Source organism: Flavobacterium sandaracinum, from assembly GCF_004349135.1.
Lineage (GTDB): Bacteria > Bacteroidota > Bacteroidia > Flavobacteriales > Flavobacteriaceae > Flavobacterium > Flavobacterium sandaracinum.
Genome location: NZ_SMFN01000014.1, coordinates 1 through 57,671 on the forward strand (window position 1 = coordinate 1; position 57,671 = coordinate 57,671).

General features: G+C 34.4%; 42 protein-coding genes, 1 other RNA gene and 2 pseudogenes (1 of these 45 running past the window's edge). 18 read left to right on the top strand and 27 right to left on the bottom strand.

Going from position 1 to position 57,671, the window contains the following annotated elements; translation table 11 throughout:
* The 3 genes and pseudogenes from E0F91_RS11880 to E0F91_RS17745 form a co-directional block, all read right to left on the bottom strand.
* The coding region (locus E0F91_RS11880) for a transposase (RefSeq protein ID WP_132066704.1) at positions 1-821 on the bottom strand (821 nt) is incomplete at its 3' end.
* Positions 822-1,595: 774 nt separating this feature from the next.
* Positions 1,596-2,087, bottom strand: a pseudogene (locus E0F91_RS11890) (transposase); the annotation flags it as partial.
* Positions 2,017-2,199, bottom strand: coding sequence for a hypothetical protein (locus E0F91_RS17745; protein WP_165930124.1), 183 nt, complete (start codon positions 2,197-2,199; stop codon positions 2,017-2,019). The pseudogene E0F91_RS11890 and the gene E0F91_RS17745, both read right to left, overlap by 71 nt.
* A 128-nt stretch (positions 2,200-2,327) precedes the next feature.
* Here E0F91_RS17745 and E0F91_RS11895 point away from each other — a divergent pair, with 128 nt between their 5' ends.
* A complete protein-coding gene (locus E0F91_RS11895) occupies positions 2,328-3,254 on the top strand; it encodes a sulfurtransferase (protein WP_132066705.1) in 927 nt (308 codons plus the stop codon).
* Positions 3,255-3,457: 203 nt separating this feature from the next.
* Here E0F91_RS11895 and E0F91_RS18225 read toward each other — a convergent pair.
* A pseudogene (locus E0F91_RS18225) lies at positions 3,458-3,958 on the bottom strand (transposase); the annotation flags it as partial.
* 407 nt (positions 3,959-4,365) lie between these two features.
* Between E0F91_RS18225 and E0F91_RS11900 the strand changes: the two are divergent.
* Both E0F91_RS11900 and E0F91_RS11905 read left to right on the top strand, forming a co-directional pair.
* A complete protein-coding gene (locus E0F91_RS11900; protein ID WP_132066706.1) occupies positions 4,366-4,950 on the top strand; it encodes a fasciclin domain-containing protein in 585 nt (194 codons plus the stop codon).
* Positions 4,951-5,486: 536 nt separating this feature from the next.
* The gene (locus tag E0F91_RS11905) at positions 5,487-6,158 is read left to right on the top strand and encodes a hypothetical protein (protein WP_132066707.1); all 672 of its coding nucleotides are present in this window, start codon (positions 5,487-5,489) and stop codon (positions 6,156-6,158) included.
* 443 nt (positions 6,159-6,601) lie between these two features.
* Here E0F91_RS11905 and E0F91_RS11910 read toward each other — a convergent pair whose 3' ends face one another.
* Genes E0F91_RS11910 through E0F91_RS11925 form a run of 4 tightly spaced genes read right to left on the bottom strand, consistent with a single transcriptional unit; the run spans position 6,602 to position 11,592 of the window.
* Positions 6,602-8,185: an MFS transporter gene (locus tag E0F91_RS11910; protein WP_132066708.1), complete on the bottom strand. Its 1,584-nt coding sequence runs from the start codon at positions 8,183-8,185 to the stop codon at positions 6,602-6,604.
* Between the two features lie 3 nt (positions 8,186-8,188).
* Positions 8,189-9,241 carry an HlyD family secretion protein gene (locus E0F91_RS11915; RefSeq protein WP_132066709.1) on the bottom strand — a complete coding sequence of 351 codons (1,053 nt, stop codon included), beginning with the start codon at positions 9,239-9,241 and terminating at the stop codon, positions 8,189-8,191.
* A gap of 36 nt (positions 9,242-9,277) precedes the next feature.
* On the bottom strand, positions 9,278-10,729 hold the full coding sequence (locus tag E0F91_RS11920) for a TolC family protein (RefSeq protein WP_243698894.1): 1,452 nt from the start codon (positions 10,727-10,729) through the stop codon (positions 9,278-9,280).
* Between the two features lie 41 nt (positions 10,730-10,770).
* Positions 10,771-11,592: a helix-turn-helix domain-containing protein gene (locus E0F91_RS11925; RefSeq protein WP_132066710.1), complete on the bottom strand. Its 822-nt coding sequence runs from the start codon at positions 11,590-11,592 to the stop codon at positions 10,771-10,773.
* A gap of 156 nt (positions 11,593-11,748) precedes the next feature.
* Here E0F91_RS11925 and E0F91_RS11930 point away from each other — a divergent pair, with 156 nt between their 5' ends.
* The 7 genes from E0F91_RS11930 to tamL all read left to right on the top strand — a co-directional run bounded on the left by E0F91_RS11930 (position 11,749) and on the right by tamL (position 25,194).
* Positions 11,749-13,248 (top strand): succinate CoA transferase, encoded by a 1,500-nt coding sequence (locus E0F91_RS11930; protein WP_132066711.1) that lies wholly within the window; start codon positions 11,749-11,751, stop codon positions 13,246-13,248.
* Positions 13,249-13,597: 349 nt separating this feature from the next.
* Positions 13,598-14,035 (top strand): acyl-CoA thioesterase, encoded by a 438-nt coding sequence (locus E0F91_RS11935; protein WP_132066712.1) that lies wholly within the window; start codon positions 13,598-13,600, stop codon positions 14,033-14,035.
* Positions 14,036-14,119: 84 nt separating this feature from the next.
* Entirely contained in the window at positions 14,120-14,698 is a 579-nt protein-coding gene (locus E0F91_RS11940; protein WP_132066713.1) for a cytochrome b/b6 domain-containing protein, read from the top strand.
* A 100-nt stretch (positions 14,699-14,798) separates the two neighbouring features.
* Positions 14,799-15,608: an NIPSNAP family protein gene (locus E0F91_RS11945; RefSeq protein WP_132066714.1), complete on the top strand. Its 810-nt coding sequence runs from the start codon at positions 14,799-14,801 to the stop codon at positions 15,606-15,608.
* A gap of 445 nt (positions 15,609-16,053) precedes the next feature.
* Positions 16,054-17,736, top strand: a complete 1,683-nt coding sequence (locus E0F91_RS11950) for a Na/Pi cotransporter family protein (protein ID WP_132066715.1) — start codon at positions 16,054-16,056, stop codon at positions 17,734-17,736.
* 167 nt (positions 17,737-17,903) lie between these two features.
* Positions 17,904-22,907, top strand: coding sequence for a translocation/assembly module TamB domain-containing protein (locus E0F91_RS11955; protein ID WP_132066716.1), 5,004 nt, complete (start codon positions 17,904-17,906; stop codon positions 22,905-22,907).
* Positions 22,900-25,194 (top strand): translocation and assembly module lipoprotein TamL, encoded by a 2,295-nt coding sequence (gene tamL / locus E0F91_RS11960; RefSeq protein ID WP_132066717.1) that lies wholly within the window; start codon positions 22,900-22,902, stop codon positions 25,192-25,194. Before E0F91_RS11955 ends, tamL begins: the two co-directional genes overlap by 8 nt.
* 361 nt (positions 25,195-25,555) lie before the next feature.
* On the opposite strand, the gene E0F91_RS11965 is transcribed toward tamL, so the two are convergent.
* The 3 genes from E0F91_RS11965 to nagB all read right to left on the bottom strand — a co-directional run bounded on the left by E0F91_RS11965 (position 25,556) and on the right by nagB (position 31,347).
* Complete coding sequence (locus E0F91_RS11965) at positions 25,556-27,175, bottom strand: ABC-F family ATP-binding cassette domain-containing protein (RefSeq protein ID WP_132066718.1); 1,620 nt, start codon at positions 27,173-27,175, stop codon at positions 25,556-25,558.
* Positions 27,176-27,357: 182 nt separating this feature from the next.
* The gene (locus E0F91_RS11970) at positions 27,358-29,385 is read right to left on the bottom strand and encodes a beta-N-acetylhexosaminidase (protein ID WP_132066719.1); all 2,028 of its coding nucleotides are present in this window, start codon (positions 29,383-29,385) and stop codon (positions 27,358-27,360) included.
* A 24-nt stretch (positions 29,386-29,409) separates the two neighbouring features.
* The gene (nagB, locus tag E0F91_RS11975) at positions 29,410-31,347 is read right to left on the bottom strand and encodes a glucosamine-6-phosphate deaminase (protein ID WP_132066769.1); all 1,938 of its coding nucleotides are present in this window, start codon (positions 31,345-31,347) and stop codon (positions 29,410-29,412) included.
* Between the two features lie 351 nt (positions 31,348-31,698).
* Between nagB and E0F91_RS11980 the strand changes: the two genes are divergently transcribed.
* On the top strand, positions 31,699-33,360 hold the full coding sequence (locus E0F91_RS11980) for an MFS transporter (protein WP_132066720.1): 1,662 nt from the start codon (positions 31,699-31,701) through the stop codon (positions 33,358-33,360).
* A gap of 151 nt (positions 33,361-33,511) precedes the next feature.
* Here the strand turns inward: E0F91_RS11980 and fsa are convergent, their stop codons facing one another.
* From fsa to ffs, 9 genes are all read right to left on the bottom strand, one after another.
* Entirely contained in the window at positions 33,512-34,168 is a 657-nt protein-coding gene (gene fsa, locus E0F91_RS11985) for a fructose-6-phosphate aldolase (protein ID WP_073353076.1), read from the bottom strand.
* Between the two features lie 300 nt (positions 34,169-34,468).
* Positions 34,469-35,005, bottom strand: a complete 537-nt coding sequence (locus tag E0F91_RS11990) for a hypothetical protein (protein WP_132066721.1) — start codon at positions 35,003-35,005, stop codon at positions 34,469-34,471.
* Between the two features lie 120 nt (positions 35,006-35,125).
* Entirely contained in the window at positions 35,126-35,425 is a 300-nt protein-coding gene (locus tag E0F91_RS11995; RefSeq protein ID WP_132066722.1) for a hypothetical protein, read from the bottom strand.
* A gap of 158 nt (positions 35,426-35,583) precedes the next feature.
* Entirely contained in the window at positions 35,584-37,626 is a 2,043-nt protein-coding gene (locus tag E0F91_RS12000; protein WP_132066723.1) for a BT4734/BF3469 family protein, read from the bottom strand.
* A 6-nt stretch (positions 37,627-37,632) separates the two neighbouring features.
* On the bottom strand, positions 37,633-37,890 hold the full coding sequence (locus tag E0F91_RS12005; protein ID WP_165930125.1) for a helix-turn-helix domain-containing protein: 258 nt from the start codon (positions 37,888-37,890) through the stop codon (positions 37,633-37,635).
* Positions 37,880-38,062 (bottom strand): MerR family transcriptional regulator, encoded by a 183-nt coding sequence (locus tag E0F91_RS17750; protein WP_165930126.1) that lies wholly within the window; start codon positions 38,060-38,062, stop codon positions 37,880-37,882. The genes E0F91_RS12005 and E0F91_RS17750 overlap by 11 nt, the downstream gene beginning before the upstream one ends.
* Before the next feature lie 330 nt (positions 38,063-38,392).
* On the bottom strand, positions 38,393-39,571 hold the full coding sequence (locus E0F91_RS12010) for a tyrosine-type recombinase/integrase (RefSeq protein ID WP_132066725.1): 1,179 nt from the start codon (positions 39,569-39,571) through the stop codon (positions 38,393-38,395).
* 189 nt (positions 39,572-39,760) lie between these two features.
* Positions 39,761-40,564 (bottom strand): SDR family oxidoreductase, encoded by an 804-nt coding sequence (locus E0F91_RS12015; RefSeq protein ID WP_132066726.1) that lies wholly within the window; start codon positions 40,562-40,564, stop codon positions 39,761-39,763.
* Positions 40,565-40,675: 111 nt separating this feature from the next.
* An RNA gene (gene ffs, locus E0F91_RS12020) (signal recognition particle sRNA small type) lies at positions 40,676-40,773 on the bottom strand.
* Positions 40,774-40,860: 87 nt separating this feature from the next.
* Here ffs and E0F91_RS12025 point away from each other — a divergent pair.
* Positions 40,861-41,913, top strand: a complete 1,053-nt coding sequence (locus tag E0F91_RS12025; RefSeq protein WP_132066727.1) for a glutaminyl-peptide cyclotransferase — start codon at positions 40,861-40,863, stop codon at positions 41,911-41,913.
* Positions 41,914-41,924: 11 nt separating this feature from the next.
* The gene (gene hutI, locus E0F91_RS12030) at positions 41,925-43,163 is read left to right on the top strand and encodes an imidazolonepropionase (RefSeq protein ID WP_132066728.1); all 1,239 of its coding nucleotides are present in this window, start codon (positions 41,925-41,927) and stop codon (positions 43,161-43,163) included.
* Between the two features lie 49 nt (positions 43,164-43,212).
* On the opposite strand, the gene E0F91_RS12035 is transcribed toward hutI, so the two are convergent.
* A complete protein-coding gene (locus E0F91_RS12035) occupies positions 43,213-44,097 on the bottom strand; it encodes a hypothetical protein (protein WP_132066729.1) in 885 nt (294 codons plus the stop codon).
* A gap of 104 nt (positions 44,098-44,201) precedes the next feature.
* On the opposite strand from E0F91_RS12035, the gene E0F91_RS12040 reads away from it, so the two are divergent.
* The 3 genes from E0F91_RS12040 to E0F91_RS12050 all read left to right on the top strand — a co-directional run bounded on the left by E0F91_RS12040 (position 44,202) and on the right by E0F91_RS12050 (position 47,239).
* On the top strand, positions 44,202-45,272 hold the full coding sequence (locus E0F91_RS12040; RefSeq protein ID WP_132066730.1) for a formimidoylglutamase: 1,071 nt from the start codon (positions 44,202-44,204) through the stop codon (positions 45,270-45,272).
* A gap of 99 nt (positions 45,273-45,371) precedes the next feature.
* Positions 45,372-46,625 carry a DEAD/DEAH box helicase gene (locus tag E0F91_RS12045; RefSeq protein ID WP_132066731.1) on the top strand — a complete coding sequence of 418 codons (1,254 nt, stop codon included), beginning with the start codon at positions 45,372-45,374 and terminating at the stop codon, positions 46,623-46,625.
* 161 nt (positions 46,626-46,786) lie between these two features.
* Entirely contained in the window at positions 46,787-47,239 is a 453-nt protein-coding gene (locus E0F91_RS12050; RefSeq protein ID WP_132066732.1) for an Hsp20/alpha crystallin family protein, read from the top strand.
* A 120-nt stretch (positions 47,240-47,359) separates the two neighbouring features.
* Here the strand turns inward: E0F91_RS12050 and E0F91_RS12055 are convergent, their stop codons facing one another.
* The 3 genes from E0F91_RS12055 to aroC form a co-directional block, all read right to left on the bottom strand.
* The gene (locus E0F91_RS12055; RefSeq protein WP_132066733.1) at positions 47,360-49,555 is read right to left on the bottom strand and encodes a tetratricopeptide repeat-containing hybrid sensor histidine kinase/response regulator; all 2,196 of its coding nucleotides are present in this window, start codon (positions 49,553-49,555) and stop codon (positions 47,360-47,362) included.
* Between the two features lie 167 nt (positions 49,556-49,722).
* The gene (locus E0F91_RS12060) at positions 49,723-51,003 is read right to left on the bottom strand and encodes a dicarboxylate/amino acid:cation symporter (protein ID WP_132066734.1); all 1,281 of its coding nucleotides are present in this window, start codon (positions 51,001-51,003) and stop codon (positions 49,723-49,725) included.
* 109 nt (positions 51,004-51,112) lie between these two features.
* Complete coding sequence (gene aroC, locus E0F91_RS12065; protein ID WP_132066735.1) at positions 51,113-52,171, bottom strand: chorismate synthase; 1,059 nt, start codon at positions 52,169-52,171, stop codon at positions 51,113-51,115.
* 183 nt (positions 52,172-52,354) lie between these two features.
* On the opposite strand from aroC, the gene E0F91_RS12070 reads away from it, so the two are divergent.
* Positions 52,355-53,161, top strand: coding sequence for a UDP-2,3-diacylglucosamine diphosphatase (locus E0F91_RS12070; RefSeq protein ID WP_132066736.1), 807 nt, complete (start codon positions 52,355-52,357; stop codon positions 53,159-53,161).
* Positions 53,162-53,313: 152 nt separating this feature from the next.
* Positions 53,314-53,826 (top strand): hypothetical protein, encoded by a 513-nt coding sequence (locus E0F91_RS12075; protein WP_132066737.1) that lies wholly within the window; start codon positions 53,314-53,316, stop codon positions 53,824-53,826.
* A gap of 52 nt (positions 53,827-53,878) precedes the next feature.
* On the opposite strand, the gene E0F91_RS12080 is transcribed toward E0F91_RS12075, so the two are convergent.
* From E0F91_RS12080 to E0F91_RS12090, 3 genes are all read right to left on the bottom strand, one after another.
* A complete protein-coding gene (locus E0F91_RS12080) occupies positions 53,879-54,307 on the bottom strand; it encodes a protease complex subunit PrcB family protein (RefSeq protein WP_132066738.1) in 429 nt (142 codons plus the stop codon).
* 74 nt (positions 54,308-54,381) lie between these two features.
* On the bottom strand, positions 54,382-55,515 hold the full coding sequence (gene bshA, locus E0F91_RS12085; RefSeq protein ID WP_132066739.1) for an N-acetyl-alpha-D-glucosaminyl L-malate synthase BshA: 1,134 nt from the start codon (positions 55,513-55,515) through the stop codon (positions 54,382-54,384).
* A 774-nt stretch (positions 55,516-56,289) separates the two neighbouring features.
* Positions 56,290-57,671, bottom strand: partial view of a serine hydrolase domain-containing protein gene (locus tag E0F91_RS12090; RefSeq protein ID WP_132066740.1) — the final stretch only. The gene runs 1,615 nt beyond the window's last position; 1,382 of the gene's 2,997 nt are visible here — the last part of the coding sequence; the start codon falls outside the window, past its right edge — the gene reads right to left on this strand; the stop codon is at positions 56,290-56,292.

Sequence of the window (57,671 nt, forward strand, 5' to 3'; positions counted from 1 at the left end):
AGTGCAATGGCGCCTAAGGCGTTAAGATCATTGCGATTGATGGTATGGGTGGCAACTACTAAATTGTGTTTATTATCTACTGCTGCTTGGATATTGTAACTGATCTCAACTACTACTCCTTGAACCAGAAGCGCGCGTGCATCTTCATCGGTGGTGCTTATTTGGGGTTCTCCGCTGGCTTTTAGTTTTGCTTCTAGAAGTTCATATCCTATTTTATTATTTTTTAATCGTTCAATCTTTTCTTGAATCTTGGTTATGTTGATCCCATTGTCTTGGGTATCATTTTGATCTAATTGCGTTAAATATTCTTGGGTTTTTTCTTCGATATAAGCCAAATGACGTTCTATTTTCTTTTGGTTGAAATTGGCTTTTTTGCTGTTATGCGCACGACTTTTGGTGCCATCGATGGCAATTACTTCTCCYGATATYAARTCGGCATCTTTAAGGAAACTTACAAAAAGTTTGAAGAGTTTTTTAAGCCCTGTTGGGTTCTGCTTTCTAAAGTCGGATATGCTATGGTAATTGGGCACTAAACCACAAAGGAGCCACCGTAATTCGAGGTTACGAATGCACTCTTTCTCGAGCTTGCGGGAACCACGTAATCCATTGAGATAGCCATATAAATAAAGTTTGAGAAAGATTTTAGTATCAAAGCTAGGACGACCCTCGGTTTTAATGGTCTGAAGTGTAAAGCCTAAAGACCCCAAGTCTAACGCTTCGACAAAAGCTTCGACAAAACGAACGGGGTTTTCTGCAGAAATCGAGTCCTCTAAACTCGAAAAATACATCTGATTGCGCGGAATTCCTGTGATATGTTGCATCTTTAAATATACAACTTTTCTGCCTTTTATCTTGAGAATATGTACTATATTTGAAAGAAATAAACGGAAGTTTTTTCACAGACTGACGTTAGGGCTAAGCTTAAAAAAAATGACAATTTTAAAAGAAAATAATCAATTAATTAAACGATAAAATATGAATGAACTGCTTCAGAAGTTACTAATTCCGATAATACTAGTTGTATCAGGCATTTTGCTAAAAAAAGGATATATACCTAATACTAAAAGTGAAGGTAAGTTGTGGTTATTTTTAGTTATTGTTGGATGTGTTGGAATTGTCCTAGATATATTGTTAGTATTTGTTAGCAGTTAGCCTGATTTTTCATCACCCAAAAGAGTGAAAATATGAAACTGCTTTTGGAAATATTAAATCAGTAGAAATGACAAAATTGAGAAGTTCTGCAAACATTTTCAGAATTGCTAATTTTAATATTTTAACTGAATTTAGAAGTGTAAAATTATTATAATTTGATAGTTAAATGAACTTGGAATATCTAGTGTTTTTGAAAAATAAAAGAATACAAATCAAATAAAAAGCCTAGCCCTAACAGCTAAGGATTCGTTGGGCTTGAAAAGCCAACAATGAAGCCGCGGTTGAACGGAACCGTTTACATGCCGTCAACACTATGGAGTTATCGTAAAATGGGTAGAGTGATTACAAGAGGCTAAAACGCCTCTTTTTTTTGCAGTAAAATTGAGTATGGTTTTTCTACTGTTTTCCTTCATATCTGAATACAAAATCCCTTACCCACAAAATTAGCTTTCATAGGAACTAGAACTGTGGCTACTGCCAAGATACCAAGCAGGCGGACCACGCTGGTCAAAAACCGCTATTCGATGTAAATTGCCTGTTTTACAACAAGGACACTTGGGTAAGAAAGGCTTTTTTTCTGCTTTTTCTAGCACTTTTACTTTTAATTTCTCCTGCAAAAGCTTGAGCTTTTGACGTTTCCAAGTACTGCTCAAAAAACCGTAATGCCGTATTTTTACACCCGAGCCCAAAGGGCGAACTGACGAAGTAAAACGTTTGGGCAGAATATGCAATGCAAACCGTCGGATAAATTCGGCATGCGTCAGTGTCATTTGTTTCTTAAATCCGTTTTGCCTGTAATCCTTGTACGCAAAAGTCACGTTTTGATGGTCAATACTTTGGATGCGGTTGTTGCTAATGGCTATTTTATGAGTATATCTTCCCAGATATTCCACCACTGATTTTGGACTTCCAAAAGGATTTTTGGCAATTGATACCCGAAGTATCAGAAAGTTTTTCTGGCAAAATAGCATCCTCTAATCCCAAAGCTTCGGAAGAAAAAACCATTTGATTGCGCGGTATTCCGGTGAGGTGTTGCGTATTTTTCATAGAGCTTTTCTGCTTAATAATTAGATTATTTACTTACATTTGATATTAGTAATCGGAGGTTTTTTCAAAGGCTAACGTTAGGCGTATTTTTGGCGGAACACAGTAAAACAGAATTAAATTCTAAATTTATGATCAACAAAATATCTTCTATAATTCAAGCAAGTGAATTTTTAGAATTAACCAAAACAGAAAATGTCATTATTGTTGATGTAAGTAATGGAGTAAATTCTAAAGAAAAGTATGCCAATAAACATTTAGATGGAGCCATTTTTGTTGACTTGAATTCTCAATTAGCAACTATAAAAGTAGATTTGGCAGAAGGTGGAAGACATCCGTTACCTGAAATTGAAAAGTTTGCAGAAACTTTAGCAAACATAGGAATATCTAAAAATAGTCACGTCATAGTTTATGATGATAAAAATGGAGCTAATGCGGCGGCGAGGTTTTGGTGGATGCTGAAATCAATTGGTCACAAAAAAGTACAAGTTTTAAATGGTGGAATTCAACAAGCGGAAAAAGCCGGTTTTCCAACAAATAACAAAGTAGAAATACCAAAAATTTCCAAAAATTATAATTATGACAACTGGAAATTACCTATTTCACAAATTCAAGAAGTTGAAGAAAATTCGCAAAAAGAAAACTTTTTAGTAATTGATGTAAGAGAAAATAAACGGTACAGAGGAGAAAACGAGCCAATTGATTTAATTGCTGGACATATTCCAGGTTCAATAAACATTCCTTTTTCAGAAAATCTAAATACAGAAGGTTTATTTTTATCATCAAAGGAATTAAAAACAAAATATCAAGAAATATTTGCCGGGAGGAATCCTAAAAATATAATTTTTCATTGTGGTTCTGGAATTACAGCTTGCCATTCGCTTTTAGCCATCGATTATGCAGGTTTAGAAATTCCAAAACTTTATGTTGGTTCGTGGAGTGAATGGTCAAGAAATAATAAAGAAATTGCAACCGAAAATAAAAACGAAAGCCTAACAGCAAAGGATTCGTTGCCTGTGCAGCACGAACACCCGAGCGACAGCAAACGGACGAAGTAATGAACCCGCGCTTGAACTACCTGTCCCGTTTTTACAGGAACCGATTACATGCCGTCAACACTATGGACTTATCGTAAAATTATTGGAGACATTATAAGAAGCTAAAACGCCTCGTTTTTTTTGCAATAAAACAAGGAAGGTTTTTCTAGTGTTTTCCTTTCCCGAAGTTTTGAGATTGACCATACATAACCATACCCACAAAATTAGCTTTCATAAGAACTTGAACTTTTGCTATTGCCAAGATACCATCCCGTTACTTCGGGAGGCGGACCAGGCTGGTCAAAAACCGCTATTCGATGTAAATTACCCGTTTTGCAACACAGGCATTTGGGTAAAAAAGATTTCTTTTCTTCTTTTTATAGCACTTACTCTGTAGTTTTTCTTGAAAAACCTTTACTTTCTCCCGTTTCCAATTACTGCTTAAAAAACCGTAATGCCGTATTTTTACACCCGAGCCCAAAGGGGGAACTGACAAAGTAAAACGTTTGGACAAAAGGCAACGCAAAGCGTGGAATAAATTTGGCGTGCGTAAGTGTCATTTGCTTTTTGAATCCGTTTTGATTGAAGTCTTTACAGCTAAAAATTACGTTTTGATGGTCAATACTTTAGATTAGGTTGTTGCTAGTGTGGATTTTAGGAGTATATCTTCCTAAATATTCCACCACTGATTTTGGACTTCCAAAAGGCTTTTTGGCAAAAGCCAATACGATATAAAAAAAATGTACCGATAATTTTGAAAAGATTTAATATGATCCTCGATCTTCAAAAGGATTTCTTTTATAGGGAAGCAAATAAATTTTATTCAAACAACTACATTAAATAAAGGAAAAAGACAATGAAAATGTAAACTAGCTAAGTCCTTTTTTTACTTAAAATAAAGGAATAGCAACTAATGTCCGGTTGCTTCCTTTGTTTAAATGGCGTATTTTTATTCCTACAATTATATCAATCGTACCAATATACGGTCTAATCTTAAGAGCACATTAGAAAAGCATAGGTCAAAAATCAATATTTTTACAATTTGTTTAAAATATTGTTAAAAAGAGTAAACAAACCATATTATTGTTTACCTTTGATTATCTTAATTTAATTTAAACTTAAAATATTGACTATGAAATTAGTAAAAACAATTAGTGCATTTGTATTATTAGGAGTAATCACTACTTCTTGTGGAGAAAAAAAACAAGCAGAATCTACAGACATGACTGATTCAACAGCAGTAGCAATGGACACTACAGTTGTAATGGAAACGCCAAACATTGTAGGAGTAGCCTCTGGAAATGCAGATTTCTCAACACTTGTAGCAGCTGTAAAAGCAGCAGGTTTAGTTGAAACGTTAAGTAGTGAAGGTCCTTTCACTGTTTTTGCACCAAACAACGCTGCATTTGACAAACTACCTGCTGGAACTGTAGATGGTTTATTGAAGCCAGAAAGTCTTGATAAACTGAAAGCAGTTTTGACGTACCACGTAGTTTCAGGTAAATTTGACGCTGCAACAGTAATTGATGCCATAAACAAAAACAACGGAAAATACACTGTGACTACTGTTCAAGGTGGTACAATCGTTTTAAGTTTAAAAGACGGTAATGTAATGTTAACAGATGCTAATGGTGGAACTGCAACAGTTGTACTTGCTGATGTAGCTGCTTCTAATGGAGTAATTCATGCAATTGATACTGTAGTGATGCCTAAATAAGGTTTTAAAGTTTTAAATCTAAAAACCGTTGTAGCAATACAACGGTTTTTTTTTGCAAAATTACTACCAATTCCCTTTGCTCTTTCTATAATAAACGACTGCTTAGGCGATCTTTGGAATTCCATATCCCAACATTTGAAAAAAATATATTTAACTGTGTGGGTAATAATTGGCAAACCGCTGGCTCTCTTTTTACTGCTTGCATCTACCCTATTTTAAAAACATTTCTTTTTTGAATAAAGAAAAATGCTACCTTACTATTTCAAACTAATAAATTGAAAAAAGTAATATAAGTACTAAGAATAAAACAATGACGTATTTTTTTTACCATATAAGTCATTGAAGTTTCATTTGTATAAGACTGATAACTTTAGCAATAATAAGGTCATTTAAGGTTTAATGCTTACATGACTTTTTATGTTAAATAGTATTTCACTCCTTTTATAGTACGGCAATAAATAAGGCCAACTACTTAGATACCTATCATCAAAAATAGTATTTTAAAGAATGAAACTATTTGATTTAAAACACTTACTATGAAATTTTCTTCTTTTCTAATTCTTATTTCAGTATTGCTTTTGAATTGTCAAAACAAAGACAACCAAGCGCCAAAAGCACCAATTAAAAAAAAGGCAGACACTTTGTACATTGTTGAAGAAAGCAACCAAAAGACAACCGATAGTGTGACCGCTATACAAACACAACCGCCTAGCCAACTTATTCTAACGTCAAATGCTTTACAAGTAATAAATACAACGACAGGTTCCACATCGGAAATTCCTTTTGGCAAACCCTTTGATGAAATGAAAGAAATCGTGTCTAGAATTTTACAATCAAAACCAATATCCGAAGGAATTAATGCGGAATGTAGCGCTGGACCGCTAAAAATGGCATCGTGGAATAATGGATTGACACTGGTGTTTCAGAAAAAAGAGGCACAAGCAGTAGAATCAGAAAGCCCCTGGAAATTTGCGGGTTGGTATGTAAGCCTCAACCCACGAAATACAACAAAGAGTACTACCATGGCAGGAATCGGTATTGGATCTACGAGAGGCGAAATGGAAAGCGCTTATGTGATTATCGTGAAGAAATCCAGTTTGGGATATGAATTCTCAACGACTTCTGGCCTATATGGAATTTTTGACGGCATGGGAAAACAAGCAAAAATCACAACTATGTGGAGCGGCGTTAGTTGTAATTTTAGATAAGGTAAAAAAAAGTCTTTAAACTATTTCAGCTGCAAAAATAAAATTCAGAAAAAACAGCTAAAGCAATAGGTTTAAATTGAAGTTTTTCTTTTTTTGTTGATTTACAGTGCTGTCGTTTAAAACAATCACAGGGATTGATGCATCAGATAAAATCTTTTTTTGACCAAACCATTCGCAGGCAAAGCCCTACCTGCGGTAGAATTTAGAAAAAAAATTATAGGCTATACATTAAAATCACCTCTTAAAATCAACACCTAAAATCAACACCTAAAATTGAGAATGACATATAGAAAAGGGTCGCAAAATTAATCCAGACAAATCGAAAGTTCCTGTTTTAGATTTGTAGTCTAAAATATAAGCTATTGTACATTGCTTCCGTTTTGATTTTGTGCGATCAGCTATTTTTTTCTCTTCTAAAGTAAAAAAAGTGTAAAAATTCCATATTAATTTCCCCATATCCTATTTTTGAAAATATCAACGGTTTGTTTTATATGTTGGTTTATAACCAAAAGGATGACGATAACTAACATGGCATACCCTACGACGGTAAAGATTTCCATATTAGACAATAAAACCGATTGTTTGGCCACGGAACTTGCAATTTTTTTTAACGCTAATTGACCCGCATTATCCTCCGTATACCCTTTAGAAATAAAACTTTCAGTTGCTTGTGCAATACGCATTTGAGTTTCCGCACTTTCAGGTGTTACAGATTGTATTAACTTTGAATAATGAGTGTGCTGCAGGTAAACACCTGCATTTTGAATAAATGAAAACCCCATCATACTTCCCCAAAAACGTCCCTCTACGCCTACAATTCCAGCAAACGGAGCAAAAGGAGTGGGTACCGCCGAGACAGTAAATAAGACTAACGGCACAAAAATAACTCCAACAGCCACTCCTTGTAAAACATAAGGAATTGCGATATCAGACAAGGTAGCATCGGGGACAAAAAGAAAAGTAAACCACAAATGAAAAACAGCAAAAAGTGAAAATCCTATTATAAATATAAAACGTATGCTCAGTGCCTTTGCTAAAAACAGTCCCGCTAAAAACATTCCTATTACATTCCCAAATACATTTAAATATTGCACATGCGCCACTCTTGAAGGTTCCCAATTCCAAATTACAAACATTGTACTGTGACAAATATTCAAAGTCGATCGGGCGATATAAAAAAATACCGAAAGGACTAATCCGGTTCGTAAATTAGCATAGCGAAATACATTGAGATCAAAGGTAGGTCGCTTGAGCATCATTTGTCGAAAAATAAATAAACCTCCCGTGATTAATGAAAGAACCAATGCTGAAATTATTTGGTGGGAATCGAACCAATATTTCTTTTCTCCATAAACAAAGAAAAATGCTCCTGATAAAATGGCCGTGAGTAAAAGAATAGAACTTGCCCAATCTACTTGATATAAAGGAATTTTTCTATGAAAACGATGTCCTTCAAAAGTTATCATAATTAAAGCCACACACATCACTTGAAATAATGCCGAACCATACGCCATATATTTCCAATCATAATTTTCCAGCAGCCACACCGCAATATTCATGATGAAAGGTGAGGCTAGCATCAACGCACCATAATTAACAGTAAAGCCAATAATCACTGCATTTTTAGATTTAAACCTTGAAATTAAGAAATGTCGCAGCGGCACCACAGGCAAGCCCATCAAAATACCTTCGGCTACTCTTAAGATGATAAACAGTGCGTAATTTTCAATGTAAGCCGTTAAAATAAAGGTTAATGCTGCCAAACTGTAAATGACTATAAAATACTTTTTAGTTGGAAAAAATTGAAATAGACGGGTTTCAATTAGAATCGTAGTCAAAAAAGTTCCATAAGTCACACACATCGAAAACTGTAAATCTTCAATTTCTACATCTAGAAAACTGGCTGAATACGTCAAATTAGAAGTGTAAACGCCTAGCAAAACCATCGAGTGTATCAAACAGATAAACAAAATCGCGATGCTGGCCCAGTTGGGTACCCAGGATTTAAAAATGCTTTTATTTGACATTGGTTATTGGTGTTCTGCTACAACTATAACATTCATTCCTGCTCGAAGGAAAGCCGTTTGAGCGGCTGGTTCTTGTAGTCTGATTCTAACAGGAATACGTTGTTCGATTTTAATAAAATTTCCAGTGGCATTGTCGGGCGGTAAAAGCGAGAAACGCGCGCCACTAGCGGGCGATATTGATTCAATAATTCCGATGAATTTTCGTCCGCTGATCGCATCAGCTTGTAGCGTTACCTCTTGACTTATAGACAAGTATTGTATTTGGGTTTCCTTAAAATTAGCCGTAATCCATTTTTTCTTGCTCACAATAGAGACTAAAACTTGTCCTTCTTTTAGTAGTTGTCCGGGCTGAATCATTTTTTTTCCCACCCAGCCATCATAAGGAGCCGTAATCACCGTATAAGAAAGAAACAATGCAGCGTTATCCGCAACGGCTTGTTTAGCTACAATTACAGTCTGAGCCGTTGGGATTTTAGCAGATGCTTCGGAAGTATTTAACGCTGCTGATTGAATGGTATTGACAATTTCTTGGTATTGGGCTTGAGCCGATTGATAATCGGCTTTAACTTTTTCGACTTGTTGATTCGTGGTTGCTTCCTGTTTTAATAAAGATTGATAGCGGTTGTATTCCAGTTTTGTTTGCCAAACTTTACTTTTTGCAGCCTCGAGTTGCGATCGTCTTACCAGAATAGCATTAGAAGTGGTCGCGACATTTTTTTCTATCACATTGACATTGGCTTTAGCATTTTCAACCTCGGCCAAAGCACTATTTAAATGCGATTTATATTCCCTATTGTCTAGTATAATTATCGTGTCTCCCTGGTGTACAAACTGATTTTCATTGTAACGAACTTCCTGAACATAACCCGTTATTCGAGTCAAAATAGGTGTTACATATTGTTCTACCTGAGCATCATTTGTTTCTTCGTGATTTCTATTAAAAAAATAAAACCAAATCCCTAGAACAATTCCCATGACCACTAAAACAGTTGCAATCACTGTAATCAGTTTACTAAATGATTTGTGGGCTCTTGATGAATTTTCTATTTTTATCATATTCGCTGAGAACTAAAAATTATATATAAACTTGAATTATTTTTTGGAAAGAATTCCCGCTGTATGAAGCAATTCGTATTGTTTCATCAACGCATCGATTCTGGTAGCTATTCTATTAAACTTGGCCTGAAGCAAAGCATTATCAGCATCCACCATTTCAGTAATTAAAACAAGTTGGTTGAGGTATTTTACCTTAACAATGCGATAATTCTCTTGGGCTAAATCCAATGCTTTCTTGGTAACCACCAATTGATCGCTTATTTCCTGATATTGGGTGTGCTGCCTAAATACTTTATCAGTCATCTCATTTTTAACTATTTCGGATTCATTTTGCTGCAATTCTAATTGTAAGTTAGCCACTTGAACCTGCACCTTATTTTTGTACAAAGCTGACAAATCATACGTAGCTTCCACGCCAATTTGGCCAATGGTATATAAAAAAGGCATGTCCAATCGAAACGCCATGTAATTAGGATACCGTAAATTGTAATTTCCAAAAAATCCAATTTTAGGCAGATACTTTGCCTTGACCATTTTTAGCTCTGTCTTTTTGACCGCTACTTCCCCACTCGCCATTTTCATTTCCTCATTTTGCATAGTCTTCTTAAAATAAAAATCATAATCCTCCATCGTGTCCCTATCAAATAGGCCTGTTGTATCTATTACAATATTGGATTCCTCCGGCAATTGCAATACTGTTTTTAACTCTTGAAGTGCAATCGTGCAATTTTTCTTGTTCGTCAAAGCACTCAATTCCCGATCTGAAAGTTGCAATTCGGCACGTAAGACTTCATTTTTAGTCACTGTTCCAAACGCTTTAAATGCTTTTACCTCTTTTAATCGCTCTTGTTCTTCTTTAATGCTTTCATCAATAATTTTTTGAAGTTCCATCATTTTGTAAATACCCAAAAAAGTAGCCGCAACCTCTAAACGCACATCATTCTCTGCCTTCTCTACGTTGATTTCTGCAATTTCACTTTGTAGTTTTGATTTTTTTATCGCATTGTTGATGCCATTTGCCTCATAAATAGGCATTCGGAAGTTTGAAACGGCATCGTAAATCAAATTACCTGGCAGTGGCGCAATCGTTTCTTTTTGGCTAAAAAAACCACCACGATACTGCGTTAAATCTGACAATCGCGAATACATGGCATTAAAATGAACTTCGGGTAAACGAAGATTTTTAGCAGTTCTAATTTCTGTCTCTATAATCTTTCTTTGGATTTGGGCTTTTCGAATGGTCCTGTTATTTTCGTTGGCAATTCGCATCGCTTCAGGTAAAGTGAGTGCAACGGATTGTTGGGCTTGTACTGCCATGGCGTATGGAAACAAGAGTAAGGTTAACAATACACTTTTTAAAAAATTGATCTTAGGTTGCTCTGGTGTAACCTGCTTTTTAAGAAACATAATAAAGATAAAAGAATAGTACACAAAGGTCTTTAATTTTATTGATGCTGTAAAAGCATCAAAAGTCAAATATGTATTCATATCGGACAAAATTAAAAACGAAGGTGATTCTGAATATGAGCTTATCCTTTTTTCAGTATTTCGACACCATTTAAATAATCAGAAGGGCGCTGTCCCAATATTTTGAAAAAAGTATTGCTGAACGTGGGAACACTGTTGTATCCTACAGTCCGCGCCACTTCGCTTATGGAAAGTTTTTTTTCAAGTAACAATTCTATTGCTTTCAAAATTCTTCGGATCGTAAAATATTGAATAAAAGACATACCCAAATCTTTCTGAAACAAACGGTATAACGATCGCTCGCTAAAACCAAAGCGACTGGCCAAGTCCGAAAACAAAATCGTATCTCCCCAGTTTTTTTCTAAATAGTCAATAATCTTTAGCAATCGCATGTCTTTTGGAGAGGGTAAGGACAAAGGCAATTTAGTCCGGCAAATTTCTGGTAAAATAGCTTTTATAGCGTTGGCAATGATAAAATTTCGACTTCCTTTTTTAAGGTTTCCGTTCCATCGATTCGTGAAAAGCATCATTTGCAACAAAAGATCATTAACAGGATAAATCCCTTCTGTTTCATAAAAAGATTCTTCACCCTTTTCAATAGGAAAATACAAATTTCGCATCATCACTTTTTCAGAACTGGGATGAATGCTGTGTGCTACAACACCTGGAATCCATATAAAATGGCGAGCTGGGAGGAAATAAGTTCTCGTTTCGGTGGTGACATAGACAATACCACCTTCGGAATAGAGCATTTGAGCTTTATCATGCTTGTGAGTTGGAATCAATAATTCCCCCATTAAATCATGATGGCAATAAATACTTTTTTTATCGGTATCTACCTCTTTAATGTAATATTTCTCTGTGGAAACTGCTATTAAATTCATTGTGGCTTATCTGAATATGTTTATGGCGTATTAGGATACAAAACCAATGGGTAATTGTATTAAAATTGTATGGCAAATAAATCAAATTAAAAATAATTGATTTAATCTTTATTAAAACATCAATTTTCCGTTAATTTTATTAGTAAAAAACCAATTATGCAATCGGATAGAATCAAATTTCAAAGTTACAAAGACAAAGTTATTACAGCGCAGGAAGCAGCTCTTTTTTTCAAGGACAAAATGACCGTTGGAACTAGTGGTTTTACAAAAGCTGGCGATAGTAAAGCTGTTTTACCTGCTTTTGCAGAAAGAGCAAAATTTGAAAATATTGCAATCACTTTGATTACCGGTGCCTCTTTAGGACAAACCACCGACACTGATTTAGCCAATAATAATGCTTTGTATAAAAGAATGCCTTTCCAGTCCGATGCTGCTTTGCGAAAAAAAATAAACGATGGCGAAATACTTTATATTGACCAACATTTAAGTGAAACGGCTGAAATGTTAGAAAACAAACACCTGCCAAAAATTGATATTGCAGTAATTGAAGCCACTTATATTGATGAAAATGGAAATATTATTCCCACGACTTCAGTTGGCAACTCGCCTACATTTGCTCATTTAGCAGATAAAATTATAATTGAAATAAACACATCTATTCCATTGGGATTCAAAGGAATTCATGATGTTTACATTTCTGAAAATTATCCAAACAGACAAATTCTTAATGTGACGGCTTCAAACGATAGAATTGGTCAGGACTATATTGCCATTGATTCTAAAAAAGTAGTGGGAATTGTTTTTACAGAAATTCTAGACAGTCCGGCTCAGCCTACGGAAATAGATGTAAAAACTGCCGCTATTGCTGGGCATCTTTTAGGTTTTTTAGAAAATGAAATTACAGCAGGGCGCTTAACCAATTCGTTGATGCCACTTCAGGCTGGAATTGGAAAAGTAGCCAATGCCGTTATGTCTGGATTTGCGAAAAGTAGTTTTGAGAATCTAGTGATGTATTCCGAAGTTTTGCAAGACAGCACCTTTGAACTTATAGATAGCGGAAAAATGAATTTCGCTTCGGCTTCTTCTATCACTGTTTCAGAAAATTGCTATAAAAAAATACTGGCTAATTTTGATTTTTATAAAGATAAGATGCTACTTCGTCCGCAAACCATAAGCAATTCGGCTGAGGTCATCAGAAGATTAGGCGTTATTGCAATCAACACAGCGATAGAATTTGATATTTACGGCAATGTAAATTCAACGCACATTGCTGGAACCAAAATGATGAACGGCATTGGCGGGTCAGGTGATTTTGCTCGAAATGCCTATCTGAGTATTTTTGTAACCCAATCTTCCTCTAAAGAAGGAAATGCTGTTTCTCATGTTTTACCAATGGTTTCCCATGTAGATCATACGGAACACGATGTCGATGTTTTGATCACGGAGCAAGGAGTCGCTGATTTGAGAGGACTGGCACCAAGAGAACGCGCCAAAGTAATTATCGAAAATTGTGTTCATCCCGAGTACAAAGAAGAATTATCGGATTATTTTAATCGTTCCAAACTTCGCGGTGGTCACACACCACATCTTCTGGAAGAAGCTTTTAAATTTCATTTGCGATTCTTAGAAACTGGTTCCATGAAAAAAATGCTATAATCAATTTACCCTTAACCCAATAGAACCTTTCATACTAGTAGAAGATGCAGTGCAGAAAATTGCCTATCGTTTTCCCTTAACAAAAATTCTTAAAAAGACAAAGTATACTATTCGCTATTTAACCTTGCTGATTGCAATCCAAAAGACCGTTTATAATTATATTTTTTTTGAAGAAACAACAGTTTTACAGACTCCGTTTGATTTTAACGTTCTAATAAAGGGTAAAAGAATTGATTTAGTTGGTTTTCGTTCCACATATATTGCGTAGTTTTGACCATAACACTTTGTCTTTCTGCTGCTCTATTTAAATGCAAAGGAATCCTAATAAAAAAACTTAAAAAAAACAATAATGACATCTTTTAGCAAAGAATTATCCTTTCGTTGGTCTGACTTAGACCCTAATTTTCATGTACGCCACAGTGCTTATTATGATTTTGGTGCGCAACATCGTATTGAAATTCTAGAAGGTTTAGGCCTAACAATGAAAGTTTTACAAGCGCAGCATTTTGGTCCAATTCTATTTAGAGAAGAATGTATTTTTAGAAAAGAAATAAAACTTTCTGATAAAATCATAATGCGAACAAAAATTTCTAAAATGAAACCCGATGCTTCACGCTGGTCGATTGTTCATGAATTCTTGAATGAAGAAGATAAACTTTGTGCCGTCATAACTGTTGATGGAGCTTGGATGGATACAAAGTTGCGAAAGATAGCAAATCCAACTCCTGAAATTGCCATAGAGGCAATTAGTCTTTTTCCTAAAAGTGAAGATTTTATAAGTCTTTAGAAGATTAAATTATCTAATCCCATTAATGTTGTCATTTCTAAATAATAAAGTCTCAAATATAGTAACAATCAACACCAAAAAATTATGAGAATTAGAAGCTACTCCGTCATTTATAGAGTCATGCATTGGTCCATTGCAATTTGTTTGATTGCTATGCTTTTTACTATATTTTTAAGACTCACTTGGATGAACAAAAACAATATTGCGCTAATCATTCAAGATTATTTAGCGACAACAAATCAATCTTTATCTCAAGACCAACTCCTTGCCCTTGCCAAAAAAATAAGAAAACCCATGTGGGATTGGCATATTTATATTGGATACGCTTTGGTAGGTTTGTACAGCATCCGAATTTTGCTTCCGTTTTTTGGACAGATGAAGTTCTCCAATCCTTTTAGTCGTGGCCTTACGGTACAGGAAAAATTCCAATATTACATTTATGCCATTTTTTATGTCTGTGTCGCCATTTCTCTAACGACAGGTTTAATTATCGTTTTAGGTCCAAAAAATTTAAAAGAGCCAATGGAACAAATACACGTACTTTCGATTTACTATTTGTTGACCTTTATCGTTCTTCACTTAGGAGGTGTTTTCTTATCAGAGTTTACGACACAGAATGGATTAATTTCCAGAATTATAAGTGGACCAAAAAAAGAAAAGTAAATCATGCTCGATTGATACTATTTGTTTACCGCAAGTCCCTATCTTTTTGTCCTTTTATAATGATGTTTTAATTTAGTGACTAATCTTTAAAGAACCAATAATGAAATTATCAAAACTATTCCTAGGATTGCTATTGATTTTGACCTTTAGCAGTTTTAATTCATTATTTAAGCGCACTAAAAGAATCCCGTCTAAAGCGACAACTGAGGAATATTATCAAATTAAAACGTATATTTTTAAAACAGAACAGCAAGAGCAAACTACTGAACTGTATTTAAAGGAGGCGTATTTGCCTGGGTTAAAAAAACTAGGAATTAAAGACATAGGTGTTTTCAAAACGATAACTAACAATAAGGACACGCTCAAAAAAATAATCGTGATAATTCCTTTTTCTAATTTAGAAGAATTTCTTAATCTAGACAAAAAACTAGCAAAAGACAAAAGTTATAAGCTTGCGGGCGCACCATATTTAAATGCAATACACCAGCAGCCACCCTACCTGAGGATTGAATCCGTTTTACTAAAAGCTTTTTCAGATCATCCTTTACTAAAAAAACCAGTATTGAATAGCATCAGAAACCATCGTGTTTATGAATTAAGAAGTTACGAATCAGCTACTGAAACCATTTACGCCAACAAAGTAGACATGTTTAATGGTGGAGGAGAAATTAAACTGTTTGATAAACTCGGATTTAATGCTGTCTTTTATGGCGAAGTTCTCTCCGGCGCCAAAATGCCAAACCTAATGTACCTTACTACTTTTGCAGATATGGCCAGTCGAGAAGCACATTGGAAGTCTTTTACTGCAGCACCAGAATGGAAAGAAATGTCCTCCCTGCCAAAATATCAAAATAATGTATCGCACATAGATATCACTTTTATGCATCCTACTGAATATTCTGATTATTAATTTTTAAAATACGAGTACAATCTGTACTACTTGGTCTTTGTTCATTATTGCCTGCCGAAAAACTTTGGGGACTATACCCTATTACACCACCACAGTATTAGAACACAGGAAACTAATGCAGCTCTATATTTTAAAAAAATGAACAATGACTGATCAAAACCATCGTACTTCATTATAAAAATTCACTCAAAAATTGCAGTTTACAAAGGATTGCAGCTGTTCTTATCTCACTATTTAACTAGATATCTGTTAGCCCCCTGTAGGTTTTAAACCTTCCTTTTTTAATACGCAGAAGTACAAATTAAAACTATTTTCAACCTCCATTTTATTTTATACATTCAAAAGTTAAAGCAGTTTCATTACCCGTAGCAATGAATAAAATAAGGATTGGATTGATGGATGGACAATCCTATAAATTTGAGTATCTTTAATCCTAATTTAAGCTATGGAAACTGTCAATACAATACTAAAATTAGGAGCTGGCGTAGGTTTATTCCTTTTCGCTATTTATCTTGTTGAAGAATCCTTAAAAAACCTTTCTGGCCGAAGTTTCAAACTATTTTTGCAACGGATTACAAAAAATAATATTGGTGCCGTAGTGGGTGGAACAATCGTAACTGGTATTCTCCAGAGTAGTTCTATGGTTTCCTTAATGGTTTTAGCTTTTGTTGGCGCTGGTGTTTTTACCATGAAAAATGCCATGGCCATTATCCTTGGTGCCAACCTGGGGACAACAATTGCCAGTTGGTTAGTGGCCACACTCGGTTTTAAAACCAATATTGAAGTCATTGCTTATCCGGCCGTTTGCTTAGGCGGTTTTCTATTGATCCTATTTGGAAACCAAAAAAAAATTAAATATATTTCTTATTTTCTTTTAGGATTTGGTCTAATGTTCATAGGACTTTCCTTTATGAAATCAGCAATGGAAACACAAGTCCAGCACTTTGACTTTTCACATTATGCTGCTATGCCGTTACTTGTTTTTCTGATTATTGGTTTTTTAATCACGTTGATTGTACAGTCTAGCTCCGTGACCATGGCATTAACACTAAGCGCATTGAATGCTGGAGCAATTGGATTTCCAATGGCAGCGGCGATTGTTCTAGGCGGAGAAACTGGCACTATTATTAAAATTTTAGTAAGTGCCATCGGTGGAAATACTTCAAAAAAGAGAGTAGCCCTTGGCAATTTATTTTTTAATATTTTTATTACTGCCATTGCATTTGTATTATTAAAACCCATTCTTTTACTAATCACTGATGTTATAAAAATTAAAGATCCGTTGATTGGTTTGGTCACCTTTTCCAGTCTCATCAATTTATTAGCCATCGTGCTATTTCTTCCAGTATTAGATTCATTTACTAAATTTTTAGAGCGTTTTTTCGAAAATTCGGATGGCAATACTGCGGCTTTTATAGGCCATGCCTCCATCAAAGAACCGGAATCCGCTTTGGATTTATTTCGTCGTGAAGCATATTACTTTGTACACAACTCGATCCTTTTTAATCTGGAATTATTTAAAATCAACGACTTCGAATTTCACAAAAAAAATGAGTTTACAGCAATTAATGAAAAACGAAACTATAATTCGAAAACAAATGAGGAAAAATATGAGTTTCTGAAACAGCTCCAAGGCGAATTACAGGCTTTCTATTTGAAACTAAGAACCAAGTTGAACAGTGAACAAAGTTCCGAACTCAACCAACTAATATCTGCCGTACGAAGTGCTATGCATGCGGTGAAAAGTGTGAAAGATATTGGCAGTAACATTACAAATCTGAGCCACTCTTCAAAGGATATAAAATACCATTTTTTCCTGCACAATAAAAAAGAAACTGAAAGCCTCTATTTAAAGTTGAATGGATTGCTAATTCGAGAAAAACAGTCTAGTTTTGAAGAACTTGAGTCTCTTTTCGACACCATTCAAAAAAACTATACATCAGCGCTAAACACCTTTTACACTGAAGTGCAACTTACTACAATTGAAAGTATCGACATAACTACTGTCATCAATTTTAACAGGGAACTTTTCACTGCCAACAAAGCGATTTTAATGGCAGTGAAAGACCTTCTTTTAGAGGAGAAACTTGCAGCAAATTTTAATGAAATTCCTATTTACAAGACCTAAAAGACACTTTTTGATGGCGCAAACACTTGAAAATTTTACAACTATAATCTTAAATTATATAACCTTTTTAAAAATCATTTTTTGATCTTTACACGCTATTGTGATTGGGATTGAAATTGCAATTCTGATTTAAATTTGTTATTTTTAGCCAAAAAAAATTACCTCATTTGAAAAAATATTTAAAGAAAAGTGTACAAATTTTCCTTTGGACAATAGGATGTGTGATTCTATTGTTCTTAGCAGTAGTCATTGCAATTCAAATCCCCACTGTTCAAAATTATGCCAAAGGGAAAGCGGTAGCCTATCTGGAAGGAAAAATCAAAACCAAAGTGACCATTGACCGACTAGAAATTGGTCTTCCAAAAAAAGTGATTTTGGAAGGTGTTTATTTTGAAGATCAAAAAAAAGATACTCTTTTTGCTGGAGAGAAATTAGCAGTTGACATTAGTTTGTTTCAATTAATAAACAACAAAGTTGAAATCAATTCCGTCCACCTCGTAGGTATCTCTGCAAATTTAAACAGAGATTCCAAGGCTATTTTTAATTTTGATTACATTATCAAAGCATTTGCTTCGCCAGAAAAACAGAAAAGTGATTCTCCACCAATGGAATTTTCAGTCGAGGAAATAAAGCTAGATCGTATTCAATTTAAATATAAGGATGCTTTTACAAAAAATAACGTTTACGCCAATCTAAATCATTTTGAAACAAAGATCAAAACCTTCGATCTTAACAAAATGAACTTTGAAATTCCAAAAGCTAAAATCAATGGTTTGAAATTCAAACTAAAACAAGGCATGGTGCAACAATCTCTTGCCTCACAAGAAGCCGAAATAAAAAATGAGCCAGAAACGATTTTAAATTTAAAACTTGGAGAAATTGATTTAGCCAAAATAGATTTTGATTACGAAAGTGAAGTAACAAAATTAGCTACTACTTTTTACTTAAAAAAAATGGTGGCTAAAATTGAAAAAATGGATCTCAATAATAAATTTGCCATTATTGAAAGTCTTAATCTCACCGGTGTAGAGGGTGCGCTGGCGCTTGGTAAATCAGACAAAGTTAAAGTAAAGGAAGAATCTAATGACACCGAATCTACGAACTGGCAAGTCAAAGTAAATACAACAGAATTCAAACGGGTTAATTTCCGCTACGATAACAACAATGTTGCAGCGGTACAAAAAGGAATTGACTACAACCATTTAAATTTTACCAATTTAAACTTGCAGGTAGATGCGTTGAATTACAATGCTGAAAACATTTCTGGATCTGCAAAATCCCTATCTGTTAAAGACAAAAGCGGCTTAAACATTCAATCATTTAATGCAGATTTTTTCTATGGAAAAAAGAATGCTTTTCTTAAAAATTTATATTTAAAAACGCCACAAACAGAACTGAAAGATGAAATCCGAATTGGGTATCCATCCATCGCATCCTTGGCAGCAAATCCAGGTGAACTAGGTCTTATCGCCTCTTTAAAGAAAAGTAAATTAGGAATTAAAGACATTTTACTTTTTGCTCCAACTTTGAACAAAACCAACCCTTTCATGAGCTATCCCAATGCAATATTGTTGCTGAATGGTTCTATAAAAGGCAAACTGAACAACATTATATTTCCGTCTATAGAGATTAGCGGTATTGGAGCAACAAAAGTAGCTGCAAGCGGCAGCATTGTGGGATTACCTGATATGACCAAAGCTTATTTCGATTTAAATATCAAAGACTTGCAAACAGGAGCAAAAGATTTTGTTAGTTTTTTACCTAAAGGTACGATTCCAAACACGATTCAGTTGCCCTCAAAATTGAGTGTAAAAGGAACATTTAAAGGGAAAGTTGCTAATTTCAACACTAATTTGAATTTGATTAGCAGTTTTGGAAATGCTAAAATAAAAGCAGCCTTTGATCAAAGCCGAAAAAATTATGAGAAATACGATGCGCAAGCTGAATTTACTAATTTTGATCTAGGAAAATTTATAAAAAACGATTCGATTGGAAAAGTAACACTAAAAGCCAATATAAAAGGAACTGGTTTTGATCCAAAAACCGCAACAGCTTCGTTAAACGGAAGTGTTTTAAAAGCATATTACAACAAATACACGTACAAAAATCTAAACATTAAAGGCGCCATTAGAAAAGGAAATTTTAATGCGACAGCTGTTGCAAAAGATCCTAACCTAACTTTTGATTTAGTGAGCAGCGGTAGTTTCAAAGACAAATACCCTTCCGGAAAATTAAAATTGAATGTAGATATTGCCGATTTAGAAAAACTGAATCTGCATGCCGGACCTTTAAAAATAAGAGGCGCTGTAGATGCTGATATTCAGTACGCTGATTTAGATTATCTTAACGGAACTGTCAATGCACACAGCATAAATGTGGTCAATGCTAAAGATCAGTTTGTAATAGACACAATAAATGTAATTGCAACAGCAACGGCTGAAAAAAATACACTGGAACTCAATTCTCCTTTTTTAGATGCTGCAATAAATGGAAAATATCAATTATCAAAAATTGCAACTGCTTTAACGAATTCTATTGCAACCTATTATGACACCAACCCAAATTCTAAAAAAATAGCCGTTAAAAATCAACAATTCGATTTTAAAGTTAACGTAAAAGACAATCCTATTATATTAAAAGTAATTCCAGAATTAAAAAGTTTGGAACCCATTACTATAACAGGCAGATACAATTCTGTTAACGATTCGATAGTTTTAAATGGTTCTATTCCAAAATTAATTTATGGAACCAACACAATTACCAATGCGACTTTAAAAGTAGACACGCAAGACAAAGCACTGCTTTACAGCTTTATTGTAGACGACATTCAAAACAACCAAATCCAATTACCACACACCAGCTTAACTGGGAAAATCGAGAAAAATCTAGTAGATTATATCTTGCAACTGAAAGATGCAAAAGATGTAGAACGCTACTTAATTGATGGGACATTGCAGGCTGTAAATGGAGACAATGAAGTGCGACTTGGTCTAGACAAAATAGTGTTGAACTATGAATCTTGGAAAATTGCACAAGACAATCTCATTCGCTTTGGCGGAAAAGGAATTTTCATCGATAATTTCGAATTGAGTAAAGAGCAAAGTACAATAAGTGTTCAATCAGAATCAAACATTCCAAATGCTCCTATTGCAATTGATTTTAAGGATTTTGACATCAATACGATTACTAGCTTTGTTGAGAAAAAAGATTTACAGTTAAGCGGGAAAATAAATGGAAATGCAACGGTAAAAAACATTGCTAAAACACCACTTTTTACTTCGGATTTGAATATTGAAAATTTTACTTTCAAAAAAGACACCGTTGGAAATATCAGCATCAAAGTAAATAATACAATTACAAATCAATATGATGCGAAAGTTGCTATTACCGGGCAAGGTAATCAAGTGAATTTAGAAGGATTTTATGTAGCGAATGAAAGTCGTTTTGATTTAGATTTAGACATCGACAAATTGAATTTGAAAAGTATTCAAGGCTTTACATTGGATAATATCACTGAAAGTACTGGATTTTTGACTGGAAATTTCAAAATTACTGGAAATACCACCCAACCTAAAGTCATTGGAGAATTACAATTCAATGACATTGGATTCAAAGCAACACAACTTAATGCTAAATTTAAGTCTTTGAATGACAAAATCACCTTTACCGAAAACGCAATTCTTTTTGACACGTTTACAATAAAAGATGAGAAAGACAATGATTTAGTGATAAACGGTGCAATTAACAGTAGTAATTTCAGCAATTTTGGATTTGATTTAGCAATTGATGCAGATAATTTTCAAGCCGTCAATTCAGAAGCAAAAGACAATGATTTGTATTATGGACAACTCTTTCTGGACAACCATTTAAAAGTAAGCGGGACAATAGACAATCCTATCGTAGAAGGAAGTATCAAAATCAACAAAGACACTAAATTTACTGTTGTTTTACCACAATCTGATCCATCAATAGCGGACAGAGAAGGAATTGTAGAGTTCATTGACCAGGATAATCCACAAATTTTAGGTAGCGTTGCACTTGCTGAAATTAGCAGTGAAATGGAGCTAAAAGGGATCAATGCCTCTGTCAATATAGAAGTGGATAAAGAAGCCGAATTATCTTTAAACATTGATAAAGCCAACGGAGATTTCTTAAAATTGAAAGGAGAAGCGCAATTAAATGGTGGAATTGATCCTTCCGGAAAAACAACGCTGACCGGAAGATATGAATTGTCTGAGGGAAGTTATGAGATGAATTTTAATAGCATCAAAAGAAAATTCGATATCAAATCAGGAAGTTATATTTTGTGGACTGGCGAACCAACAACAGCTGATATTAGCATTACCGCGATTTATAAAACAGAAGCAGCACCAATCGATCTGATAAACGACCAATTAGGAGCTGTTACTGCCGAAATAAGAAATACGTACAAGCAACGAATTCCGTTTGAAACCCGTCTGAAAATGACTGGAGAATTACTAAAACCTACAATCTCATTTGACATTGTTTTACCGGAAGGAAATAATAGTGTTTCAACCGAAATTATTAATACTACACAGGCTAAACTGACACAATTGCGTCAGCAACCTGATGAAATGAACAAACAGGTTTTTGCCTTATTGTTATTAAACCGTTTTATTGGAGAAAATCCATTTGCCAGTGAAACCGGTGGAACAAACGTTTCGTCATTAGCGAGAGAAAGTGCCAGTAAAATTTTATCACAACAGCTTAATAATTTGGCTGGAGATTTAATTGAAGGCGTAGAACTTAATTTTGATTTAAATACTTCTGACGATTATACAACCGGTCAACGCGAAAATAAAACCGATTTGAATGTTGGAATTTCAAAAACATTGCTGAATGATCGATTGAAAGTTACAGTAGGAAGCAGTTTTGGAATTGAAGGTCCACAGCAAACCAATCAGGATGCTAATAATATTGCTGGTGATGTTTCCCTAGATTATCAACTTTCAAAAGATGGAAGGTATAAAATCCGAGTATATCGTATCAATAAATATCAAGTCGCGCTTCAAGGGGAAGTCGTTGAAACTGGAATCGCTTTTGTTATAACAATGAATTACAACAAATTCAGAGAATTATATGCTAAAAGTGAAGCGAAAAAAGCAAAGCAAAAAGCAAAAAAAGAATTAAAAAATAAATCAGATGAATAAAACTCCTTTATTACACTTTCTTTTTTTAGGATTGTTTATTTCCTCGTGCAGCAATACCAGATATTTGCCTGAAGGAGAATTATTGTACACAGGCGCGAAAATAAAAGTGGAAGGAAAACAAACCTCCAAGAAAGAAAACAAAGCACTAAAAAACCAACTTGAGGAAATTGTAAGACCCAAACCTAACTCTTCAATTCTTGGCTTAAAGCCAAAACTGTATATTTACAATCTGGCTGGGACGCCAAAGAAAGAAAAAGGATGGCGTTATTGGTTGAAAAATAAAGTAGGCGAAGCACCCGTTTTTTATAGTAAAGTAGATTTAGAATACAACAAAAGTGTATTGCAAAATTTCTCTGAAAACAGCGGTTATTTCAATACAAAAACATCAGCGGATTCCACACGAAAAGGGAAAAAAGCAAGTGCTGAATACACAGTAAATCCAGCAAAACAATACAAAATTAGAGAGGTTAAATTTCCTACGGATTCCTCCATTCTTTCAACAGCCGTTCGCAATACAAGACGCAGAAGTGTATTGAAAAAAGAGGAAGGATACAGTCTTAATGCGATCAAAGAAGAGCGAGTTCGTATTGATGCCCGATTGAAAGAAAAAGGTTTTTTCTATTTCAACCCGGATTATTTAAAAGTACAAATTGATAGTACCGTTGCGGATCATCAAGTGGATTTAATTGTAAAAGTTAAAGATGAAACTCCAAGCTTAGCCGAGACACCTTACAAGATCAATAAAATTATTGTTTATCCTAATTATTCCATTGGGATTGACAGTGTAAAAAACAATATGGATTCTATCCAAAAGTACAACGATTTAACAATTATTGACCCGGAAAATTTATTCAAACCGCGTATTTTTGATCGTGCCTTATATTTTAAAAAAGAAGATTTATACAACAGAACTGATCATAACTTATCATTAAATCGATTGGTTAATTTAGGTACATTTAAATTCGTAAAAAATCAATTTACGGTTTCAGATACTACAGGAAATTACTTAGATGCCTATTATTACCTCACGCCATTGCCTAAAAAATCAGTCCGATTGGAATTATTAGCTAAAACCAACTCCGCTAATTACACGGGAACGGAACTCAATTTAAACTGGAGCAACCGAAACACCTTTAGAGGTGCTGAATTGCTGACGATATCAGCATTTGGAGGTGTTGAAGTACAAGTTTCCGGACAAAACAATGGATTTAATGTATACCGTATTGGAACCGAAGCTAATTTAATTTGGCCAAGATTAGTGGCTCCTTTCAAACTTGATTCTCCAAGTGGTTTTGTTCCAAAAACAAAAGCAACATTAGGGTATGAATTTCAAAATAGAACGAAGCTGTACTCGCTACAAACGTTCAAAGGATCTTTTGGATATTTGTGGAAAGAGAGTGAGCAAAAAGAACATTTATTGAATATTTCTGAAATTACGTATGCTAGCCCGCAAAATGTTACGGCGTTGTATCAAGAACAAATTGATGGAAATCCATCTTTAGAAAAAGTAATTGAAAAACAATTGATTTTTGGTCCAACCTATTCCTATACGTACACCAATACGTTGCAAAGACGAAAAAAGAATACTTTTTACTACAAAGGAACTATAGACTTGGCCGGAAATATTGCTGGATTAGCTTCAGGTGCCAACATTCAAAAAGGCGATACCATAAAATTGTTTGATGTTCCTTTTAGCCAATTTGTCAAAATAGAAAATGATTTCAGGCATTATTATAAGTTAGGTCCTGAATCCCAAATTGCTAGTAGAATAATTGCAGGAGCAGGATTTGCATACGGAAACTCGCGTGAATTGCCATTTATCAAACAGTTTTTTATCGGTGGAACCAATAGTTTGCGCGCATTTAGAGCCCGTTCCATAGGACCTGGAAGTTTTGATGGTGCTGCAACAAATACCAGTACATTTTTACCTGATCAATCCGGTGATTTAAAATTGGAATTTAATACGGAATACCGAGCCAAAATTTATGGTTTAGTAAAAGGTGCTTTATTTTTAGATGCGGGAAACATCTGGTTATTGAATGAAAATTCAGAGAAACCAGGGGCAAAATTTTCAAAAAAATTCCTTAATGAAATAGCCGTTGGAGCTGGAGCTGGTTTGCGTTTTGATTTTTCATTTTTAATCCTAAGAACGGATCTTGCCTTCCCATTACGAAAACCGTATTTAGCTGACGGTAACCGTTGGGTTTTAGATAAAATTGATTTTGGAAGTGGTCCATGGCGCAGAGAAAATTTAGTTTTTAATTTAGCTATTGGATATCCATTTTAGTGATAATACAATGAAATAAGTAGTTGGACTTCTTTATTGCCGTACTATAAAAGGAGTGAAATACTATTTAACATAAAAAGTCATGTGAGCATTAAACCTTAAATGACCTTATTATTGCTTAAGTTATCAGTCTTACACAAATGAAACTTCAATGACTTATATGGTAAAAAAAATACGTCATTGTTTTATTCTTATTACTTAAATCATTACTATTGATCACTTTCAATAGGTTTTATTTGCTTTTTTTTAAGTTAGCCACTTTAAAAGTAAGCGCACATCACTACATATACATGACATAGAATTCAAAAAAAAATCTCCCACTAATGCGGGAGATTTTCATTATATATCGATGTAACTATTTTTAAACGGTGTACATTTTAGCTCTTAATTCCTGAACACCTTCGTTATCCAAGTATTCATCGAACGTCATGTATCTATCAATAGCGCCATTTGGTGTCAATTCGACAACTCTATTTCCAACCGTTTGAGCAAATTCATGATCGTGTGTGGTGAAAATTACGGATCCTTTATAGTTTTTTAATGAGTTATTAAAAGCTGTAATCGACTCTAAATCTAAGTGATTGGTAGGTTCATCCAGCATTAAAACATTGGCTCTTTCCATCATCATGCGTGACAACATGCAACGCACTTTTTCTCCTCCGGATAATACTCTACATGTTTTCAAGGCTTCTTCTCCTGAGAAAATCATTTTTCCAAGGAAACTACGGATGTTTACCTCATCTCGCTCCTCTTCGGTTTTTACCCATTGGCGCAACCAATCTACTAGAGAATAATCACTTTCAAAAAAGGAATGATTATCACCTGGCAAATAGGCTTGGTTTGTTGTAACTCCCCAATCAAAAGTTCCTGAATCTGCGGTTTGATTTCCGTTCAATATTTCATAAAATGCAGTTGTTGCACGTGAATCTTTAGAGAAAAGAACGATTTTATCGCCTTTGGCCATATTTAAATCTACTCCTTTAAACAAAATTTCTCCATCTATGGAAGCGCTTAAATTTTGCACATTCAAAATTTGATCTCCTGCTTCGCGCTCTTGATCAAAAATAATTGCCGGATAACGACGACTTGATGGTTTTATCTCAGAAATATTCAACTTGCTAATCATTTTTTTACGTGAAGTAGCTTGTTTGGATTTGGCTACATTCGCACTAAAACGACGAATAAATTCTTCTAATTCCTGTTTCTTTTCTTCGGCTTTCTTATTTTGTTGTGCGCGTTGTTTTGCGGCTAATTGGCTTGATTCATACCAGAAAGTATAATTTCCTGAATAGTGATTTATTTTACTGAAATCAATATCCGAAATATGCGTACAAACAGAATCTAAAAAGTGTCTGTCGTGAGAAACTACAATTACGGTGTTTTCATAGTTGGCCAAGAAATTTTCTAACCAAGCAATGGTTTCAAAATCCAAATCATTGGTAGGCTCATCCATAATAAGTAAATCCGGATTTCCAAAAAGCGCTTGTGCCAATAGGACACGAACTTTTATTTTCCCTTCCAAATCTCCCATTAATGTATAATGATGCTCCTCTGTGATTCCAAGGTTGGACAACATGGATGCTGCATCAGAATCAGCATTCCATCCGTTCATTTCTTCAAATTGCACTTGCAACTCTCCTATTCTGTCCGCATTTGAATCGTTGTAATCTAAATACAAAGCATCCATTTCTTTCTTGATCGCATAAAGGGTTTTATTTCCCATCATAACGGTCTCTAATACGGTGCTTTCGTCAAACATATTGTGGTTTTGGTTTAAAACCGACATCCGTTTTCCTGGCTCTAAATGAATATTCCCCGAAGTTGGGTCCATTTCACCTGCAATTATTTTAAGAAAAGTAGATTTTCCAGCACCATTGGCTCCGATAACGCCATAGATATTACCGTGTGTGAAGGTAGTATTTACTTCGTCAAACAAAATTCGTTTGCCAAACTGAACTGATAAATTATTTACTGTTAACATGAATATTTATTTTATTAAATTTTTGCAAAAATACGAAAAAAATACCGATTTACTGAATTCCAACAAAATCCGTTTTCAATGATTTAAATTTGTTGCATACCAAAATAATTAACATAAAAAATCCTGACACAAATTGTCAGGATTCTAGCGTTTATTCATGAAAAACCAATAGTAGATTTATTCTAAAGTAATTTTTTCAAACCATCGTAAACAGCTAATTCTACATCAGCAGGGCTTCTAGTATTGCATTTTTCTAATAAATCTTTCAAAACAGTTTGATTTACCTTCTGTTTTTTATCTATCAAAAGTAAAAGTTGCTGGGATACATCACTCAAACTTTGAGACAAAGACAAAAGAGGCTGCACCAATGGAGCGTTAGCACTTAAAGCGATTAAATCAGAATTTAAGACAATCCACTTCTTGAAATAATCCGTTACCACTACTTTATTCTCCTTGCTTTTATCCGCTAAATAAGAATTGACGGCAGCATTAAAATCTAGTGCTTCCGAAGCATCGGAATTACATGCATCCGCGAATAAGGTTAACGGAGAATGCATCCGGTATTTCTTTCCGCCACCGTTGCGTTTGTAATTTTTCAGTGGTTCACAAAGATTCGAAAAATCATTCAATGCCCGTGTATCTTGATTGTTGCTGATGTTTCTTAAGATTACTTCTTTGTTTCTAATGTGCGTAATTCCGAGTTCTTCTAATCGAAAAGAAATTGTTCTCAACCTTTTGCGCAAGCTGTTCATATCAGTCACTTCCGCATTTGACCATAATCGCTCCGCTATTGCGGCAGTTCGTGGCCAAATTCTGGAATCTATATTTAATGGTGTTACGAGTTCGCTCCACATTGCAGCTTCTCCTCCTAAAATCCTTGCTTTTACTTCCGGACTAAGAATGATTTTTTTAGGTAAAGGATCATTCAAATAATGACTTTCTAAACCCAGCATCAAATCAATGTAATACCCATTAGACAAAACGGTATTGTAACCACTCTTTGCAGCTTTGATCAATGCTCCGCCAGCTTCTTGTCCTTCATTCGTTCCTCTCCAGGCATGAATTATAGCATCTTTGGACATGTTTTCAGTCATTATTTCTTCCCAACCCATCAATTTTTTATTGTGCTTTTTGAGCATTGGAATTAACTTCATATTAAAATAAGTCTGTAAATCATGGTTGTTTGCCAAATTATTATCCTGCTTAAATTGCTGTATTGCAGGATTTGCATTCCACTCTTTTCCATTGTTTTCGTCACCACCAATATGAAAATAACTGCCCGGAAATAACGGACAAACCTCATCAAAAATTGAGCTTAAGATTTCATACGTTTTTGGATTTGTAGGATCTAGAGTCGCATTGAAAATTCCTGAATTTCTTTGTACTTCATAGGTAATTTTCCCTTCGCCTACTTTACTTCCTATTTCTGGATACGCAGTCAATAAGGCCGAAGCATGTCCCGGAACATCTATTTCGGGAATAACCAAAATTCCTCTTTCATCAGCATATTGTACAATTTTTTTGATTTCTTCCTTAGTATAAAAATTACCATCTGAGGCTAATTCTGTTAATTTTGGATGATTTTTCAATTGAATTCTCCAACCTTGATCATCGGCTAAATGCCAATGGAAAACATTCATTTTCATTGAAGCCATAGCGTCCAGATTTCTTTTGATAACATCAACCGGTTGAAAATGTCGTGCCGCATCAATCATCAAACCTCTCCAGGTAAAACGTGGCGAATCTGATATTTCAACAATCGGAAAATAATACGAAGTACTGTTATTTTGAAGCAATTGCAATAAAGTTTCCAAGCCATGCAAAGCCCCTAAATCATTGGTAGCATTAATTATTATTTTATTGGAATTAATGATCAGTTGGTAGCTTTCGTCCTCATTAATTTCTATTTTTCCATTGCGAGTACAATTAATTTGCAATTCGGCTTCAGGGCTTTCATTGACTTTCGTCAAAAAACTTTGTCCCAGAAACAATCCTGTTCTGCCGTCCAATCGTCGTACAAAGTTAGTGGCACCTAGAAAAATTCTAGGATGTGGATTCCCCGTAATATTCACTTTGAAATTTTTGCTTAAAGCAAAAGTGCCAGCGATCAACTTTATATTTTGTGGCCAAGGCATCAGGTTTAATTGCTCGGTGGTAATTTGAGCATTCGAAACAAAAGTTCCAAATAATAGCATAAAAAAGTATTTCATAGTTTGTGGATATTCAATATGTTTTTAATAATCAAAACGTTTAAAAGCTTCGATGGCTTCATATTCCGCCAATCCCAAATCATCATACAATTTTGCTGTATGTTTGTTACGGTCTTCGGCACGCACCCAAAATTCTCTAGAATCATTCCCTTGAAACATCACCCGATCTTTTTGCGATTGATGGTACAAAATAGCGTGTCTTTTCAGCATAACTTCCTCGGGACTTAGAGGAACAGCCATATCTATTTCATGAATTTCCCACTCATGCCAAGCACCGCGATACAGCCACAACCAACAATCATTCATAAATGGTTGGGCTTTCAAAGCGGCCATTGCAGCAAAAATTGCGTTAAGGCAAACTTCATGCGTTCCGTGCGGATCTGCAAGATCACCTGCCGCAAAAACTTGATGCGGTTTTATTTTTTCGATAATCGTCTTTACAATAGCAATATCATCGGCATGAATTGGATTTTTCTTTATTAATCCTGTTTCATAAAAAGGCATGTCTAGAAAATGGATATTGGACTCTTTCAATCCTATGAATCGCACCGCAGCGTAGGATTCTCTTCTTCTGATAAGTCCTTTTAGTTTGCGAACTTCGAGAGAATCCATTTGGTTTTCTGATTTGCTATTTAAGAAATCAATAACCGATTGAAAATCGATTTTTATTGCATCATTTTCTATAAAATCATTACAAACTTCAGCAAATTTTAATGCTTCTTCATCTGTAACCGCAATATTTCCTGAGGTTTGATACACCACATGAATGTCGTGTCCTTGTCGTATCAATTTAGAGAAAGTTCCTCCCATAGAAATCACGTCATCATCCGGATGCGGACTAAAAAGTATAATACGTTTTTTCGCGGGATTCGCTCTTTCGGGTCTGTTGGTATCATCCGTTTCAGGCTTTCCTCCCGGCCATCCGGTTATGGTGTGTTGCAAAACATTAAACATATTGATATTCAAATCATAAGCTGAACCCTCTGAAGCCAGCAAATCTGACATACCATTATTGTTATAATCCCTATCGGTTAATTTTAGTATGGAGCGATTTGTTTTTAAACACAACCAGACAATAGCTTTACATTTAAGTTCCAATGTCCAATTACAATCTTGAACAAGCCATGGTGTTTTGAATCGGGTTAATTCTGAAGCCGCTGATTGGTCTAAAACAAAAGTAGTATTATCATGATTTTGCAAAAAAGTAGCAGGAATTTCAGAGCTAATATCATCTTGAATCGTTTTCTTTATTACGTCGGCTTTATTTTGGCCCCAAGCCATCAAAATAATTCTTTTGGATTTAAGAATCGTAGAAATACCCATCGTAATGGCTCGCTTGGGAACATATTCGATACCATTGAAATCAGAGGAAGCATCGACACGAGTAATGTAATCCAAAGTAATTATTCGGGTTCCAGAATTGATATGGGAACCTGGTTCATTAAAACCAACGTGCCCAGTGCGACCGATTCCTAACAATTGAAAATCAAGTCCACCAGCATTTTTTATCATATTTTCATAATCAATACAATATTGCTTAAGCGCCTCAATTGGAACCGTTCCATCGGGAATATTAATGTTTTCTGGTTTAATATCAATGTGATTGAACAAATGCTCGTGCATGAAATAGTAATAACTATGATGATTCTCTTTCTTCATAGGATAATACTCATCCAAATTAAAAGTCACTACATTACTAAAACTAAGACCGTCTTCTTTGTGCATTCGAACCAATTCTTCATACACTTTTATAGGTGAAGAACCAGTGGCCAACCCGAGAATACAAACTTTATTTTCGGCTTGCTTGGATACAATCAATTGTGCAATTTCCTGAGCAACTAGTAGGGACGCCTCAGAAGCATTTTTGAAAATTTTATTGTGAATTTTTTCAAATCGTGTTTCCTCAAATTTACCGATACTTTCATAACTGATATCTATTTTTCCTTCTGAAGTGCTTTTCATATCGTGTTCTTTATTCATATTCATAAAGATAGTTTTTTTTAAAAGAACAAGGAAAGTAAATAATATCAGAAATCGAATTACTGAGATTACTTTTTAAAAATATTAAATCATGAAAAACTTAGACTATTTCTGTGAATAAAGAATATTCCAAACCCAATTTCTAATTTACCGTTGTTTTAGAATTAGCAAAAAGTTTGAAAAAAAAGCAGGTATATTCAACAAAAATTGGTTATTCAATAATTCTAACAATATTTAGTCTAAATTATTTTTTTTTAATTTACTTAACAAATATATTTACGGTCTTACAGCGATAAAAAGTATTTAATACTAATCATTAACCAATTTATACTTATGAATTCAGAACAAACAAAGTCTAACAATTCCGCGCTTTATACGCTCATAACCGTATTTTTCTTTTGGGGATTTATTGGAGCGTCAAACGGGATTTTTATTCCATTTTGCAAAGCTAAATTTGGCTTAGACCAATTCCAAAGTCAATTAATTGATTTTGCTTTTTATGGTGCTTACTATATTGGTGCTTTATTGCTTTTCATTTTTAGTAGTATTGCCAAAAAAGATATTCTTAACGGTTGGGGATTCAAAAAAGGAATAATTTACGGATTATTAATAAGTACATTTGGAGCCGTATTGATGATAATTGCGGTAACACAAGGAAGTTATTTGTTCATACTTGGCGCTTTATTTATTGTTGCACTTGGTTTTTCACTACAGCAAACATCGGCACAACCTTTTGCAGCGTCTCTTGGTGAACCACATTCCGCTTCAAGCAGATTAAATCTTGCTGGAGGAATCAATTCATTGGGAACCACAATAGGACCAATAGTCGTGTCTATCGCCTTATTTGGAGTTATTGCAGGTGTAAATATTGAAGAATTTGCTCAAAAACCAGATTCATTAGATTCTATGAGAATCCTATATGTATTTGTTGGAGGACTGTTTTTATTGGCAGCAGCGCTATTCCATTTTTCTAAAAAATTACCGGCTGGAAAAAGTGATTCTACTTTTGAAACGGCGAATAAAGCAATGAAAACCTTGATTGCCATTACTGTAATTTTGGTCGCTATTTTTGCTTACATCTTTTCTCGTTACGAAGAGCCTGAATTTATCACTCGTTTTATAGAGAATAAAGAAAAAGATTATTTAGGATTAGCCTTAACAGTTTCTACACTTTTGGTAGTTGTTATTGGATTATTCTTTGCAAATACAACAGCTCAAAAAAATCCTGAAGGATGGGGAGCCATGAAATATCCACAATTAGTTTTGGGAATGTTAGCCCTTTTCGCTTATGTAGGTGTCGAAGTAACTATAGGAAGTAACCTTGGTGAATTATTGGTAACGGCTGATTTTGGTTCAATTTCAGGTCCAGCTTTAGCGCCTTACATGTCTATGTATTGGGGAAGTTTAATGATTGGACGTTGGGCAGGAGCCATTACGGTTTTTAACCCATCATCACAACTAAAGAAAATTTTACTTATCGTTGTTCCTTATATTGCATTTGGAGTAGTTTTAGCGGCAAACGCTATTTCTGGACAAGATGTGACGCCTTTATACGCTTATGCATTTGTAATTTTGTTCCAAATCGCTGGTTTCTTTTTAGGAAAAGACCAACCGTCAAGAACCTTAATGATTTTTGGTATAATGGGAATGACAGCCATGCTTATTGGACTATTCACTACTGGAACGATCGCAATTTTTTCTTTTATGAGCGGTGGTTTATTCTTAAGTATCATGTGGCCATCTATCTTTTCTTTAGCCATTGCAGGTTTAGGAAAATACACTTCTCAAGGTTCGGCTTTCTTGGTAATGATGATCCTTGGTGGTGGAATTATCCCGCCATTACAAGGGAAATTAGCGGATATTATCGGAATTCATACGTCTTACTTCATTCCTGTTTTATGTTTTGCTTTCATCGCATTCTACGGATGGAAAGTAATTGGAATTTTAGAAAAACAAGGAATCGGAAAAGAAATAGAAGTGGGTGGAGGACACTAATTTCAACACAAACTAATCAAAACCAAACCAACCAAAAAACTCCCATTTTGCTATGCATAATGGGAGTTTTTGTTTATACCGAAATCTCAAAATCAAAAATCGTTGCCCGAACCTGAAAGGCGAACTGGCGAAGCAATCTGCAACCTTAAATCTATTTATTTCCTTTCTCGAAATCAGCCACAAATTGTGCCAATCCAATATCAGTCAAAGGGTGTTTCAACAATCCGTAAATCGCAGATAATGGTCCAGTCATCACATCAGCGCCAATTTTTGCACAATTTACAATATGCATGGTGTGACGCACTGATGCCGCAAGAATTTGAGTTTCGTATCCGTAATTGTCGTAAATCAATCTGATTTCTTCAATCAAAGCTAAACCGTCTGTAGATACATCATCCAAACGACCGATGAACGGAGAAACATAAGTAGCTCCCGCTTTTGCAGCTAATAAAGCCTGTCCAGCTGAGAATACTAAAGTTACATTCGTCTTAATTCCTTTGTCCGAAAAGTATTTAGCAGCCATCACTCCTTCTTTGGTCATAGGCAATTTTACCACGATTTGCTCGTGTAAATCTGCTAATTCTTCGCCTTCTTTAATCATTCCGTCGTAATCCAAAGCATTAACTTCGGCACTTACATCACCATCAACTAGATTACAAATATCAACATAATGCTTCAAAATGCTGTTTTTCCCTGTAATTCCCTCTTTGGCCATCAATGAAGGATTCGTTGTAACGCCATCCAAAACGCCTAATGCCTGTGCTTCCTTAATTTGAGCTAAATTAGCCGTGTCAATAAAAAATTTCATAGTATTTATATATTTAATTGTGTGTGTTTTTTATTTGTGCTTGCCCACAAGGGTCAGGCTTTTCGCTCTATCCTCGATAAAAAGCGAGGGATGCCGCTACAATCCTTCACGCAAATACGGTGCAAAATTACAATTTATAACGCCTCGTTTTAACGTTTACGGTACTTAACAATTGCCTTGTGTACGCACTTGTGTTTTAAATAGCTCGTTTGCACGTCAAAAGTAATTATTTAAAGGGGATTTTAAGCATAAAAAAAACCGCTACTTAATGCAGCGGTTAACTTTATTGATTAAAAATCATTATTTCAAACTCGATACTATATCAATCAAATGTTTTTTGTTTGCTTCCATCGTTAAATTCAGCTTATCACTAACAAAAACACTATTGATCGTGTGAGTAGCACCCCAATTAATTCGCATACCGAGTTTGCCCAGCCTATTAAAGTTTTCAACTGTTTGTAAAATTAAAGCGTATGCCTCAATTTGTATATCATTACTTGTATAAAGGCGGTTTTGCTCTCTTATTGTTTCCTGCTCCAGCTCGGTAACTGGATCAAATCTCAAATGATAGCGGTTTTTTAAATAAAAGGCTTCGGCATCTCTATACTCCTTTTCGATGCCCTCAGTTTGCAAGTTGAAAGTTAAATTTGCCTGTGGAAACGGCTGCTTAAAATGGGTCTCAATTGATTCCCAGCTCTCAATACTCGATGCAACATAACCTATCTTTGCTAATTTACTTAAAAGTGTTTTGCCGTTTTGGTGTCGGTTAATCTGAAAAGTAATTAACTCATTTGTAACTACTTGATTTTCTGCTAGTAATATTTTTTTTGTGTTCATAGTGTGGGTGTTTAATTGCCTTTTTTTGGCAAAATTTGTAAAAGTTTAATAAAATTGTTCGCCAATGCTCGCCAGCAATCGCCAATACCCTATCGGTTAAATAGGGTAAATCTATTTTAATTATTTTTGTGATAGGTTTATTCTATTAAAGAAATTTTGATAGTTCAAATCTGCTTTGATTAATAGTCTTTTGCGGCGTCGTAGTTCTAAGAACTCAACAAGCTGGGCGGCTTGCTCGTTGTCTAGGTTTAAAACCTGCTCCACCGTTAACGGGCTGGGCTTTGCTGGTGATTCGCAAATTATCTTATAATCTATTCCTTTGATAGCTCTAGTGCTTCGCTGGCCGTCGTGTAAAAGCGTGTATTTTGCTTGTGTTGGTTTGATTGCAATTTTTAGCAATTCTTTTAATGCGTTTTTCATTTTAATTATATTTAATTGATTAATATTTGTTGTCAATGGTTTAAGGTTTAAACCAGTTTAATTAAACCCTTTGCAAGTGGTTTAGAGTGGTTTATACGCCTATATATAGGCGTAAACCTAAACCACTTGCTTCTAAAAATTATTTTATTTATTAAACCTTATATTTCATCAGCAACGGCAAAAACCCCTAATAAATAAGGCGAACGAGTACTGTTCCCTTTTATAAGCCAACCCCTATTTTTAGAATATGTTAAAAGCTCTTTGGCTCGGTTAGTACCTATGCTAGTATTAAACATAGATTTATAGGCCAAACCTAACTGAATAACTAAATCAGTATAAGTAAAACTTTGGCCGTTGCTGAAAACTTCCTGCAGCAGTTCATATTTTTTAACCTCCTCCAGGTCTGAAACGTCAAAACGGTTATTTTTGGTTTCTGTTCGCTGCTCAAAGTGTTCCGCCGCAATTGGCAGCCCAAAAACGTCTATTTCAAAGGCGAACGGCTCGGCTTCTATATTTCTACATTGCAAAGCGGTTACGATTGAAATTTTCGGCTCTGTGTCGCTTTTTGCAACCTCCAAAACGGTTTCCGCCTTATTGATTAACTCAGTACCAATGTGGCCACGTGCATTTGCATCGCTTTTGTTTTGGTGCAATACCGTTACAATATGAATATTGCGTTCCTCCGTCCATTTTAGTAATTTGCTGGCTACATTGGTGGCCTGCTCCTCATCGTTTATACTGGTTACTAAATCCTTTATTCCGTCAATCACTACAAAACCAATTCTAGGATTGCTATAAATTTCCTCCTCAATAAATTTGAGACGTTCCGACGGTGTTAATGATCGTAAAAAATAGGCGTGTAGGTTCTTTGGTTCGGGTTGGTTAATTTGGTCGCAAATCCTTTTAATTGCAGCCTGCACGTGGTATTTGCCTTGTTCCGTGTCAAAATAAATAACCTCGTTTTGTTCAATCGGCAAATCACTTGTAAAACGTTCCAACATTACGCAATCACTCAAAGCGGTACTAACTGCAATATTTATAAAAAATGATTTTTTCGCTTTAGCTTTTCCAATAACTAGGCTAAAATTTCCAAGAGTTCCCAAAATTGCGGGTTTGCCGTCGGTAACATTTAATAAACTCCACGCTATTTGAGGGGCTGGAATTTCCTCTGTTACGTCAATACGGTATTTAAGGCGGTTAATTTCGTGCTCGCTGGCGAAATAGTCCGTGCTTTCTTTTATAATTTCCTCAATTGTTGCGTTGCGTAGCGGTTCAGCATCGTTCCAAGCCGTACGCATAGAATTAAATGCGTTCCCTGCTTTGGCTTCGCTATCGGTACCGTACATTGCAACAATCTTACTTTCTAAACGGTCATAGGCTTGTTGTTCATTCTCTAAATTATAACCTTTGTAAAGGCCTGCAATTCCCTTAACATTCGCAATTTGTGGGTGTCTTGCTCCGTCGTGGTTTTCAAGTTCAAAACAAAGGCGGTCAACTGCATTGTTTGCATAGGCTTCAATTCGTATTTGAGTTGCAGCGTCATAATTTTTTAGCTCTCGTACTGGCTGCGGCTCGTTTATAATTTCAATAGGTTCTATTAACTGAATAGCTAAGGGCGTTGCATCGGTATTAAAATGTAAATTAGCGTCATAACTCAAGAACATTGGCTGCGATAATTTAAATTGTGCAACGTCTAAAAATGGGGCGTATTCAGTAGCTCCGATAGCGTCCAGCAAAGCCGCTGCATTTACTTTTAATGTATTGTAATGCTTATCTAAGTTTATTACTTCACTTAGTAAAATGATCGCTTTTACTCCGTGTTGACTGCCCGAAATGAAACAAAGCAATACACTAGCATTTTTTACTAAAATTGCTTTTAGGGCTTCCGTTTGTTCCGTTGTTAGTTTGTCGAAGTCAAAGGCTGCAATATTACGATTGTAATGTAAAATACTTTTGTTTTCTCTATAACTAAACGTACCGTAAGGCGTAATAAAGGGCTGCAATAATTTTAATTTTTGCTTTTCTGCTGGATTATTACAAGCAATCATTTTTGCGGTTAATTCCTGCAGCGAAGCGCTAATACTCACTACTTCATCAATCGAAATAGTTTTTTGCGATTTAACTGTTTTAATGCCTCCGATAAAAAGAGAAACTTTATTATCTTTGCTTTTTTGCGGGGTTTGGTTACTAGTACTAGCCATTTCCCGTTATTTATTTATTCTAATTAAAGAACTCAAAACGTCCGAACGCTTAAACATAACACGGCTGCCAATTCCAAACGCTGGTATTGTTCCGTTTTTAGTGAATTTATCAAGGGTGTTTAAAGTAATGCCTAACAGTTCGCAAACTTCCTTTTTAGATAGTAGGGTTTCTGCTGGTTTTACGTTGCTAACTGTTCCGAGAGCTTCAACAATCATTTCCTTTAGTTCAGCGGGGCTAATTTGGATTAAGATATTACTTTGCATCTTTGGCCTCCTTTCTTGCTTTAAAGGCCTCGATTGCCTCGTTTGTAAAAACGTTGTGGCCATTGTCAAGAACGGCAAAGGGCTTAATTTTGTCTGATTTTACAAGTAAACAAACATACCTTGTTGAAAAGCCCAAATTTTCGGCAACTTTTCTAGTTGTTAATAACTTCATTGTAATTAGTTTTGAGAAACTAAAGGCAAATTTGGTCTTTCGAGTAGATTTTGTATTTTAAGAAGATAGCGACCTACTAACTCATTTTTTAATTTCGGTAATTTCGGTATTACTCTTATGCTTTAATCTCGGTTAAATATGTGTAAGGATTAGTTCCTTACTCTGAATACAAACATAAGAACGTTTTTAGACTTCTGAAAGAGAAAAAACAACTATTTATAAAGTTTTAAACAAATGATTTACAGGTATTTAAAGACTAATAAAAACCGTTAATAAATTTAATTTACGGTAACAATAAATTTAATTTTAGGCAAAAAAGCGAGCAAATGACTATTTAGGCAAAAGTGCCTTTTCGTATGCGTCCGCAATATCTTCATCAGTTAAACCGATATATTTTATTAGCTGGGTTTCTGTGGCGTGTTTTGTGATCGACATTATTAAAGACGTTGGAATAATATTATAGTGATTACTCGCATAGCTCCTACGCATACAATGTGTAGAAATAGCCTCGTATTTTGGCACTTCTTTTAAAAACTCTATTCCGTTTTCTTTTACTCTTTTTAATACGGATGCGTTAAGACCTGCAAGATTGCAAAGAGTTTTTATATTTCGGTTTAGTGTAATTATATCGCATTGTTTCGGAAACTCTTTTAATAATTCTATTGTTTCGGCCTGCAAAGGAATAACAACGGGCTTTTTAGTTTTTTGCTGGGTTAACCGCAAACGGCCGTTAGAAATATTTGACGGCGTTATACTTAGTAAGTCATTAGCCCTTTGCCCTACTTCGCACCCAATTAAAAGCCATTTACGAGAGTTCTCTAAATGCTGGGGTAAATCTCTTAAATCTTTGATAAGTTGTAATTCTGATCTATCGAGTTTTACAATTTCCCTTTTATCTCGTTTGATCGGCTTTTCGTTGTAGCCTCTCGAAATTGCAACCTCCAAACCTCTTTCTTTGCTGCAATCGTTCAAAACCGTAATAATAAAACGGGTGTGTTGTATAGCGGTGTTTTTAGATAGCTTTTTTGTACCTATTAAATAGTTTTCAAAGGCTAACATAAAACTTTTGTTTACGGCCTTTATTTGCGGCCTGCTGGTGCCTATAAATTCAGTAAGCAAAGCAAACGCCCTATTGTATAAATCGAGGGTGTTTTTTGCAAGGTTCTTTTTTTGATCGATGTAATTCTCACAAGCTCCAAGAAATAAAAGTTTTTCATCAGCTTTAATTTTACCGTTCACAATATCAATAATACTTTTTAGCCATTCAGTAGTAACAATATTAGTAATAAGGTCATTTTCTACTAAATCGCAAATTTTACGCAATTTTGAATTTATATTTTTTTCGATTGCATTGGATCCTTTTGTTAGCTGCTTTTCGGTACTCCAATTTTCAGTATCAATTTTTAAGCCCGTAGAGGCTCTAACAATATTATTGCGGCCATTTGTTACCCTACATTGTATTGTTTTATTATTGGTGTTCCCTCTTAGTTCAAAAGTGGTGGTTTTCATAGCTTATATTTTTCTAATACAAATATAAGGCTTTAAAAACTTGTGTACGCATTTGTGTATGCAGTTTTAAGTATTATTGCGTTTTAATGCGTTTTAGGGTGTTTTAAGTATTTTGCAAGATCCTTTATTTATAGGACTTAACGCCTTATGTTCATTAGCATTAACACGTATTAGTACTTTAATGTGGTGTTACAATTTATAATGGTTCATCAGCATTTTTTCATATACTTTATCGGGTAAAATTCTCTTCAAAACAATGGAGAATTTTTGCATAAAAACGCCCACTTTATAATGAATTTCAGGTTCCCGAGTTTGTATAATATGATAAACTGCTTCCGCCATTTCATTAGGGTTACTACCGCTATCCACATGTTCATCCATTGTTTTCAATGTATTTCGGTATGGAGTTTCATACGCTGAACCTTTTATAACTGGAGCATGATATCGTCCTGACGCAATATTTGTTGCAAAATCTCCCGGAGCCACATTAGTTATATGGACACCAAATGATTTAACCTCCATACGCAATGCTTCTGTAATAAGTTCTAACGCACCTTTAGAAGCAGAATAAACACTTCGATACGGCAAGCCCATATATCCCGCAATCGAGGTAACATTGACAATCAAACCCGAGCTTTGCGCACGCATTTGGGGCAAAACTGCTTTCATCACTTCAATTGGACCAAAAAGATTGGTCTCAAAATTATTTTTGATTTCCTGCATCGGAATTTCTTCCAAAGGTCCCGTAATTCCAACACCAGCGTTATTAATAACAACATCTAATCTTCCGGAGATCGAAATCACTTTGGCAACAGCCGCATGAATCGAATCTGAATCCCGAACATCCAAAGCCACTAGTGGAAAAACCGAATTCAAAATTCGATCCGGATTCCTGCTGGTTCCATACACAACAAAACCTTTGTGGTGCAAAAATTCGCCAATAGATTTTCCTATTCCTGAAGAACCTCCTGTAATTAGAACTACTTTATTCATGGTTATTGCTGTTTGTGATACGAAAGGTCCAAAAATAAAAAAATCCTCCCGAAGGAAGACTACTATTTGTGTATTTAGAAAAAGAATCTGAAATAAATACAGATTAAAAAAAAATGGCAAGCGACCTACATCGCATCGCTCAACCGCTTACCCTTGCTATGTTCCCATCCTGGGGGAGTCTGCAGGAGCTGATCGTGTAGGACTTGCCGGTGCAAATATACAATCTTTTTATATTTTTGCAAGAGCTTTATACATTAAAAATAACGTTGTATATTCGGGTATTCAAAATCCAAACTATGAGAAATTATAACTTCCTATCTATCATTTTATTAGGAATCACTTTAACCAATTGCAATCACACAAAAAAAGGAGAAAATACTTTATTCACCTTTGACAATTCTAAATTTAAGGAACAATATAAGCCACAAGAAGCGCTTTCTTTGGAAATTTTGAACCTAAAAGAACAAACTGTAGACAGTATTATTTATTTTGTAAATGATAAAAAAATAGCTTCGACAAAGGGCTTAGAAAAATTAACTTTAGAATTAAAAGACCAAAAACTAGGCTATCAAAACCTAAAAGCATTGGTGTATTATGGAGGAGAAAACTCAGAAGCTACCGCTAGAGTAGAACTGGTTTCTGAAATTCAACCTAAATTGTTAAAATATACTATTGTAAATACTTATCCACACGACATCGGAGCCTACACACAAGGTTTAGAATTTTATCGTGATACTTTATACGAAGGAACTGGACAATATGGAAAATCTTATTTAAGAAAAACCGATTACAAAACAGGGAAAGTACACAAAGAAATTAAACTTGATTCTAAATACTTTGGTGAGGGAATCACAATTCTTAACAATAAAGTGTACCAACTGACTTGGAAAAATAATGAAGGGTACATTTACAATGCAGATACTTTCAAAAAAGAAAAAACGTTTACTTATTTCAAACCTATCGAAGGTTGGGGATTGACAAATGACGGAAAATATTTATATCAATCTGATGGAACTGAAAAAATTTGGATAATTGACCCAAGCACATTTAAAGAAGTAGACTACTTGAACGTATACTCTTTTGAAACAAAAATTAAAGCAGTCAATGAACTCGAATGGATTGATGGGAAAATTTATGGGAATGTATACCAAAAAGATGCGATTGCTGTTATCAATCCTAAAAATGGAGCGGTCGAAGCAATTATAAATCTTGCAGATTTAAAGAAAAAAATAACTCAGTTACCTGATACAGATGTCCTAAACGGAATTGCCTATAACCCAAAAACAAAGACCATTTTTGTAACTGGTAAAAATTGGGATAAAATGTTTGAAATTAAAGTTTCAGAGTAATTTTTCTTTAAATGACTACATTAATTACCAATATCAAAGAATTGCTTCAAGTACGAGAAACTTCGATCGCTAAAGTTTCCGGTGCAGAAATGGCGATTCTTCCCACCATCAAAAATGCCTTTTTAGTACTTAAAGACAATTTAATTGCTGATTTTGGTTCAATGGATCAATTACCGAAAATTCACACGGACAAAACAATTGATGCCACCGGAAAGATAGTTTTACCATCTTGGTGCGACAGTCACACACATATTGTGTATGCCGGCAACCGAGAGCAGGAATTTGTAGATCGAATCAATGGTTTGACATACGAGGAAATCGCTAATCGTGGCGGTGGAATATTAAATTCCGCTAAAAAACTTAACGAAACTTCAGAAAAAGAACTGTACGACCAGTCTAAAGTTCGACTAGAAGAAGTGATGCGTTTAGGAACCGGAGCAGTAGAAATCAAATCGGGTTATGGCTTAACTGTTGAAGGAGAATTGAAAATGCTGCGCGTCATTCAACGCTTGGCTCAAAATTATCCTATTACGATAAAAGCAACTTTTCTTGGTGCTCATGCTTTTCCCTCAGAATTTAAAGAAAACCATCAAGGCTATATCGATCTTATCATCAACGAAATGCTGCCTGCAATAGCTGAAGAAAAGTTAGCGGAATTCATCGATGTATTTTGTGAAACCGGCTATTTTACTGTTGCCGAAACGCAACAAATCATGAAAGCTGGAATTAAATTTGGCTTAAAACCAAAGATTCATGTCAATCAGTTCAACTCTATTGGCGGAATTCAAGTTGGAATAAAACAGGAAGCACTTTCTGTAGATCATCTAGAAGTAATGAAACCGGAAGATATTGAAGCGTTGAAAAATACTGAAACAATGCCTGTTGCATTACCTTCTTGCTCTTATTTTTTGAGTATTCCGTATACTCCAGCACGAGAAATGATCGCTGCTGGACTTCCTATGGCACTAGCAACAGATTATAATCCGGGTTCTACCCCATCAGGAAATATGAATTTTGTGGTCGCCACTGCCTGTATCAAAATGAAAATGACGCCCGAAGAAGCATTTAACGCAGCTACAATAAACGGAGCGTATGCGATGGGAATTTCTGATACGCATGGAAGTATTACTATCGGTAAAAAAGCAAATCTAATTATCACGAAACCTATTCCCTCCTATTATCAAATTCCTTATGCTTTTGGTAGCAATTTGATTGATACAGTATTGATTGAAGGTGAAATTTTTTCATAAAAAAAAAGAGGAACAGTACGTTCCTCTTTTAAATATTTTCTATTGGTGATTATCTTAAGATAAAACTTGTTTTAGAAACTAATACATCTCTGTCAAAAATATTGATAAAATACGTTCCTTTAGCAAAATCTTTTCCTCTTAAATCCTCAGAAACTTGAATCGTTTTATTTTCATATTTAACATTAGTTAGAAAACTATACGTTAAACTATTTTCTCCAAAGTTCTCTGTTTTCTTATCCCCTAAAACATTGCTTTTACTATCAATTACTTGAACGTAATACGTTTTATCTCCAGATTTAGCAATTTGATTTTCCGCAATTGTAAAACTAACTCTAAGAACATCAGCTCTACTAGCTTTATCTGTTTCAATTTGTTTACCAGAACTACGTAATTTAAAAGCCGATCCTCTTGTGTTCAAAACTGTTAATTTTGACCCTATTTCTACCGCTTTAGCCAATTCTTCGTTTTGCCCAACCAAAGCTTCATTGTATTTTTTAGACTCTCCTAATACAACCACAGTACTATCACGTTGCACTGTAAGTGTCGTGTTAGCTTTTTTCAAGTTGTCGTTCTCCGCCATTAAAACTTTCATATTCCCTTGCAAAGCATTGAATTGAGTTCTGTATTTTGACAAAGAAGCTACATCCCCTTTTGATTTACTTAAGTCAGACATCAGGTTAACCACTTTATCTCTTTCCAGAATTAACTCATCAGACATTGAAGTATTTTCTGAAATAGCAGCATCATAAGTCGATTTTAGTTCCTGTAGATCTTTCATCACCGTTTCTTTTTCGGTCAATGTAGTTTTCAATTCTGTTTTAACTGTATCTGCATCAGAAGTCATTTTGAAAATGTAGATCAAACTACCCACTAATAAAATAGCCAATACTGCTACTACCACTTTAAGACTTGAACTGCTTTTTTGATTTTCCATCTCGTTTTAATTTTTTAATTTATTTACAAATTTAACATTATATAACCACCTGATAACGTAAGTTAACACAATTATATTATTTTTGAACAAAAATTATTTTTTTAATGGACAAAATTATCCCGTTTACCATCAAAGATCTTGCAAAAATAACCAACCACAGAAGTGGTGAAATAAAATTTGGCGAGAAAATGATAACCATTCCAAAAGATGCAGATCCTACTGATTTTCTAAAAAAATGTGAAGCTAAATATGTGCTCTTTGGAATTCCGGAAGATATCGGCATAAGAGCCAATTATGGCAGACCAGGAGCAGCATCCGCGTGGGATAGTGCGATAAAAAGCATTGCAAACATTCAGCACAATCGTTTTTGTAAAGGCAGTCAACTTGTGGTTCTAGGGCAGCTTGATGTGAGTGAACTAATGAAAAACGTGGAGCATCTAGACTTTAATGATATTGATGACCGCTCTAAATTGAGTCAGCTAGTCGATAAAATTGACAAAGATGTTTCGCACATTATATTTAATTTGGTGAAATTAGGCAAAACACCAATTGTTATTGGTGGGGGACACAATAATTCTTACGGCAATATAAAAGGAACGGCACTGGCTAAAGGCAAACCTATAAATGCAATTAATTTTGATGCCCACTCTGATTTTAGAATTCTAGAAGGACGTCATAGCGGCAATGGATTTTCTTATGCCTATGAAGAAGGTTTTTTAAAAAAATATTTTATTTTTGGTTTGCATGAGAACTATACTTCCAAAAGTGTTTTGGATATTATCAAAAAAACCGAGGATCGAGTGCGCTATACCACTTATGATAGTGTAAGTATTAGAAAGGAAAAAGAATTTGATCAGGAAATGGCAAATGCTTTAGAGTTTGTAAATGATGCTTCCTTCGGAATAGAAATCGACCTGGATGCCATTCCAAATATTGCTTGCAGTGCAATGACAATGAGTGGTTTTTCGGTGGAACAACTGAGACAGTTTATTTCCTTTTTTGGAAAAAATAAAAATGCATCCTACTTGCATATTTGCGAAGGCGCCCCAGATTTAGGAGAAGAAAAAAACAATCACCTAATAGGCAAATTGATAGGATACTTGATTACTGATTTTATTAAATCCAATACAATACCTCCTATTCAAATTACAAATTCAGTAAGTAAATCGTTGTAATGGAGCGCCTGCAGGACCTAAAAGTACACACCAAAAATATTAGTACTATCTTTGCAAAACTATCTTTGTACCTAATACAAGATAATTAATATCAAAAATATGTTATTCGAAGATTTATCACTTTCAAAAAGTATACAAAAAGCCGTATTTGAACAAGGCTATTTAGAAGCAACTCCAATACAAGAACAAGCAATTCCAATCGTTTTATCCGGAAGAGATATGATTGGTTGTGCCCAAACAGGAACTGGTAAAACTGCTGCTTTTGCCATTCCTATCATTCATCAACTCCATAGAATTGTAGGTTCGTCTAAAAAAGCAAGTCCAATCCGAGCCTTAGTTATCACCCCAACTAGAGAATTAGCTGTTCAAATTGGACAAAATTTTGACCAGTATGGCAAGTACACCAACTTAGTTCAACTTACCATTTTTGGAGGAGTTTCACAAGTACCTCAAGTAGAAATGCTTAAAAAAGGAATAGATATCCTCATTGCCACACCGGGACGTTTACTTGATTTGGTAAAACAAGGGTTTATAGATTTAGACCATTTACATACACTAGTTCTCGATGAAGCTGATCAAATGCTAGATATGGGATTTGTAAATGATGTCAAAAAAATTGTAAAGTTGACGCCTAACAACCGACAAACACTTTTATTCTCTGCAACAATGCCAATTGCAATAAGAGAATTAGCAGAAATGTTTTTAAAAGACCCAGCAACAGTTACGGTTTCTCCCGTTTCATCAACTGCTGAAAATGTAGAACAACGTGTCTATTTTGTTGAAAAAGGAGAAAAAAGAAATTTATTATATCATTTGATAAAAAACGAAAATTTATCTAATGTTTTAGTTTTTTCAAGAACGAAACATGGAGCTGACAATGTTGTAAAAGCCTTGCGAAAACATGACATTGAAGCCGAAGCGATTCATGGAGATAAGTCTCAAAATGCAAGACAACGTGTTCTTGATGGTTTTAAAAATAAAGAAATCAAAGTTTTAGTGGCTACTGATATTGCCGCCAGAGGAATTGATATTGACCAATTGCCTTTTGTCATCAATTTTGATTTACCAAATATTGCTGAGACCTATGTACATAGAATTGGTAGAACGGGACGCGCTGGGAATGATGGTGTTGCCATTTCTTTTTGTGGTAAAGATGAACATCAATATTGGAAAGACATTCAAAAATTAATCAAAGTAGATGTAAAAATAGTAAGTGACCATCCTTATGGTTGGCATTCAGGAAGTCCAGAAACTGCCCCTGCATCAAAACAAGGCAACTCTAATCGAAGCGGTGGAGCTCATAAATCAAGAAAATCAGACGCTTCTAAGCAAAACAAGAAAAGGTGGTACTAACATCTTTTTCGACTGTCAGAAATACCTTTTTAACTTTAGTTAAAAGATGCATATAAACATTAACTATTTGTTTTTCAACGTTTTGTGATCTATATTTTGGCTAATAATAAATTATATCAGTACATTTGATTTAAGATATTAAAACAATTAAATACAAAATTATGGAAACTTTAGTTAAAAGAAACGGCTTTTTCCCATCAGTAAATACTTTATTTGATGACATCTTTTCAAAAGAAGTATTCGATTGGACTGATAAAAATTTCTCCTCGATTGGAACAAATTTACCCTCGGTAAATTTAAAAGAAACAGAAAATAAATTAGAAGTGGAATTAGCAGCTCCCGGATTAAAAAAAGAAGATTTCAAAATTGAAATCGACAACAACATGCTAATGATTTCTTCTGAAAAGAAAGAAGAAAAAGAAGAAACTAGAAAAAAAGATAATTATGTTAGAAAAGAGTTTAATTATCAGTCGTTCTGCAGATCTTTCTCTTTGCCAGAATATATAGACGAAAATAAGATCGAAGCTAGTTATAAAGATGGAATTCTTCATGTTGAAATTGGCAAAAAAGATGGAGTCATGAAAAAAAAGCACAAAACAATTACAATAAAATAAGGAGGATTTTCATTTCGAAAATCTAAAAATTTAAAATCGTTAAACCGTAAAGCTATTAAAATAGTTTAGGGTTTAACGATTTTATTTTAGATGTAAATTGACGAAGTGATTTATTAAGTATTAATTAGTGGCTATCAAAATAGTTATGATTTTAAACAATTTGGCGGAATCAAATGGTTTAATAATGATGTCATTTATTCCGCAAGAAAGTGCCTCTTCTGTAATTTCAGATTTATCGAATGCTGTTAGTGCAACAATTGGAGTTACTATTCCCTTTAAACGAATTTTTCTAGTGGTCTCAAAACCATTTATCAATGGCATGTTAATATCCATCAGTATAATGTCAAAAAATTCTTTGTCCAAAATTTCTAGCGCTGCGTAGCCATTATCAACAACACTACACTTATAGTTATTCTTTTCGATGGTCTTTTTAGTGACCAATTGATTAATGTGATTGTCCTCAACTACTAGGACATTTATCGTTTGTGGTGCAGTGATATCGACTTGAATATTATTGATGATTTCAATTGTTTTCTGTGGATTATATTCAAAAGGAATCACAAATTTAAAAACTGTTCCCTGATTTAGGGTGCTTTGAAGTGAAATTGTACTATTGAATAGACCCAACAATTGTTTTACTATAGAAAGACCAAGACCAGTTCCTTGATAATCAGTTTCTTTTCTCCCCACTTGCACAAATTTTTCAAAAATCTTTTCCTGATCCTCAGCCGCTATTCCTATACCATTATCTTCAATTTTAAAAGCTATAAAATACGATTTTCCGGACATTTTTTCTAATGAGACATCGATTGTTACTTTACCATTTCTAGTGAATTTCAATGCGTTACTCACCAAATTCATAATGATTTGAGAAAGCCTTAATTTATCACCAATTAGATATTCTGGAATTGCAGCATCAATTTTAACTGCTATAGTATTGTTGTTATTTTTAGCCAAAAATGAAAGCGAATTTTTGACCATATTAATTTCATCAGATATATTAAAAGTCAAATTTTCCAATACAATTCTATTATCTTCAATCTTGTTGATTTGAAGAATATCATTCACTAGGGATAGTAAATATCTAGCTGAAAATTTGAGCGAATTTAAATGTGGACTGTTGGATAACTCTTTGTGCTCGTCTAGCAGCATATTTGTGATTCCTACTACTCCATATAGAGGAGTTCGCAATTCATGACTGATCGTTGAAACAAATTGTGATTTTAAAACAGAGGCTTCTTCTGCTTTTTCTTTTGCGAAAATTAGCGCTTCATTAGTCTTAGAAAGTTGCGCATTGGATTTTTTTCTAAAATTATTATTTTTAAATAAAGTATAAAGTAGCAATAATAGAACGAAGGAAATTACAGTGAATAGCACCACAATAGTTTTCGATTTTTCTACTATTTGAAGTTGGGCCTCCTTTTCATTTTCAAATTTATCAATTTCTCTTTTATACTCTTCTAATTGTATGTTTATTCCCGCTATATTTGCTTTTTCTAGCTTTTCATTGTTATAAAGTTCTTCTGTAATTTCATTGTATTTAGAAAGGTTAACATAGGCCTCTTTATAATCGCCTTTCTTCCACAAAAATTTAGAATATTCCAAATGGGCAAAGGATAAATCTGACTTTTGATTCGATTGCTTTCCATCCTTAATGGCATTTAAAAAAAAAGAAGTCGCTTTTTTATTATTGTCCTGATGCGCGAAGTACATTCCGTTGAGCATATTGACAGCTGCAACATTTGATTCATTCCCAAATTTTTCGTTATGAGTGTTTATAAATTCTAAATTTGGATATCCTTTTTCAAAATGGCCAACGTCAAAATAAGCCCAAGCAATATTAAGTTTAGTCATAAATATTTGATTGCTATCTGCTATTTTTTCACTGTATTTAAGGGTGTTTTCGTAGTATTTAATCCCTTTTAAATATTGTTTTTTTTCAAAACAATAGATGTTGCCTAAGTTATTATTAATTTTATTTTTTAAAGTATCATTACTAAGTTTGGTAGCGTAAAGCATGGCCTTGTTATAGAAAAAAATAGCTTTATCAAATTGAGCTATTTCAGCATAATTTGCGGCAATCGTATTGTAGGAAATAGTTGTAGAAGAAAAGTCATTAGCAGTAATTGATTTTTGCAGAGCTATTTTAGAAATCTCTAATGATTTTTCAAAATTGGCCTCTTTTAAATACCGAGAAGCTTGATTTGTTAATTTTGTAATTTCGTTTTTGGAAAATGTCTTTGTCTGCGCAACTAAACTATAATTAAAATAATTTATAATTAATAGTGAAAACAAAACAATACGTATCTGATACATAGCCAATTGAATTTCATCAAATATACATTTTATTAATAAAAAAAAACATAAAAACACTTCTTTTTAGTTAAACTAAAGATTTTAAATGTTCAATTAATTTAAATTTCTTGTACAAAAAAACCCTACTCTTCTCAAAGAATAGGGTTGTTATGTAATTGGTAAAATTATTATTCAATAGTAGCCGTTTCTGTTTCAGCATCACCTTCCCATTTACCTACAACTGATGTTGCTAATGCATTTCCTAAAACATTGGTTGCACTACGAAACATATCACAAAAATGATCAATTGGTAGAATCAAGGCAATTCCTTCAATAGGAATATCAAACATCCCACAGGTTGCAGCAACTACTACTAAGCTAGCTCTTGGAACGCCTGCGATACCTTTACTGGTCAACATCAAAACTAAAAGCATTGTCATCTGAGTTCCCAAATCTAAATCAATACCGTATGCTTGAGCAATAAAAATACTAGCAAAAGTCATGTACATCATACTTCCATCCAAGTTAAAAGAATAACCCAAAGGCAACATAAAAGAAACAATTCGGTCTTTGACCCCAAACCTTTCCAATTCTTCAGTCAATTTAGGAAAAACAGCTTCACTACTAGTAGTCCCAAAAGCAATGATTAGTGGACTAACTATTCTTTTCAGTAAAACGGTCATTCTACTTTTTAGAAAAATATAACCAACAAGTATTAGTACCACCCAAAGAGAGGAAATTCCAATCAAAAAGGAACCGAAAAACTTGAAATACGTAATTGCTAACTCCTGAAAATCACGTACTGCAAAAACTCCAGCTATCGCTCCAAATACTCCAATTGGTGCAAATTTCATTACATAATTAACCATTTTCAGAACAATATGAGATATTTTTTCTAAAGCATTTGTAACTGGCTTTACATAATCTCCTAATGAAGCGGCCGCTAGACCAAAGAAAATGGAGAAAATTACAATTTGTAAAATTTCATTAGTAGCCAAGGCCTCAAAGATACTTTTGGGTACGATATGCTCAATAAAATTTTCAAAAGATATGTTTTGTGTTTTAGCAGTTACTTCAGAAGCAGAGGCTAAGTCAATACTTGGTAAATTAAGTCCAACTCCAGGTTCAAGCGTGTTTACAAAAAACATACCTAACAATAAGGAAACAAACGATGCGGTAAAAAACCAACCCATTGCCTTACCACCAATCCGTCCTACCGCTTTAATATCTCCAAGCTTAGCAATTCCTACCACCAAAGTGGTGAAAACTAATGGAGAAATAATCATTTGAACTAAACGAATAAAGATGGTTGCTAAGATGTTTATTTTTTTACTAAAGACTTTAGCATCTTCCGGTGAAATCGAATTATGTATAGCAATGCCTAAAATAGCACCCAAGACCATAGCAATTAATATTTGTCCTGTCAATCCTGAAAAAAAAGAGGGCTTCTTACTAGTATTTGTATTCATTAAAAGTTAAGTGTTAGGTTTTGAATTAGCCTATGTCGCATAACTCTTTCTTATTTATTTCTTAGTAAGAAAGTTTATTTCAAAATAGGGAAAAAGCTAAAAATTGTTGTTAATATGTTTTGTTTATCAAATAAAAATCAGCAAGAACAATGGCAGCCATAGCCTCAACAATAGGAACTGCTCGCGGTACTACACAAGGGTCATGGCGTCCTTTTCCTGTCATCTCAGTAATATTGCCTTTATTGTCTAGCGACTCTTGTTTTTGCATGATTGTTGCCACAGGCTTAAAAGCTACTCGAAAGTAAATATCCATCCCATTACTTATACCGCCTTGAATCCCACCAGAAAGGTTTGTCTTAGTTGATCCATCAAGATTGTATAAATCATTATGCTCACTTCCCTTCATTTTGGCTCCACAGAAGCCACTTCCAAATTCGAATCCTTTTACAGCATTTATAGAGAGCATGGCTTTACCGAGTTCAGCATGGAGTTTGTCAAAAACTGGTTCTCCAAGTCCGATGGGTACATTTTGAATTACACACGTTACGGTTCCGCCCACTGTATCGCCTTGTTTTCTAATCTCGCGAATATACTCTTCCATTACTACTGCCATTGCTGGATCAGGACAACGAACAGGATTATTCTCTGTCAAGGAAAAGTCTAACTCTTGGTATGGTTTTTCTAAAAAAATAGGTCCTACAGAAGAAACGTAAGCATTAATTTTTATTTGTGGTAACATTTGTTTGGCAACAGCACCAGCAACTACTCTACTAGCCGTTTCACGCGCTGAACTGCGCCCTCCACCACGATAATCGCGTACTCCATACTTTTGATCGTACACGTAATCAGCGTGACTTGGCCTGTAGTTATCTTTTATATGAGAATAATCATCGGATTTCTGATTGGTATTCGGAATAATAAAACCTATTGGAGTTCCAGTGGTTTTACCTTCAAAGATCCCAGAGAGGAATTGAACATCGTCTGGTTCTTTGCGTTGGGTAACTATTGCCGATTGACCGGGCTTTCTTCGAGACATTTCGAATTGAATAGCTTCCAAATCTAGTGCTATTCCTGGAGGACAACCGTCAATTATTCCACCTAAAGCTTCACCATGCGATTCTCCAAAAGTTGATATTCTAAATAGTGTTCCGTAGCTATTTCCTGCCATTATAATTAGTTTTGAACAAAAGTACCATTTTAGTTTAAGGTTCAAAAGTTTAAAGTTTAAAGTTTTAAGAAACATTTCACATTTATTATTATAAATTTAATATTGTATTAGATTTCTTAACCTTTACATTTAATTTATTTGAAAATAATTCTATTATTTTGATCAACTTAAAATGGACATCCGTTGAAAAAAAGAAAAGTAGAACTAGTGGTCCTTTCTGATGTACATTTGGGAACTTTTGGCAGCCATGCTGCTGCACTTTACAATTACTTAGCAACCATTAAGCCTAAAATTTTAGTATTAAATGGTGATATTATTGATATTTGGCAATTTAGAAAATCATATTTTCCTCAAGCGCATTTAAAAGTTATTCAAAAAATAATCAGTTTTGCTTCAAAAGGAACTAAAGTCTATTATCTAACCGGTAATCATGACGAAATGCTTCGAAAATTTAGCGACATGAGTATGGGGAATTTTGAATTACGTGATAAATTGGTATTGGATCTTGATGGCAAAAAAGCTTGGATCTTTCACGGTGATGTTTTTGATGCTTCGGTACAACACTCCAAATGGATTGCAAAATTAGGAGGCTTAGGATACGACTATCTCATTCTTTTAAATCGTTTTGTAAACTGCTGTTTGTTAAAAATAGGAAAAGAACCCTATTCTTTTTCAAAGAAAATAAAGGCTAGTGTAAAGAAAGCGGTTAAGCACATCTCTGATTTTGAAGAAACAGCTACCGATTTAGCAATCGAAAACAAATATGACTACGTTATTTGCGGTCATATTCACGAACCTAAAATAATTAAAAAAGAAAATAAAAATGGCGCCACACTTTACTTAAATTCAGGAGATTGGGTTGAAAACTTAACGGCATTAGAATACAATAAAAAACGATGGAAATTATTTCATTATTCAGAAATGGAGTATGCAGAGGAAGAAAATCTTTTTGAAATGGAAGATATTTTAAGTTATCAAACATTTGTATAAGCCCCATTTTCAAAACTGAATATCAAACTGTATTGCTCTTTTTAAGTCCCTTCCATGTATCAATAATGTGGTAATTATATAACTTTTCACTGTAATCTTATAATTAATATCGTGAACTTTAGAGGTAAATTTGTTCCTATAAAAATTTACTTATGAAAAAAATTATTTTATCAGCACTAATGTTAATGGGATTAGCATTTACCGCACAAGCACAAGATATTTCAAAAAATGCTATAGGTTTACGTTTTGGAAGTAACGGTGGATTTGGAACTGAACTTTCCTACCAAAGAGGATTATCTGACAACAACAGACTTGAATTAGATTTAGGTTGGAGAAACAGAAAAGACTACAACAATGACAAGTATGATGATAATGCTATCAAATTAACAGGTTTATACCAATGGGTATGGAATATTGAAGGTGGTTTCAACTGGTACGCAGGTATTGGTGGTGGTGTAGGAAGCTACAACAGAGATTATTATGACAATAGAGATTATAATGATGGAGTCTTTGCATTTGCTGCTGGAGATATCGGTCTTGAATACAACTTTGATTTCCCATTATTAGTTTCTATCGATTTCAGACCTGAGTTTGGTGGTAACGGAGGTTATTACAGAAATAATTACGGATCTGATGTAGCATTAGCGCTTAGATATCAATTCTAGTATTATCTAGATAATACATGAAAACGGCCACTAGAAATAGTGGCCGTTTTTTTTATTTAAATACAATTTCTTTTTTAGAATTTATTTTGACTACACAAAACGGAGTGGTCAAAGATTGTGTTACCATGCTTCCAGATTCAGGATTGGTTTCTTTTACGGTTATAATTATATTTTTATCAGTTTCAACAATATTTTCAATTCCTATAGCATATCCGCCAGTTGTTTTCTCTCCCATATTCAAAATAACAAAATTAGAGTTCTGAACATCATTTGCACTAATTTTATTTTTTAAACTTTCATCATTTTGCAGCATTTTAATTTCGTTTGGCTCTGAAAGTATTTCAAAGAAACGTATAGTTGCTCCACCAGTAATTTGCTGGGTCAACACTTCGTATAATTTATTTACACCGGCACTTTTAACAGCCGTTGTGCCGCAAGAAGCGAGTGTTAAGGCAAACAGTGACACAATTGTTTTTTTCATTATTGTATTTTTTACGATGGTACCCAATATTGTTTTTTAACGTATTCCTACTACAGTTACTAAATCAGTATTCTTTATAAGTATTTATTGATTGCTTTTTGATACAATGTTTCGTAAAGGGGTAAAATATTTTTTATATCAAATTGTTTTGCAACAGACAATGCATTTTCTTTGAATTTTTGAAGAGTATCATCCTCTTTTAAAATTTTCAAAGCGTTTTGAGCCATCTCTTCTATATTTCCTACGTCACTTAAATAACCCGAAACACCATCAAAATTAACTTCTGGCAAACCTCCTGAATTGCTGGAAATAACCGGAACTTTACACGCCATAGCTTCGAGAGCAGCCAAACCAAAACTTTCAGTTTCTGAAGGGAGTAAGAATAAATCCGTCAGGCATAAAATCTTGTCAATTTCATTACTGTTTCCAAAGAAAATAACCTTATCTACTATCCCTAATTCCTGACATAAATATTCTGCTTTTTCCTTTTCAGGACCATCCCCTACCATCATTAATTTAGCTGGAATCTCTTTCTGAATATTATAAAAAATCTTAATCACATCAGGAATTCGTTTTACTTTTCTAAAATTACTGATATGGGTTATAATACGCTCATTTTGCTTGGCCATAACGGAACGTTGACAAGGAATACTGGGATCGTTTGTATTTTTGTCTAATTCAATAAAATTTGGAATAACCTCAATTTCATTTTTTATATTGAACAATTCAAGAGTAGCATCTTTTAAACTTTGAGAAACCGAAGTAACAAAATCTGATTTATTAATACTGAAAGTAACCGCTGGTTTATAAAACGGATGATTGCCCACCAAAGTAATATCAGTTCCATGTAAAGTCGTAACCATTGGGATATTTATTCCCTCATCTTTTAACATTTGTTTGGCCATATAACCGGCGTAAGCATGAGGAATAGCGTAATGTACATGAAGTAATTCGATTTTATAGAGTTTAACCATGTCGACTAATTTGCTTGACAAAGCCAATTCGTAGGGTTGATAATGGAATAATGGATATTCCGGAACATTGACTTCATGGTAATGTACATTTGGGCTCAAAAGTGCTAACCGTACAGGTTGACTGTACGTTATAAAATGAATTTCGTGGCCGCGACGAGCCAGTTCTAGACCTAATTCTGTAGCGACAACTCCACTACCACCAAAGGTAGGGTAACAAACAATTGCAATTTTCATGTATGTAATTTAATAAAACGAATTTAATAAAAATAGCAATGTGTTTTATGGAATTTTAAGTTAAATACTCTGGGTATTTGAAACTTCATACGTTGACAAAGTATGGCATTAAAAATTGCCAATATTACCATGCCTACATCTGCAAAATCAGGCATTTGAACCAATACCGATTTGATGTTAGATTCCGATTTTTGTGCAGCCAACGTTTGAAACAGCTCACCAATAACATAAAAAAGCATTACAGTAACTCTTTCGGTCTATTGACTAATACTAAAAGTGCCAATAGTAACAACACACATTAGGAATAACTCTAAAAAAGCGGCAGCAGTTTTACTACTTTGAAAAGCATCTTTCAAAACTGAAAAAGAGACTGGATGATACACAATATCGTACAATGCTATTCGAATCAAACCGTTGAACCAAGATTACGTAAAGTAAGTTTCAAACAACAAAGCAACTGATATAATAATAATGCCAACCTAACTATTGAGGGTGACAACATCATACTACGCTTAGTTTAATTTGAAAGACCGTGATCATCTCTTGAGTAATTTTAATATCACTGCCTGAGCAGCAACAATCAGTATAATTATTTGTTCCCGTTTTACTTACTCTTAATGCGCAACAGGAATTTATGGGACTAGCGTTATACGCGGGTTTCTTAGCAAGAATTATAGTAGATTAAGAACTCTAAAAGCACAAAATTAACCCTCAAGAATTTAGTTGAACGATTCTTTTCTAAAATTAAAGTAGATACAAAAAGACTTTTTATTTTTAATCTGTAATGGCTTCATAAATTATTTTCTGAATGTCTTCTCGAATATTTGCTTTGGATAATCTGTTTTCTGCAGCAACTGGAAAAGTTCTATTGGATAAAAACACATAGACAATTTGGGTTTCAGGATCAGCCCAAGCCATTGTTCCTGTATAGCCTGTATGTCCAAAACTAGTCATCGAAGCACAACCGCACGTAGGTCCTTCAGCACCCAATTGTGGTTTATCAAAACCTACGCCTCTTCTATTTCCTACCGCACAAAAATAACAGGTATTAAAATCTTCGAATGTCTTTTCAGAAAAATAGTGCTGATTGCCATACTTCCCTTTTTGCAGATACAGTTCCATTATTTTAGCTACGTCCATGGCATTCGAAAAAACTCCTGCATGACCTGAAACTCCTCCTTCTAAAGCAGCTGATAAATCGTTGACATACCCTTGCAAAAGTTGGCGACGGAAATACGTATCCGTTTCCGTTGGCGGAATTCTATTTTTATCAAATTTATTCAATGGATTAAAACTGGAATTATTCATTCCGAGCGAACGATAGAAATTTTCCTGAATCAAAACATCCAATGTTTTTCCTGTGGTTTTTTCTAAATAGTCTTTCAAAATCATGAAAGTAAGATCACTGTATTTGTATTCTTTTTTTACCGAAAGCTTACTATCAACAATCATATTCATAATAGTGTCGCTAAAATCATTTCGTATGTAAAGACTATCACCTAATTTTTTTGAGAAATTTTCTTCGGCAATTTTCCTGAAATAAAGCTCAGAAGGCGCTTTTGATTTATCCATTGTAACCTTGTAAAAAGGAATTCCTGCTGCCAAACCTGCATAATGAGACAATAAATCTTTAAAATTGATCGTTGCTTTATTTGAATCTTTAAAAATAGGAGACATTGTCGCTAATGTAGTCTCCAAATTTATTTTTTGTTGGTCGTATTGCAACATCACATTTGGCAACGTAGCTAGAATTTTTGTTAAAGAGGCGACATCATAAATATCTGAATCTTTAACTTTAATCGTTTTATCATAGGTATGATATCCGAATGATTTTTGATAAATAACTTTCCCTTTTCGGGCTACCAAAACCTGAATTCCAGGTGTCATTTTAGCATTAATCGCTTTATTGGCAATGCCGTCAATTTTTGATAAAATCGTTGAATTCATTCCAACATTTTCAGGAGAAGTAAATCCAAGACGATTTAGCTTTTCTGTTAGCAAACCATCATTTACTTTGAAACTATCATTGATTGAAACCGGTAATTTTCCTTTAGCTTCGATCGATCCAAAAATTAGTTCAGCAGAAACAATTTGTGCAATGGAACTATTCTGATAAGAAACAACCAATCCTTCGATATCATCAAAATTTGTAATAG

Coding starts and splice junctions, on each gene's coding strand:
- E0F91_RS17745 (WP_165930124.1), bottom strand. CDS start 2,199: ATGAAAAATACGCAACACCTCACCGGAATACCGCGCAATCAAATGGTT.
- E0F91_RS11895 (WP_132066705.1), top strand. CDS start 2,328: ATGATCAACAAAATATCTTCTATAATTCAAGCAAGTGAATTTTTAGAA.
- E0F91_RS11900 (WP_132066706.1), top strand. CDS start 4,366: ATGAAATTAGTAAAAACAATTAGTGCATTTGTATTATTAGGAGTAATC.
- E0F91_RS11905 (WP_132066707.1), top strand. CDS start 5,487: ATGAAATTTTCTTCTTTTCTAATTCTTATTTCAGTATTGCTTTTGAAT.
- E0F91_RS11910 (WP_132066708.1), bottom strand. CDS start 8,185: ATGTCAAATAAAAGCATTTTTAAATCCTGGGTACCCAACTGGGCCAGC.
- E0F91_RS11915 (WP_132066709.1), bottom strand. CDS start 9,241: ATGATAAAAATAGAAAATTCATCAAGAGCCCACAAATCATTTAGTAAA.
- E0F91_RS11920 (WP_243698894.1), bottom strand. CDS start 10,729: ATGAATACATATTTGACTTTTGATGCTTTTACAGCATCAATAAAATTA.
- E0F91_RS11925 (WP_132066710.1), bottom strand. CDS start 11,592: ATGAATTTAATAGCAGTTTCCACAGAGAAATATTACATTAAAGAGGTA.
- E0F91_RS11930 (WP_132066711.1), top strand. CDS start 11,749: ATGCAATCGGATAGAATCAAATTTCAAAGTTACAAAGACAAAGTTATT.
- E0F91_RS11935 (WP_132066712.1), top strand. CDS start 13,598: ATGACATCTTTTAGCAAAGAATTATCCTTTCGTTGGTCTGACTTAGAC.
- E0F91_RS11940 (WP_132066713.1), top strand. CDS start 14,120: ATGAGAATTAGAAGCTACTCCGTCATTTATAGAGTCATGCATTGGTCC.
- E0F91_RS11945 (WP_132066714.1), top strand. CDS start 14,799: ATGAAATTATCAAAACTATTCCTAGGATTGCTATTGATTTTGACCTTT.
- E0F91_RS11950 (WP_132066715.1), top strand. CDS start 16,054: ATGGAAACTGTCAATACAATACTAAAATTAGGAGCTGGCGTAGGTTTA.
- tamL (WP_132066717.1), top strand. CDS start 22,900: ATGAATAAAACTCCTTTATTACACTTTCTTTTTTTAGGATTGTTTATT.
- E0F91_RS11965 (WP_132066718.1), bottom strand. CDS start 27,175: ATGTTAACAGTAAATAATTTATCAGTTCAGTTTGGCAAACGAATTTTG.
- E0F91_RS11970 (WP_132066719.1), bottom strand. CDS start 29,385: ATGAAATACTTTTTTATGCTATTATTTGGAACTTTTGTTTCGAATGCT.
- nagB (WP_132066769.1), bottom strand. CDS start 31,347: ATGAAAAGCACTTCAGAAGGAAAAATAGATATCAGTTATGAAAGTATC.
- E0F91_RS11980 (WP_132066720.1), top strand. CDS start 31,699: ATGAATTCAGAACAAACAAAGTCTAACAATTCCGCGCTTTATACGCTC.
- fsa (WP_073353076.1), bottom strand. CDS start 34,168: ATGAAATTTTTTATTGACACGGCTAATTTAGCTCAAATTAAGGAAGCA.
- E0F91_RS11990 (WP_132066721.1), bottom strand. CDS start 35,005: ATGAACACAAAAAAAATATTACTAGCAGAAAATCAAGTAGTTACAAAT.
- E0F91_RS11995 (WP_132066722.1), bottom strand. CDS start 35,425: ATGAAAAACGCATTAAAAGAATTGCTAAAAATTGCAATCAAACCAACA.
- E0F91_RS12000 (WP_132066723.1), bottom strand. CDS start 37,626: ATGGCTAGTACTAGTAACCAAACCCCGCAAAAAAGCAAAGATAATAAA.
- E0F91_RS12005 (WP_165930125.1), bottom strand. CDS start 37,890: ATGCAAAGTAATATCTTAATCCAAATTAGCCCCGCTGAACTAAAGGAA.
- E0F91_RS17750 (WP_165930126.1), bottom strand. CDS start 38,062: ATGAAGTTATTAACAACTAGAAAAGTTGCCGAAAATTTGGGCTTTTCA.
- E0F91_RS12010 (WP_132066725.1), bottom strand. CDS start 39,571: ATGAAAACCACCACTTTTGAACTAAGAGGGAACACCAATAATAAAACA.
- E0F91_RS12015 (WP_132066726.1), bottom strand. CDS start 40,564: ATGAATAAAGTAGTTCTAATTACAGGAGGTTCTTCAGGAATAGGAAAA.
- E0F91_RS12025 (WP_132066727.1), top strand. CDS start 40,861: ATGAGAAATTATAACTTCCTATCTATCATTTTATTAGGAATCACTTTA.
- hutI (WP_132066728.1), top strand. CDS start 41,925: ATGACTACATTAATTACCAATATCAAAGAATTGCTTCAAGTACGAGAA.
- E0F91_RS12035 (WP_132066729.1), bottom strand. CDS start 44,097: ATGGAAAATCAAAAAAGCAGTTCAAGTCTTAAAGTGGTAGTAGCAGTA.
- E0F91_RS12040 (WP_132066730.1), top strand. CDS start 44,202: ATGGACAAAATTATCCCGTTTACCATCAAAGATCTTGCAAAAATAACC.
- E0F91_RS12045 (WP_132066731.1), top strand. CDS start 45,372: ATGTTATTCGAAGATTTATCACTTTCAAAAAGTATACAAAAAGCCGTA.
- E0F91_RS12050 (WP_132066732.1), top strand. CDS start 46,787: ATGGAAACTTTAGTTAAAAGAAACGGCTTTTTCCCATCAGTAAATACT.
- E0F91_RS12055 (WP_132066733.1), bottom strand. CDS start 49,555: ATGTATCAGATACGTATTGTTTTGTTTTCACTATTAATTATAAATTAT.
- E0F91_RS12060 (WP_132066734.1), bottom strand. CDS start 51,003: ATGAATACAAATACTAGTAAGAAGCCCTCTTTTTTTTCAGGATTGACA.
- aroC (WP_132066735.1), bottom strand. CDS start 52,171: ATGGCAGGAAATAGCTACGGAACACTATTTAGAATATCAACTTTTGGA.
- E0F91_RS12075 (WP_132066737.1), top strand. CDS start 53,314: ATGAAAAAAATTATTTTATCAGCACTAATGTTAATGGGATTAGCATTT.
- E0F91_RS12080 (WP_132066738.1), bottom strand. CDS start 54,307: ATGAAAAAAACAATTGTGTCACTGTTTGCCTTAACACTCGCTTCTTGC.
- bshA (WP_132066739.1), bottom strand. CDS start 55,515: ATGAAAATTGCAATTGTTTGTTACCCTACCTTTGGTGGTAGTGGAGTT.